The sequence below is a fragment of the Paenibacillus sp. FSL H7-0918 genome (genome assembly GCF_038007025.1).
Classification (GTDB): Bacteria; Bacillota; Bacilli; order Paenibacillales; family Paenibacillaceae; genus Paenibacillus_AQ; species Paenibacillus_AQ odorifer.
In genome coordinates, this window is sequence record NZ_JBBOWJ010000001.1 from 456,967 (window position 1) to 514,637 (window position 57,671).

Genomic DNA, 57,671 nt, shown 5'->3' on the forward strand with positions numbered 1-57,671 from the left:
CATACTCTAGCTAACTTAGCGGGAGACGATCTCGGTTGGTTGCAAAGCGGTGAAGCGTTCTCGACCATCGGTAAACTTAGAAAATGGTCCCTCAGCATTCTGAGCAAATTGAAAGAAGGAACGTCTAACGAAATTAAAGACATCAGGTCTGAATATGTGAAAAAGATTCAAGATTTCACAGACAAAAACCTGCATTTAGATGTTTCATTACGGGTTCTGGCTGACCATGTAAACCTCCATCCGACTCATTTATCAAAAATTTATAAGATTGAAACGGGTGAAGGAATAAGCGATTATATCTCGCGCCTGCGCATGGATCGCGCCTGCCATAAGCTGAAGACTACCTCTAAAAAAGTCTATGAAATCAGCATGGAGATTGGCTATATGGACCCTGCTTATTTTATAAAAGTGTTCAAACGACAGTTCGGAGTAACGCCGCAGGAATATCGAGACAATAATAAATAGCATGATAGAGTCCTATCGAAACTAAAAATCTCATATAGATGCCATCCCCGACTAGTTGTTAAAGTTACACTTGTAAAGATCATACACAGTAGGGGGAATTAAAGAATGATCAAGTTCAAAAAAATGTGGTCGTTGTTAACGGTCACAGCACTTATCACACTCACAGCCTGTGGCAGTGGCGGCGGAAATAATGAAAACGCCAAACAAAACAATACCACATCGTCTGAGACTAGTTTATCTGAAGCAGATGCTGCTTTTGAAAAAGGTAAATACGATCCACCCATCGAGTTCAGTTCGGTATTGATGCCGAAAAAATATGTTCAAGGTGATACCAAAGAAAACAATGTTCACGATCGCTGGATGCTGGAAACACTGGGCATGAAGCATAAAGATACTTGGTATCCTGCCAATGACGATCAATACAGACAAAAGCTTCAGCTTGCCATTGCTTCTGGCGAAAAGCTGCCTGACTTCGTTTCTGTACCAACCAATGCAGTATTGACCAATCAACTGATTGATTCCGGTCAGTTCATTGCTATCGATGAGTTGTTCGACAAATATGCTAATAAAATTCTAAAAGATCATGCTGCAGCACACCCAGAACTTTGGTATCCATTCACAAAAGACGGTAAGAAATACAATATGCCGATCCTTGAATATACCGATAATGACGATACTCTTCTCTGGTTACGTGAAGATTGGATGGAAAAGCTGAACCTTCAGGCTCCAAAAACAATCGCCGATCTTGAGAATATCATGGACAAATTTAAGAACGAAAACCCTGACGGTCTAGCACCTAAAGATGTTTTCCCACTTGCGATTTCTTTGAAAAATAATACAAACACCTGGATGGGTCAACTCGACTGGTTATTCGGTGCTTACGGTACGATTGAGGAACAATGGAATAAAGATGCCGACGGCAATCTGGAATACGGTTCCATTAACCCTGGTGCTAAACAAGCCCTTGCTAAGCTTAGTGAGTGGATGGACAAAGGTTATATTCACACAGACTCTGCACTTTGGGATGAAGGTAAATCTGCTGAAAGCTGGACAAAAGGCGCCGCAGGTATTCTACCAGGAGCAAACTGGGTTCCAGACTGGCCGGCTCCCGATCTTATGAAAAATGTACCTGGAGCGAAGATCAAAGCTTATCCGGTTCCAGCAGGTCCAGACGGACTCATCGGTACCAAATGGCAGAACTCTGGGGTAAACGCTAGTATCATGATTAACAAAGATGCTAAGCACCCTGAAGCAATTTTCTTATACTACAACTACTTGCTTGATAACCTAGCTAATCCAGCAGCTGGTAGTGAATTTGAATACGGCTTTGCTAAAGGCTACGATTGGGACATGATTGATGGAAAGCCTACTAGTGATAAAGAGAAGATTAAAGACTTCTCCAATGAGTTTCCTTTCTTAACTGGACCGGCTCGTATTCCTGATCTGTTCATGAAGACATTGGTTAAACTTGCTGATGGTGAAACCCCTGTAACTCCTTATGAAAAACAAATGGCTGAGTTCCGTAAACCGGAAAACTGGGCCGCTGCAAAAGTTGTTATGTCACAAATAGACATTCGTAGACAGAACTATTTCACTGGCGCTGCGACACCAACGATGGTATCCAAATGGAATCTGCTTCGTCAATCCGAAATGGAAACCTTCAACAAAATCATTTACGGTAAGCTTCCTGTAGATGCCTTTGACTCCTTTGTTTCCAACTGGAAAGCAAATGGTGGTGATCAAATCACCAAAGAAGTTAACGAATGGTTCAAGTCTGTATCCACCAAATAGACTAAAGTAAATAAAAACAAGCCAGAGCGTGATCCTTTCGCTCCGGCTTGTTTTTTATGAATTCCTCATTAACTTTCGCTCGCTAGAATCCCTTTCAAATACCCCGTCAACTCTTTTGCCGCTTGTTCATGAGCTAATGCTCCCGGATGACTTCTTGCCCCTATGGTCTCATCCGTCATATTTGGAAGCTGCAATACAGAAACCTGCTTGTCCCCTGTTTTCTTGCTATAATCATCGACCGCGCGGTAGATCGCTGGCATCATCGGGATACCAAGCATCCCATATGCCCATACGAGATGTGCATGTTGATTATTTTTTCTAAGCTTCATCAGAAATTTCTCGGCGGCATCGACAAAGGCTTGTATATCATCCTCATGATAGGTCCCGTCTTCATTTAAACGTTGTTTATGGCTCTCCCCTGTTACCTCATCTTTCCATTCTGGCGATTGAAAAGCGCCCCCATCATTTGTTCCTAGATTAACTACCACAACATCTGGCTGCCAGGATTCAAAAGAATGTTCTTGAAAAGCTCCTAAAGCTTCGTTTTTTGCTCCAGTTAGAAGACCACAAACCTGTTCATAACAATCAGGGATATTACCGTGCGGATTATTATCCCAGCTAGTAAGGACGCCCCAGCCACTTTGAGAAATAACTCTATATTCTGCATTTAAAGCATCTGCTGTCATTCTGGTATAGTTGTTGATGGCGCTAAACCACATTGGAATCCAATCTTCTTCAGCCTTGGCACCTATACTTCCTTCTCCGGATGTGATGCTGTCACCTATGAATTCTATCTTGTGGGGTTTGTCCGCAACCGGCAGGAATTTTCCATCCATCTTCACCGCATGTATCTGCAAAGAGCAGCCAGGGTCTCCACTCATTGCCTGCACATCTTTTACAATACGAATATTGTTGACAACACGATCATTCATGCCTCTAAATACACAAATCCAATACCTGCCTGCTACTAACATTTGTCTGCTAACAGGAACGGAATTGATCAGGATGCTAATCCAGGGTTCATAAACATCATAATCTGCTTCTACTTCAAGCCATAGCTCAGAACTTTTAACATTTAATTCGAGCGCACTGCCTGTCCAAAATAATGTTAGTGGAGAAAGTGACCCTGTTGTTCTGCCGTGAATTTTCAGATGTTCGATATCAGCTAATGTATGTACCTTTAAGTTTGTATTCTGCTTCATAAAATCCCTCCTTATTTACAGCTAGAATCCTAATCTATACTTCTACTTCACTACTTCTTCAATACTATCTTATAATCCTTTTCCAAATAGCATATACTCTTCCTCTGGTACAATAGAATTAAATGAGGTCATGAACAAAGGTGGGATTGAAGTTGAAAGTTATACCTAACTGTATTACACTTGGCAGAATTATTTTGGCAATAATGCTGTTATTCTTCGAGCCGCTAAGTTCGGCCTTTCTTGCAATTTATATCCTTTGCGGAGTCACCGATCTGATAGATGGTCCAATTGCCCGAAAATCAGGCACAACAAGTCATCTCGGAGCAAAGCTGGATTCTGCTGCCGACACGATACTAATCGGGATCTGCTTATTTACTTTGTATCCGTATTTGGGTCTTACCCTCAAATTCATCCTATGGATCTTCTTGATCGCGGCCATCCGCATAACATCGACAGGGATTGCCCTCCGCAGATTCAAAACTTACGCAAGTATCCATACCTACGGCAATAAACTCACCGGGCTTCTCTTATTTGTAACTCCTATATGGCTTTCCCATAGTAACCCCACCATTTGGACAACCATTGTCTGTATAGTTGCAACCTTATCCGCCGTGGAAGAATTGATGATTCAAATCACATCCACTCAATTACAGCTGGACAGAAAAGGATGGTTTTACAACCCTCCTAATCAGGAATAATGAAAGACACCGTAGTTCCCACCCCAGGAATACTTTGAATCTTCAAGCCTTGTCCATATAATTGTGTTAATCTCCGATCTGTATTAAGGAGCCCAATTCCTTGATCCTTAAGACTTTTTGGTTGCAATAACTTACTGACTTGAGCTTCATCCATTCCAATCCCCGTATCAGCAATGATAAAATGAACAGCCTCCGCATGTGTCTCGATGTGAATACGCAAGGTTCCACCTTTTGCCCGACTTAAGATCCCATGCCGGACGGCGTTCTCGACCAGTGGCTGAATGGTCAGCGGAGGAATTAGAAGCTGTAGATTCGCGTCTACCTCCCATTCAACCTGCAGCCTCTCCTCAAAACGCTGCTGCTGGATATATACATAATTCTCGACCAGCTCCAGCTCTTGCGACAGTGAAACAAGTTTGCCTGCATTTAAGAAGTCAAAGCTGATCCGCAGATAAGTAGTGAATGCATCTGAAAGATCTTTCATTTTGACAGTGTCAAAATCACTCAAGGACATAATCGAATTTAATGTATTAAAGAGAAAATGTGGATGGATCTGCGCTTGTAAATAAGCAGCCTCCATTCTCAAACGATCATTGACTGCTTGCTTCATAGAAGTGAGCGACGAAGCACGATACTTCAATTCCATGGCATCTACTGGCTTGGTTACATAGTCATTAGCGCCAGCCAAGAAACCTGCATAGACATCCTCCTGCTCACTGCGAGCGGTCAATAGAATAATAGGAAGTTCATACATCGTGAACCGCTCGCGTATCAATCTTGTCAATTCATATCCAGACATGCCCGGCATCATCACATCAGCGATAACCAAATCGAACTGCTCATGATGCAACATATCCAGCGCCTCACGGGCTGAAGTCGTTGTATCAATCCGATAGGCTCCATCTGATAAAATATTTTGCAGAACTTTTAAATTGACCGAATCATCATCAACCGCCAGCACATGTATGATGTCAGCGTCTGTATCGAGCTTCGAGAGTGCCTCTACTTCCTTTGTGTTATAGGTGGCAGCCACCATAGCTGATTTCTCCGCAGTTATCCACGTACTGAATGGTGACAATGGATCCGAATCTTTTTCTGTATGAACATCTGGAATAGATGACTTCAGGCTCCCTTTAGCTACAGGTAATTTGAAGCTGAACTTACTTCCCTGACCCGGCTGCGATTGCAGCAATAATTCACTGCCATGCAGTTCGACCAGCTCCTTACAGATACTAAGCCCCAACCCAATGCCGCCTTGACCGTAAGCCCCTTGTTCATAGCGCATAAAAACACGCTTTTTCAAAGCTTCATCCATACCTACTCCTGTATCCGTAACATGTATCCATACATCCCCACCCACTTGTTCTGCGGCCAGTTCAACACTTCCCTGTTCGGTGTACTTTAGTGCGTTATGAACCAAATTAATCAGAATCTGCACCAATCGCTCCTCATCAGCATAAACACGCGGCAGATTCTCATCTATAGACATTCGAAGCTCCACCTTCGTCCCACCGGTTAAGAAACGTAACATATCCAGTACACCTTCAGCCAATGACCTCACTTGCAACGCCTTTATATTCATCACAATCCGCTTATCCTGCAATCGCACAACATCAAGCAAGTCATTCAGCATAAGCGACATCCGGCGACTGACCATAATTAGCAATTCCATGTCACGCTGGCTCTCTTCATCCAGCACATGTTTTTTTCTTGTTAACACACTTTGGGCAATATTCATAATCCCATGCAGTGGAGTGCGCAGCTCATGTGACGTATTGGCTAGAAAACGGTCCTTTAATTTATTGGATTCCGCCAATTGAGCGTTCAGTAACACATTTTGATGGGATTGATGAAAATATCTCCTAAACCAATAGGCGGAAAATGCGGCAAGGGCAGCAATTAAATCTACGGGATAAAACATAAATTGTGAGCTACCGGCATAGTAGACAGCCCCCCACAACATATTATTTAGTACTGCTAACACTGAAAACAATAAAAATAGAGCACCTTCAGCTCGTAAGGATACCATCTTCCAAAAATAATATACCGTCCAACACACTGGAACGTAATACAGGATCATGTAATACCCTTTTCCGATGATATATAACACTGCCTCTTCAGGACCTACAATAATAAATAAAGTAGAAATGAGAACTGACAGGATGTAACTATAAAACGCCTTGCCTTTCCGTCTATTCCCCAATAGTTCTCTTCCCATCAATAAAAGGAATAAACAAAACCCTATATACGAAAGAACCTTTAACCTCAGCATCCAGGCAAAATCAACATGAAGAAACCTGAACAACAGTCCATTATGTTCAACCCCAATGGATACCGCCGCAGCGACCATCATTAGGAAAAAAATAATCAGCTCTGTTTTTCGTACATCCATCAGATAGATAATCAATAAATACAACCCATGTAGAAGAAGCATGACCCCTACGACTAGCTGCAAGCCAATGGAATTCCAGTATATAGTGTCTACCCCATGTTGAATGCCAAACTCCACGGACCGAATTATGCCCCCTTTTAGTGGAGACTCATAGTTTGACGTCCGAACAAACAGATCCAGATGCTTCTGATCTGTAGGTGTATAACTGATTAAGAATGCTTTCGTCACATAAACATGCTCTTCCTTCTCGTCAGATAACACTCCAAACCGTGAGAGAATTGTTCCATTAATCTCCACTTCAGAAGAAGTATAGATGGATTGGAACCAAAAGCTAAGTGGCTCAGACAAGGGACGATCTAGCAGAATCCGCAAATGATAAGTTCCGTATCCATACGCCTTCTTTTGCTCAGCAGAATTGAATACAGAATTCCAGTTACCCGGCACCTGAAGCATTTGGCCTTTTAAAACGCTATCCACATTGGCGGCATTCACCCATTGTTGAGGATAAAACTCCCATTCTCCATCCAATGGAAAAGAGCTTAGTGATTCAAGGTCTACTCCCCGCAAATCGAGCACACCTTGCTCCACTACAGGAGGATTGGACAGAGTAAAATGATTGTACCAGCTCCAGCGTATTGCAATCAGCAGGCAGATGAATACTACTATGTACAACATATGACTTAACTTAATTTTATTCTCCGAAGTTCTCATAGACTCCTCATTCGTCAATAGTATTTAATAGTGCTATATCCCTATCTCCAACTTTGAGCAATACAGTATGATTATACTATATTAAGAGGCCTATAGACGTATGTATTCCTATGTTCAGAGGAAAAAAATCAACCATCCCATAGAGCAGATGGTCGATTCTTTTATTGCGATTTATTGATTAAAGCAGATCGCATCGCGGCGAACTTACTAGGCATTACTCCCACATTTGTTTTGAACGTCCGACTGAACAGATGAATACTAGAAAAACCCACATCTTCGGCAATCTCCGTTAAATTTTGCTTTCCCTGAATGATTCTCAATTTAGCCTGCTCGATACGAACATGCTTCAAGTAATTATGAATGGTCACCCCAAGCTGAGTCTTGAACACATACGACAAATGATTGGCAGTCACACCAACATGACTACTGATAGATTCATTACTTAACTGGGGATCTTGATAACACTGGTGCATGTGATGAATGGCGCCTTCAATTAAAGGCCATCCTTTGGTTCTCTTCCCTTCCGTTCCTTTGGACAGATTCTGATTCCTAAAGAACAAAAACAACAATTCCAAACAGATAGACTTGTTGATTAATACCCCGCCGTACGTTGGATCTAGCATCTCTTTTTGCAGTTGCATGAATCTTCTCTTCAATTCGATTCGATCTGGGAGCTGCAGATGAGATAGCGGATAAATATCAGCAAGCTGCATTTCACTTGGCATGATATCCTGGATCCCGGGCCTAAGTCCATCCGCTTGATCCGATGAGCTTTTATCCTCGTTATCATACAAATCAAAATGAAAGATATACTGCACTAAGGGTAAAGCCGAGGTGGACCTAATTATATGGGGCAAGCATGGATGCATGAGCAGCACATCCCCTTCTCGAACCAGGAACTTCACCCCATTCAAGAAAAACTCCGCCTCTCCCTGATCTATATAGGTATACACGTGATCTTGATCCAACCATTCACCTGCTAGTAAGGAGGATTCCATGACTTTGGCTACTCGAACATAAGGGGAAATGCTGTTCATCCACGACTCATTCACCTCGAATCTTCTCCTTCTTCTGACATTTTATTGATCTTATTTTATATCCTAACCGGAATCTTTAAGTGATCTTCTACAAAATCTCGGCAGATTTCCATGGTATTGTACGGGCTATTTAGCGATTCGTCCACTTCGAGTGTCATCCAACCGGAATAATCAATTTCATTCAGCGCTTCAATAGTTGCGTGTAGATCAACAGATCCTTTGCCTAACTCACAAAAATGAGGAAGCTGTGTATCAAGTGTAGCGGCAGACCTATCTGTCAGGTCCTTCAAATGAACATAAGCTACCCTGTCCTGATACATTCGGATGATGGATGCCGGGTCCATCCCCGCTCCGAGCAAATGTGCTGAATCCGGGGCAAGATATACCACCCGCGGATCTGTCAGGCTCATCACAATCTCAATTTCTTTCTCGTCTTGCAATTCCGTCCACAAATGCGGATGAACACATGTCTTTACCCCTAAGGCATAGGTTCTTTCCGCCACTTCATTCATCGTGGCTGCGGCAACCTTCAATTCTTCCAGCGATGAGGGTTGATCCCGGGTGCCACCTGGCCCTAGGACAAGGATGTCTGCTCCACACTTCGCTATGATTTTAGCAAGTCGCACATTGTAGTCAATGATACCCGAAGTGTTCGCGGCATTGCCGAATTTTTGCTGCTGTCCCCCAGCCGTACCTCCATACAACGCAGTCATCTCCAGCCCGTACCCAGCCAAGAGCTCTTGTAATTGTTCTGGACTTTCTTCATATTGAAGTGCAAAAGACGCCCACGGCTCAATCCCCGTGAAACCCAGTCTGGAGACTTCCTCCAACGCTTTGAAATGCGCTTGCCCCCAAGTGATGGTGTGTGCAGCGATTCTACCCTTGAACAGACTCATCCTTAACGCTCCTTCCAATGTTGGATTCGATGGGGTTAGATTTCCAGTGATGAGAATACTTTATCGAAGCCTGTTTTGGAACGAGAAAATAGTTCAGATGAACTTTGTGATGAAGCTGGCGCTAGCACTTCTTGAGCGATAACGCCCTTGTATCCGATCTTTTTCAAGCTTCCCAAGAATCCGGTAAGATCAATGGATCCTTCCCCTGGATACAATCGATCGGAATCTAGCAATTCCTCTATCGGCAGAGGTTTAGCATCATTAATATGGACATACGCAATTTGATGCGGTTGTAATTTCAGCAGGTCCTCACTCGTTAATCCATTCGTATGCCAATGATAGGAATCCAGTAATAAACCGATATTTCTCACTTGAATTGTATCCATCCAGTCCAACGTATCTTGCATCGTCCAGATTAGCGGATTTGCCCATTGTGTACGTAAGTGATGAGGACCAACGAACTCTAAGGCTAACGAAATACCATAGGCGCCTAATATTTCTGCACATAGTCTTAAACGTCTAGTGGCTGCAATCATGAACGATGCGACCGGAAGATCTGTCGAAGGCAAAATATAGGTACAGCATGTGGTGCAATTTAATGCAGCAGCGGCCTCAGCCATCAGCGTAAGCGATTTCAGACTTTCCCTAAAGCTTTCCTCTGTCGTGCGCCAATCTACCTCTAAACCAAATGATCCTAGCATGATGCCATGACTTTCCAGTAATTGGACAGCCCCATCCTTGCCATACTGCTGTACCAACTCTAATGGATTGACGTCTATGGCCTGAAACCCGAATTGGCTCGCAAGTCTGATATATTCTTCATTAGAAGCAATTTCTCCCAATCCCGCTGTTGTTAATCCTCTTATCATCGTCGTTCTCCCCCTTTATGACCAATCAAACAGTACGCCATTGTACTGATCTTTGTTGGTTCTTAATCCCTCATAGGCTTCGCTAGCTTGCTCCGGCTTGATGACATGGCTAATCAAAGGTTCGATGTGCAGCTTCTGTTGTTGCATAAGCTCGAAGACAATGCCAGAATTACGCACCAAGGAATGTTTCACAAACGAATTAGGCTCTGTTGGATAACGCCATTCGTGAGCGCCTTTAAATGTAATGCATCCCCGGTTATACAGATGGCAGTAATTAAGCACATCCGTAATATCTGTATTGTATTCTCCACGCGGGCTGCCCAAAAAGATGATTTCTCCCTGTGAGCCGATGTATTGAAGACTATCAACCCCAACTTTGGAAACACCGGTTGCCTCAATATGACTGGAAACACCCTTGCCCTTAGTTAACGTCATAATCTGCTCTTTTACCAATCCTTCGCCACTGTCCAGGGTGTAATCCACACCGCATTGACGCGCGGTCCGCAGCCGTTCTTTGGACAAATCCATACCAATTACCGTAGCCCCCTGCAAACGCGCCAATTGAGCTGCAAGATTGCCTACCAATCCAAGACCTGTCACACTCACTTTGTCTCCAAGTTCGATATCCGACACACGTATCGATGTAAAAGCTACCGTAGCCATCCGGGTAAACGGTACCCATTTCAAGTCTAGCGCATCCGGCACTCGAATGAAAACATCCCTAGCTTCAACCACTTGATATTCGCAATGAGTTCCGTAATGAAAAACCACATCGCCCGCTTGAAATTCCTGAACACCTTTACCACATTCTACGATACGACTGACGCTTGCATAACCTGGACACAGCGGGAGTTTTGCCCAATCCTCTTTGCCAGATAACATTGCCATCTCCGTTCCCGGACTAATCAGCGAATAAATCAATTTTACGAGTACCTCATGGTCACCTAAAGCCTTAAGTACAAGCTCCTCTTCAACCGTTTCCACATGGTGTGGGCTCATAAACATTATCTTTCTATTTTTCATCCTCATTACCTCCCATGATCCTCAAACTTTCTATTTAAATGTATGCGTTTTTAGACATCATGTCTTTGACTGCAAAAATGTTTTTTTGTCTAAAAGTAAGATGGGAGGTAGAGTTTAAGTGAGGAGACGACATGTCATTCCTTTCATTTTTCTTCAAAGATCCTTATACTTGCTTGGAGAAGCATTTCAAGGGAGAATGAAAAGTATGGACATAAAAAAATTACAATACTTTATCGCAGTAGCAGAGGAACTGCATTTTAACCGTGCAGCTGAGAAGCTAAATATGACGCAGCCTCCCTTAAGCCAGCAAATTCAAGCTCTGGAGAATGAGATTGGCGTGAAACTATTAGAACGGAATAAAAGACAAGTTCGTCTCACGTCAGCAGGGGCGGTATTTCTAGAGGAAGCTAAATCCATTCTATCTCAATTGGAACGCTCTATTAAAACAACACAATTAGTCGATCAAGGAATTATCGGACATTTGAACATTGGATTTATAGATTCTGCAGCTGGTGGAGTACTGGTTGATATGTTAAAAATGTTTCGGGAACGTTATCCACAAGTCCAACTCACATTACATGAGATGACGTCTGCTCAGCAGTGGCAGGCTTTACATGAAGGAACGATTCACATTGGATTTGTACGTTATACAGAGTCGGGCAAACATATCGAGCATCGTCCCTTAGTCAATGAATCGCTTATTGCCGTTTTGCCAGAGCAGCATCACCTAGCTCATTTACCGGTGTTATCCATTCGCTCTTTAGCTTTAGAGCCATTTATATCGTTCCCACGTCATTTAGGAGCTCCTTTTCATGACCTCATTATGAGCTTCTGCGCCCAACACGACATGTATCCGAATGTTGTACAGGAAGCCATTCAGATGTACACCATTGTAAACTTGGTAGCTGCTAATCTTGGAGTTTCCATTGTGCCCTCATCAGTTGCTATTTTTCAGCGTGAAGGTGTCGCATTTCGTCCCTTTGAAGAAAGCACACCATCGATTCCCCTTTATGCCGCTTGGAGAACCGATTGCGATCGTGCCTCCTTATCCGCGTTACTAGAGATCATAGGACAAATGAGTTCAGAAGCTATTAATGGTGAATGATATAATATTCAGCCCGTTTTTCTAGGATCACGTTCAACGAGTCCTTCTAGCACCCTATCGATTTCCAACATCACTTCCCTATCCAGACGAACTCCCGCAGCTTTGGCATTTTCTATAACCTGCTCAGGTTTGGATGCCCCAATAATTGCAGATGAGACTTGTGGATTTTGCAACACCCATGCTATAGCCAACTGCGGAAGCGTCAACCCAACTTCGCTGGCGATGGAAGAGAGATTCGAGACCGCCTCAAGCACCTCAGTCCGAAGCCACTGACCCGCCAATTTATTCATAAATGGTGAGCCCGCAGCTGTTGAAGCACGAGAACCCTCTGGCAATGGTTGACCTGGCATATATTTGCCTGAAAGAATCCCTTGAGCAAGCGGCGACCAGACCACCTGTCCAATCCCTTCCCGCTCACAAGCTTGAACTACCTCCGTCTCCATCACGCGCCATAACATCGAATATTGAGGTTGACTAGCCACTAATGGCACCTTTAATTCTCTCGCCAAAGCAGCACCTTCTGCTATCTGATCCGCCGTCCACTCACTTATCCCGACATAGAGAACCTTACCTTGACGTACCAGATCCGAAAAAGCCAAAAAGGTCTCTTCAAGGGATACTGATGCGTCAAAGCGATGCGCATAATAGATATCAATATAATCGGTCTGTAATCTGTTCAGTGAAGCATGGCACGCCTCCATAATATGCTTGCGAGACAGACCTCTTGCGTTACGTCCCGTCCCTGTGGGATGGCACACCTTGGTACACAATTCGATATCAGCTCTGTGCACTCCTTTTAATGCTTGGCCCAGCACCATCTCAGCTTTCGTATCGGAATATACATCTGCAGTATCAAATGTTGTGATCCCTACATCCAATGCAGCGTGAACACAAGCATGGGCAGTATCATTGTCCACTTGAGCACCATGTGTAATCCAATTACCATAAGCAATCTCACTTAGATGTAAGCCGCTCGTTCCTAATTTACGATAGTTCATTTTATACCCTCCTTTAGATAACAATCTGATTGTAACAAAGAGCTATTAATACGAGAAATACTCTTTAATATGCGGTTTAATTCAAAAAAAATATTACTGAGATCCTTAAAGATAATAAAAAACGCCCTTTAGGCGTTTTTTTCGGTACATATTCTGTTTCGAAACTCTAACTTCGCCTATACTCCGGTGAGTATTAACCTCCAAGCCTTGTTACCGCACCACAACTAACAGTACAATAATTCCGAGCCAAAACAGCCAGCTTACTGGGTGACCGAAATTTAATCCCCAGCCGACTCCGAGCCTTTTCTTGACGATTAGGTTTGGATCTTTGCGATTGAAATAAATCATACCTAATCGCCATTTATCATCGTCATGGACAGGTCTGACATTGGAGCTATCGGCAGATCGCTCCAAGCGGCTTTCGCCCTGACCAGCCCAGAACGTTAAGGCCAAGGCGTATAGGATGACAAGGGCTATTATGATTAGGATAATAGGGATAGCGAAACTCATGTTAAGCAGAGATATCATGTTTAGTTGCACGACGGAAAACAGGATAACTATTAAGAAGCTTGCTGTAAGCATAAAATATGACCAAGTACGGCGGTAAGCTGCGTCTTGTCTGATGGAACGGTTAGGATCATTGGGTTGAACCTGCTGCTTTACTCTGCGAATACTCCAATTCTCAAATATGAACAAAAGTGTTATGAACACTTGCATGATCGTAGGCATAAACACAGAACTAAAAGATTTAGCTGCATAGCGGTCTACGTTCCAACTGCTGTTGTAATGGATCGGAATCTGATCAGGAATCAGATCGTAGTTGCGCAGCACAGTTACAATACTAACAACAGTAATTAAAACATGAATGAGGAACCAATTATTAGATAAGCCAATGTTTCTTTTCCGAAATCCAGTGTCCACTGTCATGATCGATGGTTCCAGAGCAATAGGCAGCATAGGTAGTAAACTTTTCATTTTGAAATGATAGCTAATGTTTATGACTAGGGAGATTACGACCATGGCGAGTGAATAAGTGACAATGATCCAACTTTGTTGCTTGGAATGTTCATCACCGTATATTAGACAGAGGATACAAACAATGAATAGGATGGTATGCACGGTAGCACTAATCCTAGCATATGACTTCCGCATCTGGCGCAGAGGCTCACTATGGAATTGTACAGGGCTGACGGTGACCCCAAAACTAATCGTCTCTCTTGTTAAATAAGGCATGCTTAGCATGAGTACAATGGCAGGTACAAATACAAAGATCATTACTATAACAGGCATTATCGTCATATCATTCGCCTCCTCTTATACATAAGTGTGTATTTAAAAACTCTATAACCCTTATAGCATAGGCGATTCAGCGCTATGCCTTTTTGCGTATGATGATCCTATTAACTTAGATAGGTGATCGACTTGAACATAAATTTTATTATAATCGATTTTAGTGACTATAGGGGTGAAATTAACAATTTATCCAGTTTTTTTGCTGCGCAAAGCTACTCATCTGAAAACTGAATTATGGCAAGTACATCTGTTTGAAATTCTGTGTAGGTAAAGGACTCGCCTCGTATCTGCAATGGTGCGGATCACTGCGTCAGAGTATAAATAAGTCCGTCCATGCAGGAATCATTGGTATGAAAATATTTCCGATTTTTCGCAAAAAGTTCTTGAACGGTTTATCATTCTTCTTTTTAAGCTGCCCCTTCATTTGTGCACTTTGTGCTTGTAATTGCTCAGCCGAAGTCGCTATTTTCCTAATACTCATTTGACTATATTGAGCAATCTAAATTTTGTATCACTTCTATGATTCCACACGTTCCTTTTATTGACGAATTTTTCTTTCAATATTAAACTATAAATAAGAAATTAAATTCCAAAAAATCGTTTTTTTCATTTATTAAATTTATCCCAACATTACGGCGCAGGAGGAAATGAAGATGACGACGACACCAAACATCATCGTAATGAACCATCCAACTAGAGAGCAGCTTGAAAATATTTACGATATTTTAGATGAATGCTTTTCCGTAGGCCGAGCTTATTTCCAAGAAAGATTAGACCTAGACACCACATATGATCCAGATACAACATGGTTTGCGATGGTTGACGATAAGATTGCATCTAATGTACAAATTTTTCCGTTTCATATTAGAGTCGGTCAAGCGATCTTGAAAACGGGTGCAATGGGGAGTGTCGGTACAGATCTAAATTACCGCGGGCTGGGGCTTGCACACAAAATTCTTCATGCGCAGACCAACTATATGAAAGAAACCGATTATGATATAAGCTTGCTTTTGGCTAGTAAGCATGCGTTTTATGAAAAAGCTGGCTGGAGACTTATTCCCGAGACTGCTTTCGCAATTGAAAAACCAGCAAGTTTGGAGCAGCAGCAAAGCAGTGATGAAATCATTCCTTTTGAAGCCTGTTATCTCGATGATATCCGTTTCATCTATGAACAATTTAATAAGAATCGTACCTACACCGTGATCCGAAGTAAAACGTATTGGAATGATTTATTGACCTGGCCGGAATGGAAGAAAGTTGACTGCTTGCTCCTTCGCAGAAATGGAAAAATCGTCGCTTATGGCATCATTGAAAAGAAAGATACTGAACAAGTATTTATTAATGAATTATTGTATTTGAACGAAGCCGAAAACGGTGTTGAAGCTTTGTTTCATGCCTTATGTCAGCTGCGCCAAAATGCAAAGCAAATATTAGCGATGCTCCCAGAGGACCATAAGCTATATTCCTATTACCAACAGCATCAAGCAAATTCAATTCAAATCAATATGGCGATGTGGAAAATGATCAATCTCAGTTCAACTTTCCATAAGCTTCAGCCTGAATTAGAAGATCGCCTAAACCGTAGCAACCTAATTGCAGGCCAGGAGCTGCATATTGCACTTCGCAGCAATGAGGACTGTATCTACTTGGATTATAAGCAAAAGCAGCTTTCTGTTTCCGATGCTAGTAATCATACCAATCCCTATACTTCAATAGAAGTAGATGAACGCGAGCTAATGACTTATATCATGTTCGGCTATAATGAAGCAGGCGCAGCAAAGGACAGTACGGAGCACGCTAACATCCTTCAAGCTCTATTTCCGAAACAACAAGCCGTGTTTTATTTGACCGATAAATTTTAAGCCATTTTTGATTCCTACCATTTTAAAATAAGGGTGTGTCGCAAGTCCAACTGCTCGGACTTATGACACACCCTTATTTTTCCATAGCGATAAAAACTAGTCGTTGTTCATTTTTGATCTTCCTAACAGGACAGCACCGTAGGCTGCATCCTTAATCGGCAAAATCAGCTTTGTTTGCGGGTAGCTCTGTGCGAGCTTTCGCTCCAAGGCTTCTTTCACAAAGCGAGACTTTTGCAGCACACTTCCTGCAATCGCAATCGGACTTTCATATAGCTTAAGCCGTTCAATAACAGGCACAACAAGTTCATATAGATTGGCTGCACATTTCTCCGCTAACGCTATTGCATGTGCATCGCCCTTCTCGCATGCGGTCGTCATAATCGGTGCGAGCTGCGCAATATCTTTTTTCGTAGTATTTTTATCATAAACAAAGCCAATAATCTCTTTCACAGTGCTTAAGCCAAGCTGCTCATATACCATCGCTGGGATGACCGTATCGGTTATTCTTCCGTCCTCCACTTGAACTAATGCGGATAATAGATCGCGCCCAATGCTATAACCGCTTCCCTCGTCATCAATCAAATGACCAAAGCCTCCTGTGCGATGCTGCTCTCCTTTTTCATTCACCCCGAAGCAAATCGATCCTGTACCGGCAATGAGAATGATGCCTTGCATCGCATTTTGTGCCCCGTATAATGCGGTTTCTTGATCGCCTGTAATCGTTAATGGCCCGATATAACCGTTATTTCTCACATGCTGCTCCAAAAAATTGATGACCAGCGGATTACTTATTCCTGCCGCACCTATACATATATGAGCAACTTCTTGTAAATTACCGCAGTAGAGCTTCGTTTGAATAAAAATTTCCTCAAAGGAGGCGGCAATAGCATCAGCATCACCACCGTTATAATTAATAGGCCCTACAGTAAAGGTGAATAAAGAGTCTTCCTGGTCATGCGTAATGGTGACAGCTGTTTTCGTGCCACCCCCATCAATTCCAACGATAAATGCCATACCTATGTCCCCTTGTTGTACTTTTTTCTACATCTGTATCGTAATCTTGGCGGTGGGTACAACCTCACCATTTAGGATTGGAAGGAGTGATTTGAATGCATCAAGTGTATACTCAAATGCCGCAATTCCGCAGAACTCGCCTTCGATTAACGGTAAATCATACGGGCGACCTAATGTAATGGCCGTTACTTTGCAGCCTGCTGCCAGCAGCTTCTGAACAAGCGCAAGCTGACCTTTGTTTTCACGCGCATTGAACAAGCCGATAACAATATGCTTGTAGCCTTGTACCTTTGGCAGCGCAGCGTTGATTTGCTCCTCGCTCGGGTCAATGTCGATAATCTCATAAGCTGTATTGAAATGCTCCCCCATATATTGCGGAAAGCTAAGAGCTTGATTCAAGCTGCTGGACGCAAGATCGGTGCGGTATGAATAGGAACCCATAAATAACACTTGCTCGTCACCGGTATGAATGGGCTGGAGCTCACCTTTCATGAGGCAGATCGTTTCCGTACGCATTAGCTCATTTGCTCGGCGATGTACATCGCAGCCAACTAGTTCATAATCCAGCTCCTCAATCGTCGCATATTGTGCTTTATAAGCTAAAATTTTTGTAACAGCTGCATCAATCAGCGCTTCATCCAAATCACCGGTGGCTACAGCTTCTTCGATCAAATGAATCGCTTCCTTCACTGTCTCAGGAGTATGGCTAATGAATACCAAATCAATACCTGCTTTAACAGCTCCTAACGCTCCTTTTGCCGTACCATAGTATCGTTTGATCGCGTCCATTTCTAAACAATCCGATACAACTAACCCTTTATATCCTAATTTTCCTTTTAATATCTCTGTAATAATGGTATGAGACATAGTTCCGGGCACACCGGATTTTTCAATTTTCGGAAATAAAATATGTGCACTCATAATCGCTTGAGCGCCTTGCTCAATTGCGGCCTTAAACGGCAGCAGCTCAAGCTGCTCTAATTCCTCAAGTGTTTTTTCAATGGTAGGCAAGCCAATATGTGAATCGACATTTGTATCACCATGACCTGGAAAATGCTTAAGTGAGGACATGACGCTTCCATCGAGCAATCCCTTCATCATTTGAATTCCATACTGGGATACTGTTGCAACAGAATCACCATAGGAACGAACATTTATGACTGGATTCAATGCATTATTGTTAACGTCCATAACTGGAGCTAGATTAAAATTAATACCTAATGCTTTCAATTCTCTGGCAGTCATTCTGCCTGCTGCATACGCATTTTCAGGTCGTCCTGAAGAAGCAATTGCCATGGCTCCAGCAACATTGGTCGCGTCTTTAGGCATACGAGTGACTCGACCGCCTTCTTGGTCGATCGTAATAAAGCCCGGGATACCAGTATGTGTCGTGTACCATTGCTGCAGCTCAGTAACAAGCTCGCCTAATTGATATTTATTGTCGATATTATGTGAGAATAAAATAATATTGCCGACTTTATAATGCTCAATAACTTCCTTCAGCTCAGGAGTGATCTCGGTTGAAGGGAAGCCTGTTACGAACATTTGTCCAATCTTTTCGCGCAAGCTCATATGTTCTATTGTTCTCATCAATTATTCACCTTCCTCTAGCGATATAAATGATACTGCTGTGTTATTTCTGCAAATTGCTTGCTTTCCGCTGCAAACTGTTCAAGCAGCTGCTTGGCTTGCATATTGTCCGTACGATACATGTTGTCTCCCCCCAGCAAATCGATAAATGGACGAGAGCCCTCCTTCACAGGAGGCAGGAATGAAAATTGCTCGTACAAATCTCTTATCGTAAATAATAAGGTTACCCCAACTTCTAAAGGCCTCAGCACTTGGAGATCTGTAATGTAAATTTGTACCCCGCCGCATAGCTCGCCACAATGTTTAGATGACGTTGGCTTGAAATGAACTGGACGAAAAAGCACACCCGGGATACCTTTTGCATTCATCTCATCTGCCAATTGCTGCGCTTGAATGAACGGAGCACCAATCATTTCAAAAGGGAACGTTGTTCCACGTCCTTCGGAGCAGTTTGTGCCTTCAAATAAACATGTTCCTGTATATAATAACGCCGTTTCATATCGTGGTATTCCAAGTGAAGGATGAACCCAAGTTAATCCTGTATCCGGGAAGGACATGCTCCGTTCCCAGCCTTCCAAACGAACGACATGCAGCGATGCATTCCAATTCATTTGATCATTTGCCATCGTTGCTACCTCACCTGCTGTTAAGCCGTATCGCACGGCTAGCTCGTAATTTCCAACAAATGATTTGAAGCCGGGCTTCAAGACATTCCCTTCTACCGTTACCCCGTTAAGCGGATTAACACGATCAAGAACAACAAATTCTACACCTGCATTTGCACAATCTTCAAGTGCATACAGCATCGTATAAATAAATGTGTAATAGCGTACACCAACATCTTGAATATCGTATACAATGATGTCTACTTCATTCAGCATTTCTTTTGTTAAACGCTTGGAGTCTTTACGGTACAAGCTATAGACTGGAACATTCGTAAAAGGATCCATGTAAGTGTCTACTACTGCCCCTGCATCCAAATCTCCGCGAACGCCATGCTCAGGTGAAAACATCGCAGCAAGATTAAAATTTTCATGTAAAATAGTAATCGTTGATACAAAATCCTTCGTAAGACCTGTCGGCGCTGTAATCAATCCTACGCGCTTACCTTCGAACAAATAACGATAATTCGTTATAGAATCAATCCCATTTAACACCATATGAAGCTGCCTCCTAGCTGCTTTTTCGCATAAATGGATAGAACAAGGGAATGTTTCCTGCAATACATAGAAACACTCCCTCTTAGCTAGTTGAATAGTTACCAAAGACTAGACTGCCTAACCTTCACCGTTTCAGCTGGCACCATAAATGCTTCTGCATATGTCTTTCTTGCTTCACAGCCGCGAACAACTGCTAGTGCTTTATAGTAATCCATGTATTTGAAAGATTTGCTATTCGTCACAAACCAATGCTTGCTTAAAGCATCTATCCATAGATCAAATGCCGCTTGATCGAAATCCACATATACGTAAGGGACATAATCAACCGCATCCTCCCAGTTTTCGGAGTAATATAATCTTGCTGCAAAGTGCGCGGGGAGCGCTCGTTCAAAGGATGATAGACTTGCGAAGAAACGGGCATCATTTACGATATGATGCGTTAGCGCATGGTCCTTATGCATACTGTTTTTCCAGTGTGTAATAATAATGTTAGGCTTCACGCGACGAATTACATCACAAACCTCCATACGAATTTCTTGATTGTCAGGCAACTCTCCGTCACAATAATCATCGAATACAATGGCTTCACCACCTAGCATATCCGCAAAAACCTGTGCCTCTTTCACTTTTTGCTGACGATATTCCTTCATATCCTGTCCTGCCGGGACCCCTCGTTCACCCGCAGTTAACGCTAATGTCACAATGCGATCTCCCTTTAAACTATGACTAGCGAGCACACCACCAGAAGCTAGCTCCACATCACCAACATGCGCTCCAATTGCTAATACTGTGAATTTTTCGCTCATCTTTAAAGTTCCCTCCGCAATATAGAAAATTGTTTTTCAATAGTAAAGCCCGCTTTTTGATAGATTCGAAGAGCCGGATTATTATTTCCAGTGAATAGAGAGATATATTGACAGCCCACATTTTGAAAAGCTTCAACCATTCGGAAAAATAATACACTGCCAAGACCATGACCCTCATGCTCTGGGTGCACTCCGATACCGCAAAAAAATGCTCTTCCATCAGGCTGCGAAATAATTGGACCTGCAAAGCCCACAACCTCGTTGCCGTACACAGCTACTACAAGTGGTGCGCCAACCTTCACGTAAGTAACAATATCCTTCTTCCACTGCGGATTTTGCAGGGCAGCAAGCGTTGCTTCAAGCCCTGTATGTAAATCAGGGACATGGGACGTAATGTAATAGTCCTTGCTATTTGCATTGGTTTCCTTATCTAAAATATCTTCGGGAACTATAAAGCTTCCGAGTTTTAAATACATGCCGCATTGCGTCGCTCGATCTTCGTAGCCTCTAGCCATTAAAGCTTCATATAATGGCTGGTCCTTACTGATGCCCGGGGCATTATTATGCTCATGCTGAGGTGCACTTGGTATACTCCACTTCAGCTTAACAGGGTTGAAAAACAATACATCCGCTTGTCTTTTCCCAAGTTCTTGGAATCTTTTTTCTAAACGCAATAGAAAAACATCGTAAAGCTCCAGAGAAGCCACATGGGTATCTATAATAACACTCGTAATATAACCGGCCACATCTCCAAGAGGGAGATCGTCACCGCAGCAGCCAGCTGCAAAACCAACAATCCCTTTTTCGTCACAGCCTACCCATATACAGTCAGCGTCAAAATAAGGATGGTCGATGAATGTATCTTGAAACTCTCGCTCTGTAAATGGCTTATAATCATATTTTGTAGCCTCACGATTCCAAAGCTCTACAACTGCAGAGTGATCTTCAATTGAAAAGGGTCTGATTTGCAACATTTAAGCCTCCTGTGAACGTCCAATATAGGGCCAGGAAATTTTGCCCATTACTACTGGCTGTGAAGCTCCAGTTACTAGCGGGATATTGTTGGGTAAGCGCTCCATCGTGTAATACGCTAGCAGAGCAAAAGCAATTGCTTCCTTAGCATCACTATTACCACCGATATCCTCCTGCGTCAGCACCTGCACGTTATGCGGTGCAAATAAGTGCTGTAAATCACGCAAAAGCGTCTTGTTATAGCTTCCACCGCCGCCAATTAGCAATTGCTCAGCCTGATGCTGTGGTGCAATATACCGTTCATAGCTATCGAAGATGCTCCAGGCAGTTAAAAACGTAGCTGTCGCAACAACATCTTCTGCTTTCCAGTGATTAACCTTCATCAATTCAATGATTTGTGCCACGTATTGTTGGCCAAACCGTTCTCTGCCTGTCGATTTTGGTAACGGCATCGTATAATATTTATCCTGCTGCATCCATTTCAATAGCTCATCAATCACTTGACCGCCCGCGCCAATTTCGCCATCAACATCTATGGTCATTGGTGCAAATAATTGCGATACAAGGCCATCGATAATCATATTTCCAGGGCCCGTATCAAAAGCAAATACCTCATCCGGTGAGGCATTTACAGGCAAAACAGTCACATTGCCTATACCGCCAATATTTTGCATCAGAAGTGTTTTCTTTGGATTGTTAAACAATAAGTATTCGGTAAATGGTACTAACGGAGCTCCTTGTCCACCCATTGCCATGTCAGCAACTCGAAAGTCTGATACGCAAGGAATTCCTGTGCGATTGGCGATAACTGCACCATCCCCAATCTGAACGGTACAATGCAGATTATAGCCGCCCATAACATTCTCTTCCGGAGCATGATAGATTGTTTGACCATGCGATCCTACTGCGAATATTTGCGAAGGCGAAAGGCCGCATTTCCCTATAACGGATAATGTGGCTTGGGCGTATAATTCGCCAAGCCACATATTCATTGCGCCAACCTTATCAATCGTAGCGCTAGCGGGATCAAAAAGCTCAAATATGGAGTTTCTAACTTGCACCTCAAAAGGTGTGTTTTCAAAAGCCAGTAATTCAATCTCTACTCCATGCTCTTTTTCGGCTGAAGGGAAAAGCTTAACTACTGCTGCATCAATACCATCTACTGATGTACCTGACATCAAGCCAACTAAGTATGTTGCATCCACTTTTGATTGTTTGTCCATTAACCTTTCACCGCTCCAACTGTTACCCCTTCAAGGAAGTATTTTTGTAAACTGAAGAATAAAATAAACATTGGAACTGCTGAAATGGTTGCCCCCGCCATCATCGGTGCAAAGTAAGTTGTATTCGCAAAGCGAAAGTTTTTCAAGCCGACCTGAATGGTTTGCATATCCATCGTATTCGTTACTAGGAACGGCCAGAAAAAGTCATTCCATGCCGCCATGAACGTTAGGATTGCTAGTACTGCCATAATTGTTTTAGATAGAGGCATAATGATATACCAGAAGATTTTAGGCTGGGAACAACCTTCGATTTTAGCAGATTCAATAATTTCACCTGGAATGGAGGACATGAACTGCTTAACCAAGAAGATATTGTATACCGTTACTATGCTCGGCATAATCAACGCAGTGTACGTATTTTGTAATTCAAAAATATTTACGATCAAAATATATAGTGGAACCTGAGTAACTTGAACAGGAATCATCATAGATCCCAGCAAAATAGCGAACAAAATGTTTTTCCCTTTAAATTTCATTTTTGCAAAAGCATATCCAGCAAGAGTAGCAAAAAATACGTTAGATACCGTGATACACGCTGCCACTATAAAAGAGTTCAATAACCAGTCCCATGTATGTGAGCTAAAGTTAAAAAAGAATTTATAAGATTCAAATGAAATCTTCTTTGGTAGGATAGAATAGCTCATTGCACCAGCTTCTACCGGATCACCGAACGAGGAAATGACCATAAAGTATATCGGGAATATGGTAGCTGCGGCGAATAGGATAAGGAACGTAATGTTTGCACCATTACGTATAAACAGATACCCTTTGCTTCTTAAGCTATTGTTGTACAAACCCATAGTATTCTGCTCCTTTTCCTAGTATTCTACATCTTTACCTATAAACTTGAATTGAAGGAATGAGATAAATCCGATAATCGCTGCTAGAACTAATGATTGTGCCGCTGCCTCACCAAACTCAAAATATGTGAACGCATTGTTAAAGATTAACAAACCTACCATTGTTGTTGCATGGTCTGGTCCACCGCCTGTCATAAGATAAGCGTTTTGGAATACTTGGAAGGAACCGATAACACCCGTAACAAGTAGGAATAGCGTTGTTGGCTTAAGGAAAGGGACAACGATAAACCAAAGCTTTTGCAGGAAAGACGCGCCATCAATTTCAGCTGCTTCATAATAGCTGTTATCAATAGCGAGTAATGCGGCTATATAAATAATAATTGCTGTACCATGACTTGATAACCATGACATTAACACAAGTGAGAACATTGCAGTTGCACTGGAACCAAGCCAGTTTTGATTTTCAATACCTAAAAAACTCACGAGCTTATTGGCAATACCTGATTTTAAAGGATCGAAGATCCACAGCCACACAACAGAAAGCGCTACACCAGATGCTACGGCTGGCAAGTAATATAGTGCTTTAAAGATCGTTTGTGTTTTTTTCTTGAAAGGAATAATCAAAATTGAAATTAAAAATGACAGAAGAATATTAAACGGAACAGTTAATAGCGTATATACTAACGTGTTTTTCAGCGCTTTCCAGAAAAGTTCATCTGAAAACGAGTTAACGAAGTTATCCATGCCGACAAAAGTGGATCCTAATGGACCATATTTTTGTAAGCTGATAATAAAAGCATTGATGACTGGATATGCGGTAAATAAAGAAAACGCAATAAGTGCTACTGCGATAAACGCGTATCCCCAACCTGAGTCACTTTCGAGCTTCAATTTTTTTCTTTTAGTCAACGTTTGATTCATTGGGTCGCACCTCTCTTCTAAAAACAGTACAAGCTCTAGCTAATTTAGAAGGAAAGCTGTACGTTCTAGCTACGCACAGCTTTCACATGTCAGCCTACGACAGACTAGTCAACTACAATACCATCTTTACCGAAAGATTTAATTGCAGCTGCTTTAACTGCATCATACATTTCTTGTGGAGCAATCTCATTTGCAAGTAAGGCTTGTAGTTTAGGAATAATAACTTCTGTTTCAATTTTTAATGCTTCAGCAGCCAGATCAGTAGGAATATCTGTACGAGCCGGAAGCGCTTTGGCCATCATAGCTTTACCTGCAGCAACGTTATCTTCGTTACGAGGGAATTTTTCAAGTACTTCTGCATTACGTGCAGATTCAGTAATTGGTGATAAGAACAGCTCATTACTGTAGTTAGCAGCAATTGAACCAGAAGACAAGAAATTCGTTGCTAGGGCAATATTTTTGATGTGCTCTTCAGATGGAGCTTTTTTACCACGAAGTGCGATATAACCATCAACGATTGAAGTAGGGACATAATCGGCACCGTTGAATGTTGGGACTGGAAGTGAAATATAATCAACTTCAATAGAATCTGCAACAGCTGAACCATCGTTCGCTTTAATCTTCTCATTGTTTAGACGAGCAGAGTTTTCAAATGCAGATAAACCTTTACCTGTGATCATCGTTTGGCCCGTTAGGAACATGTTCCACCGTTTGCCAGCATCGATAGAGCTTAGCTCTTTAGGCATAGAACCATCGTTGATCATTTCGCGAATAGATGTAAGTAGCCCCAAGAAGTTTTTGCTTGTATACGTATATTTAAGATCTTTATCGAAGTAATCTGGTAAACCTGCAGTTTTAGCAAGAATAGCTAGATAGTCTTTAGATGCTACACCAGATGTTGCGAACACGAAACCATAACGAGTAGTTTCACCTTTATCATTTTTCACTACGCCTTTAGAAATTGCATTACGGAACTCTTCATAAGTCCAACCGTTTTGTTGAATGCTTTTCCAATCAATTCCGGCTTCTTCAAGGAATTGTTTGTTACCACCGATAGTGTGGATTTCCATATATGCTGGTAGGCCGTATTGAGCGTCACCTAGTTGGAAATATTTCAATGGAACTTCGTCATAATCGGCCTTGGCTTCATCAGAAAGGGCACCGTTAAGGTCGATTAGTACATTAAGTGCTGCATATTTCGAAATTCCTGAAGCACCGATAAAAGCAATATCTGGAGGAGAACCTGCATTTACTTGAGTATCAAGTTTTTGCGTCATATCTTCCCAGCTCGCTGGCTCGATTTTCAAAGTCAAGTTAGGATGTAGTGTATTAAATTCTTTTTCCATATCAGCAAAACGTGTTTGATAGTTCGCTGATATCGGAGGTAAAAGTGCTGTAATCGTATCCTTTTTAGGCTCAGAACCACCGTTACTAGTTCCTGTATTACCGGAATCTGTAGAAGTTGTAGCGTTATTTCCGTTTCCACCGCAAGCCGATAATAGTGATACCATCATGATTCCTGACAAAAACAGAGTTAATCCACGTGATCTTTTTTTCATCGAAAACAGCCCCCTCAATTATTAATAGCATCCATCCTGTTATTCCACTTTTCACACCTAAACCAATGATGCGATTGCCTGTTTCAAGCGTCCTCCGTTTGCGTTAAGTACTTGTTCTGCTTCTTTTGCATCTAACCCCGATTTAATCATCATAATTGCCAACTTACAGTTCATAGATGCTTTATCAAGTGTTTCTGCGGCGGTTGATGTATCTACACCAGTCGTGTTCATGATGATACGAATCGAGCGATCTACGAGCTTAAAATTACTAGCCTTCAGATCAACCATCAAGTTGTTGTACGTTTTTCCTAACTTGACCATTGTGCATGTTGTCAGCATATTAAGCACCAACTTCTGAGCAGTTCCTGCCTTTAATCGAGTCGAACCGCTAATGACCTCAGGTCCTACAACAGGTGTTATACAAACATCTACAATGGGTTCGAACTTTGAGCCTCTGTTGTTACAAACACCGATAGTGGCTGCTCCAAGTTCCTTTGCTTTCGCTAAAGCTGCAATAACGTAGTTTGCACTACCGCTTGCCGAAATCCCAATTAGTACATCTTTGTTTGTTACACCAATGCTTTCGATTAATGCGATCCCTTCATCCATATCGTCTTCACAGCCTTCAACCGCAGTACGCAAAGCAATATCACCACCAGCGATATAGCCCTGCACCAAGGAAGGATCTGTACCAAAGGTAGGAGGACATTCGGAAGCATCCAGAACACCTAATCTTCCTGATGAGCCAGCTCCTATGTAAAACATTCTTCCACCATTAGACAACCTATGATGTAGAATATCTACCGCCTTTGCAATCTGCGGAATCTCCTCAGTTATAGCTCTGGGGACCAGTGCATCTTGTTGATTCATTAACTGGATCATTTCTTCCGTAGTACATTCATCAATCATTAATGTGTCTGGATTCACAGCCTCTGTTGTCAATCCCGCAAGGTAGTCATTCATAGCCATCCTCCTTCTTCCCAGTCTCAATCTGTCATCTAGTTAACAAAACGTGTTATATTAACTTACAATTATTATGTTCTTATACTAATACAACACCATCGCTTCGTCAATAGATTTTGAAATATAATTTCATAAAGAAATTAAATTCTGATGTTTTATTTCATTTCTTACATACTATGTTATACCACATTTATAAAGCGCTTACAAGATACAATTTAAATTTTTACCAATTGCTTTGATCGCTATGGCTCTAAGGTTAAAGCGATTTTAAAAAATGCATTATTTGCTGATTATCGCTCCAAACGAAACATAAAGTTACATCATTCGCGTTCAACCGGATGATGTTTCGTCTTCGATTCCATTCATTTTCTTCCTCATTATTGTGTGCCAAGCTATTAATTATTGAATTAAACTACTTATTATATTCATTAGATCAACGTATTCATCATGTAGATAATCTAACATGGATTGATATGTAGTACATTTCAGTACACGAATAAGCGAATGAAATACAAAAAAAGGAAAGCATTGATCCATGATCAATGCTTTCCTTCACATTCATTCTATCAGAACCTAATTTCTAAGTTTTTTCTTTAATATATTATGCGTTTTTGTTAAGTAGGTTTTTACTTCTTCATATTCTGCACTTGCGACACCAGCAAATAATATGTCGATGATCGTAAGCATCGCAATACGTGAGCCCATAGCCCCACTGCGGATTGTTATTTCAGGTGTGGATATGCTCAGTACAATATCCGCCCGCTCCGCAAGCTCACTTTTATTGTACTTCGTAATCGCAATACATTTCGCTCTATTCTTTTGGGCAATTTCCAGTGCATCAATAATATCACTAGTTGCTCCAGAGTTAGAAATGAAAATGGCAACATCATCTTTCTCAAGTAAAGTTGCTGCCGTGAGCTGACTATGACCATCTGTATAGGCATGACACATCTTATTAATTCGCGAGAACTTCTGTTCCCCGTCCATACAAACGAGTCCCGAAGCACCTATTCCAAAGAAAACAATTCGCTTACTATGACATAGTAATTCTACAGCTCTTGTAATTTCTTTTCGATCAATAACACTAAGCGTATCCTCAATGGACTTGCAATTATTCAATGAAATATTTGATATAATTGTCGAGAGATCATCACCTGGCTGAATATCTGTATATTGAGCCTTTGAATCCTCATCACGAGAACCCAAAGATGCCGATATACTCACAATAAAATTGCGGTATCCGCTGTAACCCATCGTCTTACAGAAACGAAGGACAGATGCATCGCTTGTCTTACTCGATTGAGCCAATTCCTTAATCGACAAATGAGGGATCTCTTCCGTATTTTCTAAAATGTAATCTCCGACCAATCGTTCAACTGGTGTAAAACTCTCTCGCATATCACGAATTTTAATTAATACGTTGTCATTTAGACTCATAATCTACCTACTCTAGATTTAATTAACACCTTTATTAATATCATAAACAATATAAACAACCTATTTCAATAACAAAATACGTTTCGGCATATCAAAGCTAATATTAATTAATCTATTAAAATCATCCTACTCTTAGGTCATCTGGTGACTTTACGTTGATTATAGCGTAATAAAGTTGTAAGGTATAGTCGATAATTATATACTTTCTGATATGGTGAAACAAGGGACCACAAAGGTCCCCGAAGATTCTTTCTATTGTTCTCAGCATACGTAATACGCATGTATTTTTAAATTTTACTGCCGTCTAAATATGACTCGATTTGTCAACGACATTCTTTGATGTAGCACCGTACTTGAACCATTTAATTTGCTAGCAAGCTGCATTAATGCAGTCAAGAACACCGGCATGGCCGCTACACTTAGTAATAATAGTGCAATGATTAATACGAATGCTACCTGTATAAGTGTCGTTACCCGAAGGAATCAACGCGGCGCAGGTGATCCAACATCCCCTTCAAGCTCGTTATACCGCATCATCAGGAATATGCTGTAATCAACGCCCAGGGCTGCAATCATAATGAAGCTGAAAAATGAAACGATCCAGCTCAAGATTTCACTGATTCCAAGAGAAGTAAGTACACTAAGCACCAAGGAAGCAATAATGAACAGAGAACTGGACACAGAGCGCGTAATGACTATTAGCACAATTATGATTCCGACCAGCATAATCACGGCTGTACGTACAAAGTCATCCTGTGAAATATTCTGCAAATCAGCATTGGTTGCAGTTGTTCCTGTTAAGGCTGCTTGCACTCCTTGCAAGTCGCTGCAATCTAATGGCATTCCAAAAGCTGTCTGCAAGTTCTTCTTCGAGCTCAAGCTAATACAGTAACTCACCTTCTTCCATCATTTTAGCGAACATCTTCAAAGGGCCATATACAGTGCAGATCAATGCCATGGAAGGCAGGGGGCGTAACAATTTCCCCTCCTTACCTGATTTGTCTATATCTAGAATGAATTTTAATAAATGACCGAATATTGCTTTGCTATGTTCGTCTAAGTAATATCCATCTTCATGCAAGCCTTTCTTTTGCGATTTTTTTGCGCAAGAAATAAAGAGTTCTTTATAATGTAATAATGTACATAAAGACGGATTTGGAGGGAAATAAATGGCAAGTCGTAAATGGGTATTAATCATAGACGATGAAGATGATTTAGCGCGTCTGATGAAGGCTGTTTTACATAAAGAAGGTGTTCCAGACGTTGTAACTGCCGGGACCGTTGCAGAGGGTTGGGACAAGTTCCAGGAGTATAATCCTGAGCTTATATTGCTAGATATTATGCTCCCAGATGGAGAAGGATATGACTTATGCAGAAAAATTCGGGAAACATCAAATGCACCCATCTTATTTATGTCTGCAAAAGACGAGGAAATTAATAAGCTGTTAGGACTGGCGATAGGTGGCGATGATTATATTACTAAACCGTTCAGTCCGAAAGAAGTCGCTTATCGGGTAAAGGCACAACTGAGAAGAGCTGGCTTTACAGAAGAAAAAAAAGCTCCGAAAAGCTTACAAGCTGGCCCCTTTGAGCTTAGTGCCAATGAGACAGAATTAAAAAAGAATGGCGAGGTCCTCGTGCTAACCGCCAAAGAAGTCGGTTTAATGAGCTGTTTTATGCATCATCCCAATCAGATTCTAAGCAAAGAAACCTTGTTTGGACAGGCGTGGGGTGAGGACTTTTTTGGTTCCGATAATACAGTGATGGTACATATTCGGCGCTTACGCGAAAAAATTGAGGCCGACCCTTCAAATCCTTCCTTTATTTTGACGGTTAAAGGGTTAGGTTATAAATTAAATACCAAGGAGTGAGACTAGTTGAAATGGAAATTGACACTCCGCTTTTTAAGATCGGTTATGACTATTGTTGTGATCGTTGGTATTGTAAACGCGATTTTGTTCCTTTCCTTATTCGTTATAAAGGTAAATAATAATAACTTTGGCACTGAAGAAGCATCTGCAGAAACCTTTAGCCGGACCTTTTCACAATACGTAGAATTACAGGCCGGCAAACCTGTTGTGAATGAAGAAGGTCTCAAAAAACTGCAAGAAATGAGCGCCTGGGTACAATTCTTGAATGACCAAGGGGAGCAAGCAGCTGCCTTTTATACCCCTGAAGAATTGAAAACAGAGTATTCTCCTATTGAAATTGTACAAATGTATAAATATAAAGAATTAGATGCACGCACGACGGTTTTTGTCAGCGAAGCCCAAAATTTCAGTTACTTTTTAGGGATTAATAATCCTAAAATAGGCCGCTACGTAATGACCTATGACTACGCTAAAATTTTCAAAGATGTTAATGTTTTTCTTTTCATTTTTTTAATCGTTGATGTGCTTATTGTAATCCTCATTGGATTTCTATTTGGGAAAAAGTTAACTGCACCCCTTCATACATTAATAGAGGGTATTCAACAGCTCAGGGAACGACGTTTTAAGAAAATGCCTACTCCCAAAGGTGTTTATGAAGATGTTTTTCGTAATATGAATGAACTATCTGAAAAGCTCGATCGACATGAAGAGGAACGTAAACGTCTCGATCAAATGCGTGAGGAATGGATTAGCAATGTTTCACATGACATGAAGACACCACTTGCTTCTATTCAAGGTTATGCAGAATTTATTAACGACAGTGCCACAGATCTAACAGCCCAAGAATTACAGGAATACACGTCAATTATCAAGAGTAAATCGATGTATATGAAAGATCTGTTAGATGACCTCAATTTAACGACACGTTTGCGTAATCACCAGCTATCCCTGCAATTTGAAGAGGTGAATCTCGTTCAGTTTCTACGAGAAATGACGATTGAACTTTTAAATGACCCGACCTTTGGTGAACGGCAGATAGAGTTTGAGGCGAATGTGGCTAAAGCAATGCATAAAGTAGATAAGAAGTTACTAAAACGAGCGATCCTTAACTTGATCTACAACGCGCTGGTGCATAACGATGAAAATGTCGTGGTGAAGATTCGAGTGGATACAGGTCCAGAATCTCATACCCGAATTTTGATTTCTGATAATGGTCATGGAATTCCAGCTAAAGATCTGGAACAGATTTTCGAACGCTACTATCGGGGTACAAACACAACGAGTAAGCATGGTACTGGTTTAGGAATGGCCATCGCAAGAGACATTATTTGGGCTCATGAGGGGAAACTCGATATGACGAGCATTGAGAATACCGGAACCACCATTACTATACTTTTATAATACAAATGCCTTACTTACTCATTAGGCAGAGAAAAGGGCTGTGCTCCATTACCTTTATTGGAGACAGCCCTTCTTCAATTTATTAGTTTTTTATTGCTTTTAGCGGAATATCCTCTACCTTCACTTCATCATATGAGGAGACTTGATCACCTTTTTTTACATACATTTTTAAGTAGGCGCCTTTACGAAGATTTTTTTGTGCATTAAATTCCAGTGGAATTGTATTCCCTTTGGCATTTGTAGCTTCTAGTGTATAGGAATAGGAAGTCATCACTGTACCATCACTCAGTTTATATTCATGGGGTTTCCCATCCTCTGTAATTTGTAAATAGTAATTTTCGGCATTCATGCGATTGAAATCAATCTTTGCTAGAGCAAAGACACCTACAACCCCAATAACAAACAAAATACCCATAGTAATTAGAAATTTTTTCATCTCAATCATCCTTCTGTTCTATTATTTAGTGTGATAATACGATTGTAAGAAGCTACGGTTAAGAAATAATACAACCCGTAAATTACGGTATAAGCTATCATCCATAGCAACACAGGTTTTGCTAAATCTATCATCAGTAGACTAGAGAATGCTTTTAAAGCCACTACACTATGCAATAACCCTACTACAAGCGGTACAACAAAGATAACGAATACCTGTGACGCAATTGATTTTCGCATTTCTTTTGCACTGACACCCATTTTATGCAGCATATTGTACTTTGATTTATCCTCTTCTGCCTCTGTTAAAACCTTAAAATAAATGATACTGCCTGTAGCAGCCAGAAATACTAGACCAAGGAAACTTCCGATAAACAGCAGAGAACCCACACCTTCCAAACTTGTTTGGTAATCTTGTGGACCACTTGAAAATAACGCTTCTTCAGGTAATTGGTTTGCAATTTTTGCAGATAAATCCACAGAGGCATCCTCTACCCCAAGAACACGATAGCGTAGCACTTCTCCATCATTCCGTAATACTTTATACTGTTCATCCGAGACTACAACTGTTATACCTGCTGTACCTGCATTTAATACGGTTTGTGTTTTAAAGCTTTGGAATGTGAGTGGATGGCCGTTGCCTGTTGTTATAGTTTTTCCTGTATACATAGGTGAGAACCTTTTGTTATATCCGATATCTAAAATAACCGCGTAGCCATCCTTTACATTTAATTTTTCTTTATGCTGTACATTTGCTAAGTTGTTGTATGTTTTTTCATTGATAACTGTATACCCTCTTTTATCAGAGCTATCGAACGAGGATGGCGAGTTTAATTCTTTCGTATGAAACGTAATGGATAGCGTTTCGATATTTTCATCGTATTTTGTAGCTGGCAGTACAGCACTTACTTGTTTATCCATTTCTGCATCTGTTAATTGATACATAAAGGTATTCGGATTAATCGTTTTCGCCGAGTCATTCGTATTGTAATAAAGGCCATAGACCGCTCCACCGGCAGTTACTGTCGTAGCACTCAACACGGCAATCACAGTTAATGTACGTGCGTTCCCACGAATACGATAGAGCAGCTGCGAAATAGTAATGACATGAAGGCCTTTCCAAAGCCACCTTTCATTTTTCTTAATCATTGCTAACACAAAGCCAGTCACACTGTGGAACAATAAAAATGTACCCATAATAACCGTTGTTAAAATAATTAATACAGTCAAGGGGAATCCAATTTTTTCCCATACCTTAGAAGTGAAAAGGTCCTGCATTGCAAGCCAATAGCCCAAGACAATGAGTAACACTCCAAGAACAGCTACTATCATAGATGGTTTAGGCGCCACTTCTCCCTTTTTGGAAGCATGAAATAAATCAATCAGCTTAAATTGATAGATCAAACGGTAGCCTTGAAACGATGTTACTAAGAATATAACTAGAAATACGATAGCCGTGTTCATCGCTGCCGCCGCTGAAAATGTAAAGGGTGCTACAACGTCATAACCCATTAAATGAATTAAAATCGTCATAAATCCTTTTGAACATAGGAACCCAAGTACAATTCCTACTACTAAAGAGAATAATCCTAACAATAAATTTTCGAAAAAGAGCATAAAGCCTATTTGACGATTACGTACCCCTAGCAACGCATACAGTGCGACTTCTTTTTTACGTTTTTTCATAAAAAAAGAATTGGAATAAGCTATAAATATGAACACGAAAAAGATAAGAATGACTGCCGCCCCACTCATTAGGGAACCCAGTTTTTGGGATGAAGCCGTCTGTTCTGCTATCGTATCACTATATTTTAAGGTCACAAATGTAAAGTAAATGATGATACTAAACACCATCGATGCGATGTATAAAAAATATTGCGAGAAGTTTCTGGCTATATTTTTTCTTGCTAGACTAAATAACGTCATCTACCTCACCCCCAATGGCCGCATGAACATCTAAGATCTCTTGGAAGAAGGCTTTGCGTGTCTGATCACGACGATAGATTTCTGTTGAAAATGAACCATCCTTAATGAAAATAATCCGGCGGCAGAAGCTTGCGGCAAAGGCATCATGGGTCACCATCATAATGGTCGAATTGTTATTTTCATTTAAAGTACTTAAGCTTTCCAATAAATCTGTTGCTGATTTGGAGTCAAGTGCACCTGTTGGTTCATCAGCCAAAATCAGTGCTGGCTCTGTCACGAGCGCTCTAGCCGCAGCGGTTCTTTGCTTTTGACCCCCAGAGATTTGGTAAGGATATTTCCCCAGTAAATCTTCAATCCCAAATACTTTAGAGATCTGAGTCACAAGGTGATTAATTTTCTTCGCTGGAATTTTAGCAATCGCCAGGGGAAGCAATATGTTCTCCTTTACCGTCAAGGAATCGAGTAAATTGTAATCTTGAAAGATGAACCCGAGATGTTCACGCCGGAAGTCTGACAAAGCTGCTTCCTTCAGATCATGAATACTCTTGTTCTTCATATATATCTTTCCTTCTGTTGGAGAATCTATGGTTGCTAACAAATTTAGCAAGGTTGATTTTCCCGCTCCGGAAGGTCCCATAATCCCTACAAACTCACCTTCATGAATGTCAAAAGACACGTTTTCCAACGCTGTGTAAGCAGCACTTAACTTCCCGTACACTTTTTTTACGTTTTCTACTTTTAATAATGGTTCCATTCATTTCACCTCATAATTTGCTGATACTTATACTATAGGCACCGAACCTTACAGCAAATTCATGCCAACCTTACAACAAGCTTAAATCTACAAAAAAAAGATACCCTGTAGCCATTTAAGACTACGGAGTATCCCTTTGCTATTGAATAGCATTCATTTTTTTCTGGTTGTATATAAATCAGAAGCTTCATCAAAGTAAAAGCGGCGTTTTTGTTCGCCAAACACGACTAATATAACATGAACGAACAATACGATCGTTAAAATGAGAGAGGTCAATCCAGCACCTAGGGTTAAGAATATAGATGCCTTATAAAATGGAGAATCCATTGATATTTCCACATTATTCAACGTTTTCGCAATGACTGTTATGAAGTACATCGCGTAAATGGCACCAAAGCGTTTAAATAATCGCTTGTTCGTTTCCACTCGACTTATTTTACTGTCATAGCGATAACGCATTATTTTCGTACCGATTGTCGATCCATTCCAAATCATCGGAATAATAAAAAAGGTTACAGAAAGTGTAATGGTGCTCGCAATAAATTCACTAACCATATTAACGTTGGTTATACTCAACACAACTTTAACTACTAGGTTGCTGATAAATAGATCAATAATAACAGCTAGTAACACAGACATCCCTCTTACTTCATCAAGCGCTAATAATCTTTCCGCTTTCTCCTTAATTTTCTTTTTTGACGGGAATAACGCCAACACAGCTGGAGCAATAAAGAACCCCAGTACACCGCCAGTAGTATTTAACAATAAATCATCCACATCAAAAATACGATAAGGGCAATTATAAATCCCGTAAATGCCGGTTACCTGTGTTATCTCATAAAATAAAGTTAATAAGAACGTGAAGCCTAGAGCTTTCTTCCAATATTTCTTATCTTGAAAAAAGTATCGCAGATAAACACCAAAAGGTAATAATAGTAAGAAATTAAAAAACGCTTGATAGAATGAGGGTTGGCTAAATAATAGCCTATAAGTTGCAGGCTGTGATAACACGATGCCACTATTTCCAAAGGTGCCCACTATAAATTGAAATGGCATAAGTGAATAATGTTGTGTACCCGGTTTTTGAAGAGAACAAGTGTTACGTATTTCCGGCAACGGCAACAATACTAAAAATAACGCTGCTAGAAAGTAAAAGATAAACGAAAACGAAATTAACGTGGTAGAAAAGAGAAGGTAATTATATTTTCTATAGGTATAAATGAGCCATGGGATAAATAAGGAAAATGCTAAAACCACAAAAAAGATCGCTGCCACAAAGATCGGTTGAGTATATGCTGACATTTCTAGTTCACACCCCAAAATGATTTAGTATTCATATTAACCATAAAACTGATTCTAATTCAACTGGAGTTGGAACATTTTATCAAATTTAAGGATCCTGTAATGTTGGCATCAATTTAATGTAAGGTTCGCAACTTATACTGACTCCTAGGCAAATAAAAATATTTTCAAAGGAGCACTATTAATGAATCCCTCCATTTCGCAAAAAGAAAGAATCATTTCACTCGACATCATTCGCGGACTTGCTCTTTTTGGCATTCTGCTTATAAATGTTGGAGCCTTTAAAGTTATTATGGAAGGAGATCCCTTACCAGACTATAGTGGCATTAATGGAATCATCCATAGCTTGATAATCATCTTCGTACAAAAAAAGTTCTTTTCTATTTTTTCATTCCTATTTGGTGTAGGTCTATACATTTTCGCCTCAAGAGCCGAAAGCCGGGGAGATAAACCCAGATGGCGTATGGCTAGACGTTTACTAATCCTTTTGCTGCTGGGAATCATTCATGTATTTATCTTTTGGGGAACCATTCTGCCCGCATATGCCATTATCGGATTGTTTCTGATCCCTTTTTATCACACAACGGTTTCTACACTTAAAAAGTGGCTTATGGGTATGACATCCATTTACATCATTTCCTTAGTGGTAAAAATATTCCTGCCTTCTCAAGGGGCAATCTCATCTATTCTTGATATTTTTTCTAATGACGCTATACAAATCTTTATTATGTTTTTAGCTGGTTTTTTAACCGCAAAGTCAGGTTGGCTGACACATATACAAGAATTAACAAGACCCATTAGATGGATTCAAATGGTATCATTTCTGTTGTTCATTGGTTTTTCACTATGGATTTGGAACGCTTCTCAAAATGGGAACAGCAATGTAGATTCAGTTACGGGCTTAGGATCTCTCCCAACCACTTTGTTCTACTTAACAACATTATTTCTACTATTAGAAAATAAACAAATGGTGAAATTCCTGAAACCCATATCACGGGTGGGTCAAATGGCGTTTACAAATTATGTAGCACAAAGCATTATAGGGACGGCAATCATTTCAATGATAGGTCTCGAAGTCGTTTCACCAAAAGATATTCTCTACATCGCAGTTCTGATTTATATGATTCAAATCATTTTTAGCACCATTTGGTTCAAGTTTTTTTCCATGGGCCCTTTAGAAAAGGTTTGGCGCTTGATGACCTATGGAACAAAGCCTGCAATAAAACGATAAAAGCTTCGCTTTCCTCGCCTCAATTCAAGTCGGAATTTCTTATCTAAACCCAAAAACCCCTTTTTAAAAGGGGTTCTCAAGTTTAAGCGCTTTAACTTTTAGGCGACAGATCACAACATGAACTTTAAGAATTAGAGAATTAAGTCCAAAGCATCCTGCGAAATCCACACTTTATCTTTAATCATTACTGTCAGCACATTTAGTTTCGTTGTTTTGCCATCCTGAATGGCGATATTTTTATCTATAGGCAGCTTGAGAACTTGGCCTGCTTTTTTCACTACAACCACCGGATTAGTCTTATCGGTCTTATCTAGGGTAATCGTAGCTCCTTTGGCCTTGAATTTATCACTGGATACGTACAGTGTATCCTGAAGCTGCGCCAGATTGAGTCCGGTTACTTCTTGAATATACTTATTCACATCCGTATTCTGGATTACACCGCTGTTCATGAAATCGGTCGGTTTAAAATTAGCCGGATGGTAGGCGAACAATCCAACTTCTTCCGATGTGTGATCATCCGTAGAGAAGGTTACTCCTATTTTATCCCCCAAAATTTTACCGATGACTGGCGAAAGGTTGTCCTGCATTCCCAATCTGACTTGATCCGCTTCTTCTTTGGTTAGATCACTAAGTCCATAATTATCCGCAAGGACCTTTTTGAAATTGCTCTCATTAATACTGCCTTCAATGTAATAACTGGTGTGCTTCGCTTTCTTCAGCACGGAGATTAGGTCTTTGGTAGAATCATAGTTCGTCATATTGAGCCCGCCGGTAGCATGATCCGAAACCGATAAGACTGCTGTATTCCCGTCTTTTTCTGCAAAATCAACAGCGGCTTTGAAGGCTTTATCAAACGCTAAGGTCTCACTCATAATCCCCACTGGATCGTTATCATGACCATACCAGTCAATCTGGCTTGCTTCGACCATCAGAATAAAACCATTCTCGTTCTGTGACAACTTCTCTATCGCTACATTGGTCATTTCGGCAAGGCTCGGTTGCTTTTGCGGGTTCAGGTCAAAATCAGCATCCAGTGCTTCGGGGTTGAATAGTCCCCAGATTTTATTCGTTTTAGAATTCATTAAACCTGCTTTATCCGTTACGTATTCATACCCATTTGATTTCAGGATTTTGGTTAAATCTTCTCCGTCCTTGCGGTTAATGTCTTCTTTGCCGGGTACCAAATACCCGGAACCGCCCCCAAGTAGTACATCTACACCACTATAGACCATCTGTTCTGCAATAGACTGCGCATTGTCACGCGTGTATGCATGACTTAAAAATGTAGCTGGTGTCGCATCCGTTAATTCACAAGTGAATACTGTTCCTGTACTTTTCCCTGCCATTCTCGCTGCATCCATAAGGGTAGGCAGAGGTTTGTTCATGTCCTCTGGTTTAACTGCGCTTACGAAAGGCATCGTTATTCGGTCTGGAAGTATGGATACCGTCTCACTCTTAACCTTATGGCCTGTGGCATAAGCCGTAGCTCCCGCAGCGGAATCTGTGGTCAGTGAATCCGTAGAATAGGTTCTCACCAGCCCGCTGAAATACTTATCCATCGCAAGCGCCTGACCTCCCTGATACCATCTGGCCAAGTTCACATCGGATAAGCTCATCCCATCCGTAATAAACAGGATTACGTTTTTGACCGATTTGTTGGTAGGAGCATCAGAGTTATTGGCGTAGGATGTTCCGTTGCCTGCTGCAAGCAGACTGCAAACCATAACTGTACTGCAAATTGTCCCGATAACCTTTTTGCGCATTTGAATCCTCCTCTAGCAGATTTTGTTAAGTACGTTACTAGTTTAAAGGAGGATTGTATGCGGGAGCAGCACCTATTCTCTTATTTTATATTAAATTCTATGCATATTTTGTCTTGACCTGTGCTACTGATATTTGTAAAAAAGGGGCGCCCTAGGGGCACCCTTTGCATTATTATTGTCTTATTACGAGGACATCTCGAGGCGCTCTACCCGTGCTTTGAATTTGGGAAATTTCGGAGCTTGTAAGGATACGGTCTACCAATATCAACGAAGATGTGACATTGTTAAAGTTAAAATTATTCAAGTTCGCTACGTTTTGGCTGCCACGGAATACACGGAACGATCCCTGAAAGTTAATTCGCGAAAATAGTACAAGCGTTACTTGAGAGCTCTGCACAACATTTCTGAGACGGAAACTCGAGAGAACGTTGTTAAACCGAAACGCTCCAAGATCACGAACCGCAACTCCTCCACGTCTGAATCGAATCCGGCGATTGGTAAAATTAGTACCCGACCAAAGAGTAAGACGTATATCACTGTTAGCCAACTAAATCAACTCCTTCTCTGAGATTGATATAGTCTATTACTAACTTCAAAGAACGGTACAAGACAAATACAGTTGTACAAATGATTGTTTTTCAGATTTCCCTACAGTGGTATTATCCAAATCACCGGGTCGAGCCTCGGATAGGTTAGCAGTCGAAGTGATTTTCCAGTTATATTCATCTAACTATTAGGTAGTGCAATGTTGGCTGCAGCTTTACTGTCATGGATCTGCGTATTTTTGATTCACGGCTTACCTGGGGTCTATGTATGGATGGCACTTAAATTTATCATCCCAATTCTAGGTTTCGTAGGACCCACCCCAAACCCTCTTGCCGATTCTGCTCATGATCTGGTAAAAAGTGAAGCTATCTTTCCGAGGAGTTACCCTAGGAGGAATGGACAGCTTCAACAACTATGAAAAAAAGGCGTTAACGGATGCCTAAGCTCCGTCAACGCCTCCTCTATCCATTCATTGCATTCCTGCCTCTGCTGGAAGCGAATTATTACTTTTCCCCACTGCTTTAATCACGAAATTGTAGGCTTTAGCAGAATCTATGCCGTTTAATGTATAACTGTAACTCGTCTGACCGCTTACCGTCGGCACATACACGCTCCAATTTGTGCTGACTTTATCATTTTTCTCGTAAATCCGGTAACCTCGCACAGGCTCAGAGCTATTTGTTGGCGCTTTCCACGAAAGAACTGCACGGTTCCCTGACTGTCTTACTGCACTTGGATTTTCTACAATGCCGGGTTTGACGTCAGTCCGTTTAATACTGTAAGCATCATAGACGGCAAGAGGTTTATCTTTAACAGCTGTGTAGGATGTGAATTTCAGCACGTCGCTTGTAATGGAAACATCCACGAACATTTTCTTATTGGGCTGGTCGTTTTTTGCTGCAAAAAAAGTGTCTGCATCTGGATTAATGGCATAAAATTTCGAAGCGGCCGAGTTGCCCATCAGATACACGGTCCCTTTGGGATTCAGCACATTTCCTTGCTCATCGGTAATAACATTCTTAATCGGAACGTTGTTCAGCATTTGAAAAGACCTCATATACATATGGTCATGTCCCTCAAACACCATATCCACACCCAGCTCATCAAATACAGGAATTAGATATTTCCGGTAAAATTCTACCCGGTCACTTTCTGCCGAAGCATTATCCCCTGAAGAATACGCTCCCTTATGCATCGAGACGAATTTCCACTTCTTGTCGGTCTTTGCCACTTGATTCCGCATCCATTCCAATTGCTTCGTGAATTGAATATCCGCTTTATACGGCTTAACCTCCCCTTCGTACTGGGAATTGATCTGCATAAACAGGGCATCGCCGTATTCGAAAGCATATACCGACCCGTCATGAGCGCCCGTCCCGACATCTTTTGGAAGATTAAAATGGTTATAGAAGTTGTTATTCGGATAATCCTCTATCTCATGGTTACCAATAATCGGTGCAAATGGCACATTGGCAAATTCTTTTTTCGGCACACCTAAGAACCACTGCCACAGCTGCTCCAGATCACCGTCATCCGTTAGATCCCCTGTAAGAAGAACAAACTTGGGATCAACCGTTTTCTCAATAGCTCTCTTAAAAGTATCCTGCCACAGATCGAAATTCGATTTACTTGAGCCTTGGGTGTCGGTTACGTAGAGGAAATGGAAATCCTGATTATCCGCCTTGTCCGTGGTAAAAGAACCCGCCTTGCTCCAGCCGTCCGCATCACCGTTACCGGCCCGGTAGATATACTTGGTTCCAGGCTTAAGACCGCTTGCAATAACCTTGTGGCTAGCGAACTTTTTATACTTTTTGGAGCTTCTGTCTCCTGATGTCATTAAGGTTTCAATAACTGTTACGCTGCCCTCATAAGAAGCTGCCAGTTGTTCCGGGAACTCGCTTCCTCCCGCATTGGCGGCCTCCACTACTTGCACTACTGTACCTCTGACGGTTTCGGCTGTATACCAGTCAAAGGCAATACTTGTCTTCGGGTCTCCATTAAAAGTCATGTTCAGAAGCGTTGGTGTTTTGATGCCGGTATCCGGAGACTTCGTCTTAAAGCTCCAGGTAATATCGTTCTCAGGTGTCCGGCCATCCGTAGTCCCCTTAACAAGCTCTTTAGGGACGGTCACGTTGTAAGTTTTGCCGGCAGTGAAAGTAGGGTGGCTGACTTTGACTGTGTCTTGACCGAGGAGTGAAGCAGAAATGTTGGTAAGAGGAAGATTGTTTTCTGTGATTACAACTTGATAACTACTGTCGAGGCTGATGGCTTTGTTAAACTTCACGGTGATCTCTGCGTTAAGGGGAACATCTGCAGCCCCTGAAGCGGGAGTTTTGCTTACCTCAAGTGTGGGAGTGTTCCCAGGTTCGCCGCTGCTGCGTGTTCCTTTAATTATCACATCTTTGATTCTGCTTGAGCCTGAGCTGGACACCGTTCCCCCGCTTACGCTTTTCGCAGAGTTTACCACCCAGCGGATATAGAGTACATCTTGATTGTTTGTTCCGGCAGGTAAAGCGAGGTTAGTTAATTTGCAGGAATTATTGGAACAATTAAAATTGTTCTGGGCTAGAACAAGGTTGCCGCCCGTAACATCTATCCATTCCTGTTGATCTATACTGTATTGCACCTTAAAATCCCTGGGTCCTGTACTTGAAGAGGTTTGCTGGGAAGAGAGGAAGATACCTTCGAAGCCTTGGGTAGAAAGCGTGGCAAGCCAGTATTTTAGGCCCGTTCCTTCATGCCAGCCCTGGTTGCGTACGCTGTTCTCACTTGACTCATAGGTGTACGCATCCGTATTAGTTCCTACATCACGAATGGATGAAGACGTCTGATATACCCCGCCGGTAGCCGGAAATACACCGTTTTCGCCTTTGTCTTTAAAAATCCACTGGGCAATCGTTTCCTGAACTGCAGTTGCTTCACTTACAAGGTCTTCCTCAATTTCTTCCCTTCCTGCTGAGACAAAACCGGTCAATTCCACGGCAAGCAGCAAACCTATAACCATTAGACTGATTACCTTGTAAAATCTATTTTTGAGATAAGATTGGTTGTTATCCATTCAGCCCATCTCCCTCTTCCTTAATCTCACTTATCATCGAACCGCCGTCTCCGAGAAGAACGGCGGTTCTGCCCTTACCTTCCGGTTATTGGAGTTCCCAGTCAGTGACTTGAAGGATTGCCGAATCTGCACCCTTCAGGTCTGTCTCTCCCATGTTCAGCAAATTGCTCCACTGCTTCACACGGTTCTTGCCGTTAGGCGGAGAGTTGTACTCATTAGTATCCACAATCTTGGTCCGTTCTTTATAAAATTTGGTCATAAAAGTCTTCTCATCCGTGCTGCTTCCGGATTTACCCAAAAGCCCTTGAAGGGTCTCGGAGCCGCCGGTAGCTCCATGGTTCAGCGCTGCATCCACGAAGGAACCAATAGTTAATGCCGAGTTAAAGCCGCGTTTGCGGGCCTGCTCCACACTGTATTTAATATAGATATTGTAGAACGTTTTCCACATAGCCTCTCTCCACTCGGGATCATTTTGCAAATTGCCGATTTTTCTGCAGAAGCTCTCTTCGCTTTCATTGATCTCGAGGATCTTCCCTTTCATCGAACCCTTAACACCGATCCGGGCCAATGCGCCTTTAACCGAAGGATTACTCGCGCCTTTGGCAGCGTCATATGCCTTGAACAGATCCGGACCGTCGGGACCGGTATCATTTGAGCCGCCTGTAGTCGCACCGAATATTCCAATCGTATACCCGCGGTCATCATCAATATCTTCACAATATCCGTAAAAATTGATCCAGTTCAGATCGTCCTGCTCCGGTTTGTTGACAAGCATCATAATATTGTTCCACTGCTCACCATCCAGACCTGTGTTGTCACGCAAGAATTGAAGTGTTGCCGGTGAGAAATTAGAATCAGGGTTCCCTGCCGCATAACTTTTCTGTTGAGATGTTTTGGACAGACAGCCATAAGAAAAAATCATTGAAAAACTGAGCAGAATCATCAATGAAAATTTCATCTTCTTGGAAACCTTACTCTTCGTTGAATTTAGCACCGCAATCTCTCCTTTAATTGAATAGTTTAAGCGCTTTAACTTTTAGTGGCAGTGAACCTTATCCCTAACCTATCTGAGCATGACAGCCCTCCTTTTTCCAACACTTGGTAATTCAATTTAAGCTTATCTCAAAAACTTTGTCCAAACAGCACGTATTTTCTTGTAAATATTAATTTTTATACATATGTTGCTACAAACCATAGATTAAGTCTACAATCCTCTTAGGAGGTGCTGAATGAAACCGGTATTTTATGAGTCTACTCTTTTTGACATCAGCCGCAAGAAACAGGTATACACCAGCATGCCTTCAAGACACTATCATGATGCATATGAGATTCTGTATTTAATATCCGGGGATTTTTATTATTTTATAGGGGACAGAACTTACCAGGTTGCGGGCGGAACACTGCTATTTATGGATATTCACGAAATGCACAAACTGGTCAATTCCGGCTGCAATATGTATGAACGGGTTACACTCCTGTTTAAAAAAGAATTCCTGCAGCATTTCTGCACCGGCAGTCAATGTGAGGAACTGCTCGAATTGTTCAAAAGTGATTACCGCGCTTTGAAGATGACCGGGATGGATCAATATTTCATCGAACAGCTTTTTCAGAAAATGATCCAGGAGGGGAAGAAGCAAGCCCGCGGATATGAACAGTACCAACAAATATTATTGGTGGAGCTGCTTCTCTATCTTAATCGTAAACTATTTGACAGCCGCGTAGCTTCATTTGTAGAATCCAATCGTACACATAAGAAAGTCCTGGACATCGTTAATTATGTAAATCAACATTATATGGAACCGCTTAAGCTCTGTGAGATTTCACGGCAATTCGAAATAAGCTCTTCCTACCTTTGCCGTACTTTTAAAGAATCCACCGGGTTCAGCTTCATTGAATATATCAATAACATCCGCATTAAAAAAGCGCGTGATTTGCTGGTTGGCTCTTCTTTTAATGTTACTGAAATTGCGGGAATGGTTGGGTTCGATAACACTTCCCACTTTGGACGAACCTTCAAATTAATAATGGGCATCTCGCCGCTCTGCTTCCGCAAACAATTTAAGTCTTAATAACAAATCACTGGAATACGTCAAGACATTTCATCAAGCCTAACAAATTGCAAGTTTCTTGCCTGTAGTTGGTTTAGCACTTCTTCTAAAGCTTGCAGCATAAAATAAGGAGCATGCCGGTCCGCGCCCGCAGTCTCTCCGCTGTCGTGAAGTAAAACAACGGAGCCATCGGTGATTCCACCTAATAAAATGGCCTGCATCCGGGTTTGACAGGCCCGGATGTTCCAGTCACTCGCCTTCAGCGACCATAGAACAATTCGATACTGCTTGTGCCGAAAGAAATCAAATAGATTGATTAATCCCCAGGGTGGACGGTAATGATTGGGTCTGATTCCGACAATAGACTCTATAATATCAGCGGAGCGTTCCAGATGTTCTCGCCTAATTGTACTGGGCAGCATCAGCCAATTAGAGGTATGGCAGTAATTATGGATGCCAATCTGATGGCCTTCCCGATCCATCCTTCTGATCAGATCTGGATACTGCTCCGCTCGCGATCCAAGCACGAAAAAAGTAGCCTTCACTTGATGTAACTTCAATAAATCCAGCAATTCCGGCGTATATTTCGGATGTGGCCCATCATCAAAAGTGAATGCCACCTGTTTTTCTACCGTTCCTTTGCGAAAAACACCAAAGCCGCTCACTCGCGTAATCAAACTTGGAATAAACATGTAAAGAGTAGCGGCACATAGTATTCCTCCTATCAGATATGTAAGTATGATTACACCTCCTTATAACAAGCATAAGACCTATCCAGAGTAGTTCTGTCCGGGTGAAAATCGATTTTTCAGTGAGGCGCGTGAATGGATCAGTAACATCGGGACCAGTTGCTCTGTTCGCCGATTGATTCTTTGTCTCCCTTCAGGATGCATGGCAGACAGCAGCAATCGAAGATAGATGGTGGTGATGCGTTCGAAAACGCCGGACTTTATATTTTGTTGTTCAAAACCAAGACCGTGCGTTAATCCCCGATGGAGCAGTGTAATCCCCAATAAAGCCTTGACCTGCCTGAACTCCGACTGCGATTCGAACGCTTCATTGATTTGCTGCATTGATTTGCGCAGCATGCGAGCCGTTTGCAGTGCGGCACGATCCGATCCTTCGGACCGGATCAACTTCAGGATTCTTTCATTGTCGAGGTGGAGTTCTCCCACCCACTCTCCCTGGTTGATGACCGTGGCGTCTTGGCATACAATAGGCTGTCCCCGGTGCTTTTTTAGCATCACGGTACATATACCAAAGCGTGACTTATGTGATCCGCGAAAATGTGAAAGCAACGCAAAAGCTTTTTCCCACATCATCCAGACGGACTGCACCGTGTTTTTACGTATTTTGAAACCCAACTTTTTCACCATCCTTAAAACGGTTATTGTCTCTCATTTCATCCATTGTACCTAACGAAACTTTCTTTTTTCCTAACGTCTACTTCTATTTGACGCTATTCACCGGAATTTCTCTGCGTGTAAATCTAAATTTTTGGCATCTAGTTAAAAAAACTTTCTGACCTAAAAAAAGGACAAAATTTAGTAGGTCTTAAATTAGACAACTTCTGCAAGAAAATCCAACTACATAAAGAAAAACCCATGTCTCTTGGACATGAGTTTCGGATGTTATCTTTTTGACTAAATCAATCTGGTTTCACTATCATTCCAAACTACCCCACTCTACCACATCTCCGCTGGTGGCCTTCACGGCATAATCACAATCCAGCTTTCCGCACAGCACATACCTCTTCTGCCCAGGATCATACACATATACGGGTGTTAATTCGAACCATCCCTTGAGCTTGTCATAAGCTTCGTCATGGCTCACAGCAATTTTCCCTTCACTCTTGAATTCATCAAACGTATCGAGCATTAGCTTGTTATCCATATAATTTATAACCTTATAATTGTTCGTATCGATGAACAGAAGGAGCTTACGCTGAAACATACGATTACTTGACACATTCTTCCTCAATGTCGCTTGAATATGTCCTCTTTCCCGATGTAAAGTCTTCAATATCCATTGTCCGGATTCTTCCGGATAGAGCTGGCTTAAACCAATTTCGACTGCGGTTATACATTGGGCTTGTTCTATGTCTGTGATTGAAAATGAATCTGGATGCGGCTCACGTGCTATTGCCTGTTCGATTGTAACCACTTCTTGCAGACGGATCTCCGTCCTTGCGAACTGTTTCGTGTCCGCTTGCTCCCACTGCATTACTTGATCAATATTCATTCGTGCTCTCGTTCCTGATATCATCTCAAATAGAATTGTGGTTGTTCCATCATTTGTAATGTAGATTTCTTCTATCCCATAGATCGGCAGGAGATGCTTCATCTCGTACACTGGATATTCTATAAGCTGTAGTTGGTTTTTAGCCAGTGGCTCTACCGCTTGAAGCGTGAGAAAATAATCCTCTTTTTGCACAAGGGAGCTGGAAGGAAACTGGCCATAGACACTATAAAAAATAATTCTACCTTCCGCATCGAAGCGTAACTCCATTCGCCCGCCGGGAGAGATGGGTATACCGTCTATACATTCAGCAAAATGATATTCTCCTCTTTCTTCCTTCACTAAGTAGAATTGTTTACCATATTCAAGCCCTACTTCAGCTTCCATCCACTGAATAACGCCGTTTAATTCAATGTTTTGGAACGGTGTTCGATTTGCATAAGATTTCCCTCCAACAAAAATAACACTTTTATAGTTATTGGATAGCAAGTCAAGCGTAATGACTGCAGTTCCTTCCGGATTATAATCTTCCTTCCATTCCTTAATGTGAGAAGGAAACCATTCCATACTAAGCAAATAGCCGGTTTCTCCCAGCATCGTAACTTCACGATAAATTTCATTTGTATGTAAATAGTAGTTGTCCAGTCCATAGGTTTGCTGTGTAGCATTAACTAGTTCTTTGATTCGGAAATCCATATCAGTGCACCCCACAAAATTGATACCTATATCATATCATTACTTAGCAATGATTATGAAGCGCAGCGAATCATATCTCCTACATATTCTACGATCTTATGTAACGGGTTTTGCTGGTGTTCAGAAAATGATCAGTAGCTTGGGGTTTAATAATGCAGAGTGTATCAATCGATTGGACAAGTCAGGAAAATTCACCCTGCTGACTCAGACCTTGCCAGAATACTAAACGTGTATAGTGAACACATATTTTAATGGAGGTATATCATCATGATTGACATCATCGACGGAAATGCGGCATTAATACATTTTTTTCCACTTCCGGCGCATCTTTATTCTAAGAATATTGCTTGTATTGTTGCTGTGGCGCATGCAGAAGAACGGGGTCCAAATTTAACAGGCCTCATAAATGCTCTATACTCGAAGGGATATACAGATCTTGAACATCTATTAGATTCCACATGGAAAAAACTATACCAAGTTCCGAGGTTGGGCCAGCAAAGACTGGTGCTTCTACTTAGTTTACTAGAACGAATTTCTGCAGATCCCAAGACTATAGAAACCTATACAACTGTCCCTCATGTTACCATCCACAGTAAAAAGGAAATGAAAGAATTAACTTTAAAGAGGATCATTAAGAAGTATAACGAAACATCTGTAGAGGTATTAACTGAAGACACCGAAAAAGAAGCTCGTTTAAAGAAAATTAAAGATAGACTCCGAGAAATGGGGATGATCGTATAACAAAACCCCGTCAGTATAGTGAAGTGCACCCCTTAGAATAGACATTGGACAAACCTCTGGGTCATTCCGATTTCTATTCTAGGGGTGTGACTTTCAATTCATTTAGTAATCGCGTGCTGCATCGAACCAGCGTTGAGCCATCTCCTCTGTGATAGGCTGGCCAATCAGGTGGTCAGACTGGCTAAGTTGCCATACTGCTTCACCAAGGTCTTCTCGTTCGGTGGTTTCGATGCCCTTAAGATTGTTGAAGCGTACGGTGAAAGCGGTAATGGCGGCCTCGGCTTCAGCAAAGCTACGGGCTTCGGACAAGGTTACCTGTGCAACGTTGTAAGCTTCATTAGCCAGCTTGGCTAGACGTTTAGCCCAGGAGGAGAATGGGCGGCCAAACTCGGTCGTCCACCACTCTGGCTTTCGTAATTGGCTCACTGAAGCATGGTCGGTCCAAGGACGGGTTTCAGCGCGAGTTTTCATTTGCTTTTTTAGACGCTTGCCAGCGCTTTCTTCGACATTGTAGGCGATGAATCTGTCAAGCAACGGCCACGCGTTCAAGGTCGGCAAGTCCCCCAGATCAGGCATGAAGCGCAGCTCCAGATTCGTTAACTGGGTATGATGAGCTAATAAATTCAGGTCGCAGAAGTTTCCCCACAAACTCAGTGAGTTAAGGTTTGGGTACCGGTTTAGACACTCTAGCGAGATGGGCTGTCCCAGCGGTGCGTTATGTAGCGTCAAGCTCGTTACCTGGTGCAGCTCCCCCATATCGGGCAGCAAAAAAGGGGGATCATTCTTACGTCGGCCGGTGCGCGGTGCTAGTGTAAGAGAAGATGGCATATCACCTGTGGCCGAGAAGCGTGATAGATCGCCGGACACACTCAGGCGGAAAGGCTGCTTCGGAAGTATTAGGCTAAGGGACCTCCCGGATGCTTCCAACTCGACATGCAAGCCATGCAAATTGGACTGACTGGCGTCCGCCACCGTGTCCGCAGATAGGATCGGAGTCCATGTCATCTCTTCAATGGGACGTTTCTGTGCCCAGTCAAAGAAGCCTGAATCACTGCCTGTATAATGCAGAAATCGCGGCCAGGGAGAGCCAGCCGGTGTGGCAAAGACATCGAATACGGTCCAATCGATAGGCGCATCAGACGCGACATGAAGGTCAACCTTTTTCCCCAATTGCGACGGACCCATGGATAGACTGCCCACACCGGGCTTAAGGACAAGAGTATGACTACGTGGACCTGTCAGGTTGATAGGATAACTACCAACTTCTCTAACAGAACCAGCTGAAGGACCAGCTTGGCTATCATTTGGCATTTCTATCATCCTTTCCTCTAATGCATATCAAGATCTAACTATTCACACCTGACTCTATCTTCTCTGTAATAAATTGTTTGAATCTTGTAAAATACCGCTCTGATGCTTCCCAGCGCCTAAGATCCAAATAGGACATGTCCTGCTTGCCATATTGATCGGGCGGCTGATAATGCCGGGAAACATAAGTTCCATTGTCCACTGTATAAAAATAATACGCTTCATCTGGAGTCCTGATTTCAATCCGACCATGTAGAAGGTCTCCGTCCTCGTCTGTATGCGTTTGACGGAAGCTGTAACATTTAGAGCCGTCCCAGAACCCGCCATTCTCCTCCACTTCCGAATATAATTCCTGAATTACAGTGTGTTGCAAAATGTCTTGCACATACTGTACCTCAATGTTTCGTAAATAAAGCTCAGCCATATTAACGCAGGTCAGCAACATCGTCCAGCAATCGCTAATCTCTGCTAGTTGTTCCTGAGACTCTTCTGTAATGTCCTCCCACTCAGACCCTTCTTCTATGGTTCTCTTCAACAAACCGACAGAATGATCTTGCTCCAGCCAAATATAATAGTGATGCCGGTTATCATTCATATAAACGCTAAGATCCCGCTCATCCCCGTCAGCATCAATATGCTCCAGTTGAACTTTGAAAAAAACGTCTTGCTCCCGAAAATTAAAAGAAGGCTTGTCACTTGGCATTAAAATACACTGCGTCAACTTCAATATATTTTCTTCATTGATTGTGTTATGGGTGAAATATAAATGAACAGCTTTCTTGCTAGCGGGGGATTCCTTTATTTTTTTTAGAGCAGAACGGCCTTCTTTAATTACGTTCACCAGTGTGCCAAAGGAAAAGTCCTCCTCATCCTCTTCCATATCCAAAAAAACTTCATCAATCAACACTTCATGAATGTCTACCGGAAGCTCCTGAAATACGCCGTCCCCCTCCCACACATTTACTAAGCAGGCGATCGATTTATGTCCGTCCACTTTGAAACTGTACTCGTCATCCTGAACCAAAACCGCAGCGCTGAGATCACCTTTAACAATCGTTTCCCCATGATTGTAGGAGCCGCATAATATTTCCTCAATCATCAGGTTGCCCGAAACATAAATTTCCTGACCGCCTACAGCTATATTTTTCGCACTCATATTACCGGTCACCAAAAGCCCTATGGCACCATCCGTTTCTTTATTATAAAGATTGTCTACAGTAAAATTTCCTTCTATAAAAATGATGATTACCTCTTTTTGTTGCGGGAAAGGTTGCTCCCAATCTAGATTAAGAGAAGGCAGCGTCAAATCCCCTTCATAGTAAGCGGCAAGTTGCTCGTCACTAAAATCTTGGTAAAACTTCGCCCACCAAGATCCTTCGGGAAATTTATCTGCTAGTTGGCTAATAGGAATGAATCTGAAAAGATTGCTCATAAATTATTTTCCTCTCATTTTAAATCCGAATATAGTAGACGATTTCCGAAAGCGGAGGCTTCTACTCCGCCGCTTCCGCCAACCATACTTGCATAGCTGGAGATTCTGCCCGATTCAAACGGAGGGCGATTTCAGTATTGATCTCATCCGGAGGCATGACTTCGACAAGGACGCATACTGACTCTCGCAGTTGATTCAAGGCAAACACACCTTCATCATCGAGTATTTTCATCGCCAGCTCCATGGCCTTCAGCCTCAAATCAAACTCGCGATTCACTTCGTCATTCTCAAGATCAGCTATGAAAGAACGCTCGGTAAATCGCTGTTTAACATTATCAAAGTTCTCATCGCCGAAACAACAATAGGGCGAATCCGCATAAGACCATTTGATAAGTTCCGCAATCGTCGATGCCGGTGTGTCACTTTCGACGCCTTGCCTGGCTGCTTCTACCTCCAAAGCTTCCCACGACCAGGCGGAGATACTTGGCGCATGTCCCTCACCAGTAGTGTAAAGGGTACAGTAATAGTAACATTCGCCATTTTCAAAAAGAGCGCGAAAAGACGTTCTAGCAGCATCGGCGATCTCTATCGCCAGCCTCTCTATTTCTTGCATCGGCTTCCTCCTTTCCGTTAGTGGATCCGTTCAGGCAGGATGTCTTCTATTTGCTCCAGCCTTCTAGAAATGATATGGCGGTGCTTTTTCTACTACAAGGTTATCAGGATGAACATCAGTTGGCTCATAGTCATTCATACGGAGAAGGATATACTCAATCTCTTCTAATGGCATCTGCAATTTCTGGCTGACTTCATAAAGATCCATGTCTTGCGAAAGTAGGTCCCGTGCTTGATTTAACTTTCCATTTAGCCAATTGTTTTCGAGCATCCATTTTTTCACTAGGTCCAGTAGTTGATTTTGGTTTTCCTTAACTGCATGCTTATTATATTTAGCAACTGACTCTGACAAATAGTTAAAAAGGTGAATACCTAATCCCTCACGTTGCTCATGCTTGGACATCCGTTGGTACTGTTCATAACTTATGCTGATATCTAATTCGAGGGTATGATCCCTGCTATCAAACCGTCTGGATGTTTTTCGACCATAACCTTCAGGTAAAACACGCAACACAAAAAAGATATCATAGGGAAACTCCCATGTATTTGCTAATTCCTCTAAGGGCAGCAGTTCATCTCTCAATTGACCCACACACGTTCCATGTGTATCCAAAGTAAAAACTAGTTTCATGCATACCTCCCTCTCCCAGACTTATGGAGCCCCCAGATTAGCTGTTATTTTCTGAAATCGCTTCGCAGCCTTTCGACAAGAGCCACTGCTCCATTACGGCAAACGCCTGCCCCATATCCTGTTCATAGAAGATGGCCACCTCTTGCTGGTAGGCATAATTCAACCGTACATAGCCTCCCAGCTGCCGGTAGAACAGGAAACAAACATAGGCATTCTCAATAAACAAATCCGGCGGAAATTCATGTTGGCACAATCCAGCCAGTTCGGGTAGCGTAAGCTGGTCCTGCCCTTGTGGCAAACGCAAAAAGCGATGGCTGCGAGTGCCCGTCCACGGTTCATAATAGACGCTCTCCCCTTGACTGATTCCATACACCTGACGATAAATTTCGTCCAGCACCAAGGCGTACAACCCTTCGTCTTCCTGCTCCCCTGCTTGCAGGGAAATCGCCTTTACGTGCTCCGCATGCCGAGGTAGCCAAAGCAGCCCAGCTGTCTGGGGATGTATTGCCAGAAAATCTCCGTCCACCGTTGTACCTATAACGATACACTCACCGATCTGTTGCTCAGTAATGGGGCTATTCTCGTCATGCTCCCATAATCCGTACTCTGCAAAAGGTTTAAGCACCTCCGCATCCGGAAACTGAACATTCAGCCACCCTCTGTAAGTCCCTTCGCCGAATCGCCGCAAAAAACGGAGGTAGCCCGGTGGATAAACAGTGGCGTCTTCCTTTGCAAGTGCTTGGTTTTGACCATCAGACAGCGGTTTTGGCCGAGATACGATGTACATAAATACTCCTCCTGCTGCCCCCAACATGCAACTCTTCCAGATAGAGAATTCTTTAAAATATTGCAGGTTGAGCAGCTTTTTTATCCAAGATAATACTGAAATTTTAGAGAGTGCAACATATCAATCCCCAATTTTTGAATTCTCCAGCTTGGCCAATGCCTCGGTGTAATTTGCCCTGGACTATTTGCCACCCATCACAAGCCCATATTTATTGAAAATCCACGATTTGCTCAAATCGTGAATCGCACCATGGCTTATACGCACAGAAGGCTTTTGCTCCTTCATAGCATCTGCATCATGCGCCGAGAAGCGAAGCGGCTTTGTCATTTTTTTAATAGCACCCGTTATTTCATCGAAAAACGTATATGTTAACGGCTTATGATCCCGAATATCCTCATAGATATAATACTTCCCTTTTTCATCTTCCAAATCTATTTGAAAGCCTTTAGGAAATGATAGCAAGATACACGGCAGTTCATCCTCTGCCCATTGTCCGTAATATGGAAAATAGACACTCTCATTTCTCGCGAAAAATCCGGAGCTTTCATTATCAGACGTAACAGAAATGGAATAAACAAAGAAAGGGGGACCCTCATTCCTTTTTTTCTCTGCCGTAAAATAATGATAAAAGGTCTGATATGCTTCATACACCTGTTTCAGATCATGCTCTGTCTGGGCATAATTGGTTAGATGAAATTGCGCTGGCTTATGTTCAAAACGCTTCAAAACGCCTTCAAACTCTTCCGGCCTGATGAAGAATCTAAGTTTATAAAATCCGCTGTTCTTTAATTTATCCATTTCTTTTCGCTCACCGCCATGTATTAAAATGTCATCTCAGAGGTCCTTAGCCATTTACTCGTGTATTTTCAAAATTCATATTTCACAAATCGATTTTTGAGAGCTTCTTCGTACGGGATCCACTCCCAGTCACTCCATAAAGACATGCTTACGATTTCTGACAGCTTATCTACGGCTTGTCCCGGACTCGTAATGCCAATGAAGCCGTCAAAATCCTCATTACGGATATCCAACGCTTTTCGCAAGTAATCATCATTGAGACGCTCTTCCCGGAGTAGTTCATATTCATCCCTCGTCCACTGCTCACAAAAGATCTTTTCGGCTTGAATGTCTCCATTCTCGAACAACGACAACTCGAATATCTCCTCATTCATATATCCGGCGGTCATCACTGGCTCCCCGGTAAGCTGGGACAACGTTTTACCGGCCTTCTTCACCGTACCCCATACAAAATAATCGTGGAGCACGCTGATCCAGTTTTCGTTGCTTTTGCTTACATACATTACAACCTTGTTCTCTGGAGCTTCATGATTTTTCTTGCCTAATACTTTGGCATGCCCTTCGCTTAGCTCTCTTAATGCTTCGACAGTCTTCTCAAGGTTGTTCGACTTGATATGCAAATTTGCGAATGATCTTCCCACGAAATGGCCTCCTCTAATCGCTTTTTTAATCAGCCGGATTCTTATTTATATCCTATTGATCGGGTCTATGAATGTCTCATATTTCCATTATAGTGATCGCTTGTCCTGAGTCTACCTACTTTTCACCTGGATTTTAGAAATAACCTTTGCACAAAAAGAATTATAAACTTGACCGTTCAGCACAATCTCTAGTCCCTTCCCCACTCCGCTCTTAAAAAAAGGAGGGTATCCCTCTGCCATTTTATGACGTTTAGGACACCCTCTGTCGAGCTATTCCGCACCCCCACAACACTCTTCATCTTTCCAAAACAAAATTTTTTCGTCGTCACTTATGGTAAGGATCAGCGCGCTGGCTGTAACGGCAAGTTCTGATTTTATATTACCGTTCGATCAATCCTTACTCTAGGCAGTTACCGACTCGCTGCCTCGATGATCCAGTCGGTCAAATCGTTGATTTGTCTTTTCACGGCGATTGGGTCGCGGTACCAGGATTGGTTCTCCGTCCATAAAAATACCCGATTGTTGCGAATCGGCTCTAGCGACCCCCAGATTGGATCAGCCTGCAGCGATTCCAAGCTGGCTTCCGTCGTCAGAATCAAATAATCACCCATGTACTCCGAAAGTTTCTCCAGCGAAAATTCATAGTAGGATTCCTTCAGCATAAATTCTGGAACCGTCGTCGGCGGCTTCAGCCCCATTATTTCATACATCAGCCGGCCGCCTCGTCCCGATTTCGGACCAAAAAGGCTCACGTTTCCATCGTACTCTTGCATAATCGAAAGCGTCTCTCCTTCGGGAACGGCTTGTTGGACTTTCTCCCGAATGTCTGCAATGTCCTTCTCGAATTGTTCGTTCCATTTCTCCGCTTCCTCACGTCTATCCAGCAACTCGCCAAAATACAGCATTTCTTCCTGAATGGATACAAACTGATTGTAAGGAACCGATACCGTAGGTGCGATCATCTGATATTTCTCGACTACCTCAGGCTGTGGATTATGCGTTATGATTAAATCCGGATTGAGTTCCAGCAGCTTCTCTAACGAGTCGCCTACATCCGTCACGACGTCCAGCATTCCCTCGAGATAAGGACTCGACATCAAGAACGATTCGGCTGCGATCGGCTGGACTTCCAGAGCAAGTACGGTGCCGAGATAAGAAATTGCCGCTACGCGCTGAGGGTGTGCAGGAACTGCGACATCGCCGAAAGCGGTCTTGACTACCTTGATCTCAGAAGATGCCAAAACCTCTGACTCTTGAGTGATCATGGTTGGAGAAGCGCTGACGGCAACCTGGCTGTTCGTTGCACCTCCGTTGTTCACCGACCCACCACAAGCTGTTAACATCACGGTCAAACATAACAGCATCACTGCATAAAAACTTCGGGTTGCTCTAGTCATTTTATTCGCCCCATCCTGTTGAAATTGATAATCAATATCACTCACATAAAAAGGATAGCTTAATGACCGGCTTAGAACAACGGACGATTGTGACCTATTCCTTGCATGATCTGAAACGAACTGGCCGTATCGTTTACGATATTGACCTGGCGTCATGCCGGCATGCTTTTTGAACATGCGGCTGAAATAAATGAGGTCCGGATAACCGACATGTGATGCTATTTCCTGTTGTGTTGCTATCGTACCGGCCAGCAGAGCCTTCGCATCTTCCATTCGGAAACGAATGACGTAGTCCAGCGGACTGAGCCCTGTCTGTTCTTTAAATTTTCGCGATATATATTGTTGGCTGTAATTCAATTGCCGAGCAAGCTCCTCAAACGAGATCGGCTGGCGATAATTCCTGGACAAATGTCGAATAACTTGCTCCGATAAAGATGGCTCGCCGGCTCCGAACAGACGCTCCCTCAGGACAGCGTGAACGAAGCGGATAAAGTCTCCCTTGGCCGACAGCCGGGTTAATCCGTCGTCAGATTTAAGCCAACCGTCGCGTATCGTTTGAAGCAGCTCAAGCATGGCCAGCGGTTCGCCAGGCGGGAACCCCCAGCTTTCCAGAAACGGGTCGGATTCCTCCATCATCATATGAAATTCGCGCGAGGCCGAAGCGGGGAGAAACGCTTTGTAGAGTACGATATATACATTCAGCGCTTCTCGGCTCCGAACCGTCACCAGAGAGCCTTTGCCGGCGTGCAGTACATGGAAACGATCGCACAGCCATACCTCATCGTCAACCCACAACTCGCCTTGTCCTTGAAAAGCGAATAAAAATGCGCTTGCCGGCAAACGGTATTGATTCAAATCGTTGTCGATTCCGGCCTGCTTTAGCCGTACGTCCAGTACACTCATAATCACCTGGTTCCATATTTGTATAAGTTTCAGAACATCCATAACTGATTCGCAAACTCCCTTTAAATTCTCAAGAGATAATCATTCTCAATTGAATCATGTTTCTAAACACAATAACGAATACGTCTAGCGCTGTCAATAAAGTGTTGCCGAATGAGACGAGGATGCGAATAGCGAGGCATACGGCTATTTTGCCGGAGTCTAGCCCAAAAGCAAAAGACGCTGATCCGCAAACATACGTGCGGAACTAGCGTCTATCAATGAATCGTGAGGGCCCTTTTTTTGATCTCACAATTATCGTAATC

At 42.2% G+C, this 57,671-nt stretch carries 50 protein-coding genes and 1 pseudogene (1 of these 51 running past the window's edge); 11 read left to right on the forward strand and 40 right to left on the reverse strand.

Features of this window, described 5'->3' with window-relative positions; translation table 11 throughout:
• Window positions 1-465, forward strand: partial view of a response regulator transcription factor gene (locus MHI15_RS02215; RefSeq protein ID WP_341164079.1) — the final stretch only. Its footprint begins 1,146 nt before the window's first position; 465 of the gene's 1,611 nt are visible here — the last part of the coding sequence; its start codon lies beyond the left edge, outside the window; it ends in the stop codon at window positions 463-465.
• Between the two features lie 105 nt (window positions 466-570).
• Window positions 571-2,256 (forward strand): ABC transporter substrate-binding protein, encoded by a 1,686-nt coding sequence (locus tag MHI15_RS02220; RefSeq protein ID WP_076127158.1) that lies wholly within the window; start codon window positions 571-573, stop codon window positions 2,254-2,256.
• A 68-nt stretch (window positions 2,257-2,324) separates the two neighbouring features.
• On the opposite strand, the gene MHI15_RS02225 is transcribed toward MHI15_RS02220, so the two are convergent.
• Entirely contained in the window at window positions 2,325-3,458 is a 1,134-nt protein-coding gene (locus MHI15_RS02225; protein WP_341164080.1) for an SGNH/GDSL hydrolase family protein, read from the reverse strand.
• A gap of 152 nt (window positions 3,459-3,610) precedes the next feature.
• On the opposite strand from MHI15_RS02225, the gene MHI15_RS02230 reads away from it, so the two are divergent.
• Window positions 3,611-4,156 (forward strand): CDP-alcohol phosphatidyltransferase family protein, encoded by a 546-nt coding sequence (locus MHI15_RS02230; RefSeq protein WP_341164081.1) that lies wholly within the window; start codon window positions 3,611-3,613, stop codon window positions 4,154-4,156.
• Here the strand turns inward: MHI15_RS02230 and MHI15_RS02235 are convergent.
• The 5 genes from MHI15_RS02235 to MHI15_RS02255 all read right to left on the reverse strand — a co-directional run bounded on the left by MHI15_RS02235 (window position 4,143) and on the right by MHI15_RS02255 (window position 11,084).
• Complete coding sequence (locus MHI15_RS02235; RefSeq protein WP_341164082.1) at window positions 4,143-7,259, reverse strand: ATP-binding response regulator; 3,117 nt, start codon at window positions 7,257-7,259, stop codon at window positions 4,143-4,145. The two genes, MHI15_RS02230 and MHI15_RS02235, sit on opposite strands and share 14 nt — an antisense overlap.
• A 161-nt stretch (window positions 7,260-7,420) precedes the next feature.
• Window positions 7,421-8,311 carry a helix-turn-helix transcriptional regulator gene (locus MHI15_RS02240; RefSeq protein WP_341164083.1) on the reverse strand — a complete coding sequence of 297 codons (891 nt, stop codon included), beginning with the start codon at window positions 8,309-8,311 and terminating at the stop codon, window positions 7,421-7,423.
• A gap of 41 nt (window positions 8,312-8,352) precedes the next feature.
• Window positions 8,353-9,192 carry a sugar phosphate isomerase/epimerase family protein gene (locus MHI15_RS02245; RefSeq protein ID WP_076182787.1) on the reverse strand — a complete coding sequence of 280 codons (840 nt, stop codon included), beginning with the start codon at window positions 9,190-9,192 and terminating at the stop codon, window positions 8,353-8,355.
• A gap of 35 nt (window positions 9,193-9,227) precedes the next feature.
• A complete protein-coding gene (locus MHI15_RS02250; RefSeq protein ID WP_341164084.1) occupies window positions 9,228-10,061 on the reverse strand; it encodes a sugar phosphate isomerase/epimerase family protein in 834 nt (277 codons plus the stop codon).
• Between the two features lie 15 nt (window positions 10,062-10,076).
• Window positions 10,077-11,084 carry a zinc-dependent alcohol dehydrogenase gene (locus MHI15_RS02255; protein ID WP_076127168.1) on the reverse strand — a complete coding sequence of 336 codons (1,008 nt, stop codon included), beginning with the start codon at window positions 11,082-11,084 and terminating at the stop codon, window positions 10,077-10,079.
• Between the two features lie 205 nt (window positions 11,085-11,289).
• On the opposite strand from MHI15_RS02255, the gene MHI15_RS02260 reads away from it, so the two are divergent.
• Window positions 11,290-12,189, forward strand: a complete 900-nt coding sequence (locus MHI15_RS02260) for a LysR family transcriptional regulator (RefSeq protein ID WP_076127169.1) — start codon at window positions 11,290-11,292, stop codon at window positions 12,187-12,189.
• 8 nt (window positions 12,190-12,197) lie between these two features.
• Here the strand turns inward: MHI15_RS02260 and MHI15_RS02265 are convergent, their stop codons facing one another.
• From MHI15_RS02265 to MHI15_RS02275, 3 genes are all read right to left on the reverse strand, one after another.
• Window positions 12,198-13,187 (reverse strand): aldo/keto reductase family protein, encoded by a 990-nt coding sequence (locus tag MHI15_RS02265; protein WP_341164085.1) that lies wholly within the window; start codon window positions 13,185-13,187, stop codon window positions 12,198-12,200.
• 210 nt (window positions 13,188-13,397) lie between these two features.
• Window positions 13,398-14,486 (reverse strand): DUF1648 domain-containing protein, encoded by a 1,089-nt coding sequence (locus MHI15_RS02270; protein ID WP_076190785.1) that lies wholly within the window; start codon window positions 14,484-14,486, stop codon window positions 13,398-13,400.
• 304 nt (window positions 14,487-14,790) lie between these two features.
• A complete protein-coding gene (locus MHI15_RS02275; RefSeq protein WP_341164525.1) occupies window positions 14,791-14,961 on the reverse strand; it encodes a hypothetical protein in 171 nt (56 codons plus the stop codon).
• 172 nt (window positions 14,962-15,133) lie between these two features.
• Here MHI15_RS02275 and MHI15_RS02280 point away from each other — a divergent pair, with 172 nt between their 5' ends.
• On the forward strand, window positions 15,134-16,342 hold the full coding sequence (locus tag MHI15_RS02280) for a GNAT family N-acetyltransferase (protein ID WP_341164086.1): 1,209 nt from the start codon (window positions 15,134-15,136) through the stop codon (window positions 16,340-16,342).
• A gap of 96 nt (window positions 16,343-16,438) precedes the next feature.
• On the opposite strand, the gene MHI15_RS02285 is transcribed toward MHI15_RS02280, so the two are convergent.
• The 13 genes and pseudogenes from MHI15_RS02285 to MHI15_RS30745 all read right to left on the reverse strand — a co-directional run bounded on the left by MHI15_RS02285 (window position 16,439) and on the right by MHI15_RS30745 (window position 30,045).
• A complete protein-coding gene (locus MHI15_RS02285; protein ID WP_076276167.1) occupies window positions 16,439-17,356 on the reverse strand; it encodes an N-acetylglucosamine kinase in 918 nt (305 codons plus the stop codon).
• A gap of 27 nt (window positions 17,357-17,383) precedes the next feature.
• Window positions 17,384-18,946 (reverse strand): glycoside hydrolase family 3 protein, encoded by a 1,563-nt coding sequence (locus MHI15_RS02290; RefSeq protein WP_076220045.1) that lies wholly within the window; start codon window positions 18,944-18,946, stop codon window positions 17,384-17,386.
• A 17-nt stretch (window positions 18,947-18,963) separates the two neighbouring features.
• Window positions 18,964-20,106 carry an exo-beta-N-acetylmuramidase NamZ family protein gene (locus tag MHI15_RS02295; RefSeq protein ID WP_341164087.1) on the reverse strand — a complete coding sequence of 381 codons (1,143 nt, stop codon included), beginning with the start codon at window positions 20,104-20,106 and terminating at the stop codon, window positions 18,964-18,966.
• A 98-nt stretch (window positions 20,107-20,204) separates the two neighbouring features.
• The gene (locus MHI15_RS02300; protein WP_076106428.1) at window positions 20,205-20,912 is read right to left on the reverse strand and encodes a PIG-L deacetylase family protein; all 708 of its coding nucleotides are present in this window, start codon (window positions 20,910-20,912) and stop codon (window positions 20,205-20,207) included.
• Between the two features lie 2 nt (window positions 20,913-20,914).
• On the reverse strand, window positions 20,915-21,886 hold the full coding sequence (locus MHI15_RS02305) for a GNAT family N-acetyltransferase (protein ID WP_341164088.1): 972 nt from the start codon (window positions 21,884-21,886) through the stop codon (window positions 20,915-20,917).
• Window positions 21,887-23,107 (reverse strand): anhydro-N-acetylmuramic acid kinase, encoded by a 1,221-nt coding sequence (locus MHI15_RS02310; RefSeq protein ID WP_341164089.1) that lies wholly within the window; start codon window positions 23,105-23,107, stop codon window positions 21,887-21,889.
• Window positions 23,107-23,967, reverse strand: coding sequence for a carbohydrate ABC transporter permease (locus MHI15_RS02315; RefSeq protein WP_076281571.1), 861 nt, complete (start codon window positions 23,965-23,967; stop codon window positions 23,107-23,109). The genes MHI15_RS02310 and MHI15_RS02315 overlap by 1 nt, the downstream gene beginning before the upstream one ends.
• An 18-nt stretch (window positions 23,968-23,985) precedes the next feature.
• Window positions 23,986-24,888 (reverse strand): carbohydrate ABC transporter permease, encoded by a 903-nt coding sequence (locus MHI15_RS02320; protein ID WP_060622964.1) that lies wholly within the window; start codon window positions 24,886-24,888, stop codon window positions 23,986-23,988.
• A gap of 104 nt (window positions 24,889-24,992) precedes the next feature.
• Window positions 24,993-26,447: an ABC transporter substrate-binding protein gene (locus MHI15_RS02325; protein ID WP_076190768.1), complete on the reverse strand. Its 1,455-nt coding sequence runs from the start codon at window positions 26,445-26,447 to the stop codon at window positions 24,993-24,995.
• 57 nt (window positions 26,448-26,504) lie between these two features.
• Window positions 26,505-27,410: an N-acetylmuramic acid 6-phosphate etherase gene (gene murQ / locus MHI15_RS02330; RefSeq protein WP_076217895.1), complete on the reverse strand. Its 906-nt coding sequence runs from the start codon at window positions 27,408-27,410 to the stop codon at window positions 26,505-26,507.
• Between the two features lie 573 nt (window positions 27,411-27,983).
• Complete coding sequence (locus MHI15_RS02335) at window positions 27,984-28,847, reverse strand: MurR/RpiR family transcriptional regulator (RefSeq protein WP_042129113.1); 864 nt, start codon at window positions 28,845-28,847, stop codon at window positions 27,984-27,986.
• Window positions 28,848-29,141: 294 nt separating this feature from the next.
• A pseudogene (locus MHI15_RS30740) lies at window positions 29,142-29,675 on the reverse strand (MMPL family transporter); the annotation flags it as partial.
• Between the two features lie 52 nt (window positions 29,676-29,727).
• Complete coding sequence (locus tag MHI15_RS30745) at window positions 29,728-30,045, reverse strand: hypothetical protein (protein WP_445667996.1); 318 nt, start codon at window positions 30,043-30,045, stop codon at window positions 29,728-29,730.
• Here MHI15_RS30745 and MHI15_RS02345 point away from each other — a divergent pair.
• Together MHI15_RS02345 and MHI15_RS02350 are read left to right on the forward strand one after the other, a co-directional pair.
• A complete protein-coding gene (locus MHI15_RS02345; protein WP_076127196.1) occupies window positions 30,017-30,718 on the forward strand; it encodes a response regulator transcription factor in 702 nt (233 codons plus the stop codon). The genes MHI15_RS30745 and MHI15_RS02345 overlap by 29 nt on opposite strands.
• 6 nt (window positions 30,719-30,724) lie before the next feature.
• Complete coding sequence (locus MHI15_RS02350; protein ID WP_340396856.1) at window positions 30,725-32,119, forward strand: sensor histidine kinase; 1,395 nt, start codon at window positions 30,725-30,727, stop codon at window positions 32,117-32,119.
• An 82-nt stretch (window positions 32,120-32,201) separates the two neighbouring features.
• On the opposite strand, the gene MHI15_RS02355 is transcribed toward MHI15_RS02350, so the two are convergent.
• The 4 genes from MHI15_RS02355 to MHI15_RS02370 form a co-directional block, all read right to left on the reverse strand.
• Entirely contained in the window at window positions 32,202-32,555 is a 354-nt protein-coding gene (locus MHI15_RS02355; RefSeq protein ID WP_076127200.1) for a YxeA family protein, read from the reverse strand.
• 5 nt (window positions 32,556-32,560) lie between these two features.
• The gene (locus tag MHI15_RS02360) at window positions 32,561-34,480 is read right to left on the reverse strand and encodes an ABC transporter permease (RefSeq protein ID WP_341164091.1); all 1,920 of its coding nucleotides are present in this window, start codon (window positions 34,478-34,480) and stop codon (window positions 32,561-32,563) included.
• The gene (locus MHI15_RS02365) at window positions 34,467-35,234 is read right to left on the reverse strand and encodes an ABC transporter ATP-binding protein (protein ID WP_038572078.1); all 768 of its coding nucleotides are present in this window, start codon (window positions 35,232-35,234) and stop codon (window positions 34,467-34,469) included. Before MHI15_RS02365 ends, MHI15_RS02360 begins: the two co-directional genes overlap by 14 nt.
• Before the next feature lie 153 nt (window positions 35,235-35,387).
• A complete protein-coding gene (locus tag MHI15_RS02370; protein ID WP_341164092.1) occupies window positions 35,388-36,536 on the reverse strand; it encodes a VanZ family protein in 1,149 nt (382 codons plus the stop codon).
• 184 nt (window positions 36,537-36,720) lie between these two features.
• Between MHI15_RS02370 and MHI15_RS02375 the strand changes: the two genes are divergently transcribed.
• Entirely contained in the window at window positions 36,721-37,767 is a 1,047-nt protein-coding gene (locus MHI15_RS02375) for a DUF418 domain-containing protein (protein WP_076182853.1), read from the forward strand.
• Between the two features lie 131 nt (window positions 37,768-37,898).
• Here MHI15_RS02375 and MHI15_RS02380 read toward each other — a convergent pair whose 3' ends face one another.
• From MHI15_RS02380 to MHI15_RS02390, 3 genes are all read right to left on the reverse strand, one after another.
• Window positions 37,899-39,530 carry an alkaline phosphatase gene (locus tag MHI15_RS02380; RefSeq protein WP_076127207.1) on the reverse strand — a complete coding sequence of 544 codons (1,632 nt, stop codon included), beginning with the start codon at window positions 39,528-39,530 and terminating at the stop codon, window positions 37,899-37,901.
• 1,015 nt (window positions 39,531-40,545) lie between these two features.
• Window positions 40,546-43,134, reverse strand: a complete 2,589-nt coding sequence (locus MHI15_RS02385; RefSeq protein ID WP_341164093.1) for a metallophosphoesterase — start codon at window positions 43,132-43,134, stop codon at window positions 40,546-40,548.
• Window positions 43,135-43,219: 85 nt separating this feature from the next.
• Window positions 43,220-44,092, reverse strand: coding sequence for a chitosanase (locus tag MHI15_RS02390; RefSeq protein ID WP_076127377.1), 873 nt, complete (start codon window positions 44,090-44,092; stop codon window positions 43,220-43,222).
• 271 nt (window positions 44,093-44,363) lie between these two features.
• Here MHI15_RS02390 and MHI15_RS02395 point away from each other — a divergent pair, with 271 nt between their 5' ends.
• A complete protein-coding gene (locus MHI15_RS02395; protein WP_076190747.1) occupies window positions 44,364-45,203 on the forward strand; it encodes an AraC family transcriptional regulator in 840 nt (279 codons plus the stop codon).
• 20 nt (window positions 45,204-45,223) lie between these two features.
• On the opposite strand, the gene MHI15_RS02400 is transcribed toward MHI15_RS02395, so the two are convergent.
• The 3 genes from MHI15_RS02400 to MHI15_RS02410 all read right to left on the reverse strand — a co-directional run bounded on the left by MHI15_RS02400 (window position 45,224) and on the right by MHI15_RS02410 (window position 48,116).
• Window positions 45,224-45,874: a polysaccharide deacetylase family protein gene (locus MHI15_RS02400; protein ID WP_175618995.1), complete on the reverse strand. Its 651-nt coding sequence runs from the start codon at window positions 45,872-45,874 to the stop codon at window positions 45,224-45,226.
• A gap of 78 nt (window positions 45,875-45,952) precedes the next feature.
• Window positions 45,953-46,558: a YkoP family protein gene (locus MHI15_RS02405; RefSeq protein ID WP_339281159.1), complete on the reverse strand. Its 606-nt coding sequence runs from the start codon at window positions 46,556-46,558 to the stop codon at window positions 45,953-45,955.
• 289 nt (window positions 46,559-46,847) lie between these two features.
• Window positions 46,848-48,116 carry a hypothetical protein gene (locus MHI15_RS02410; protein ID WP_076190744.1) on the reverse strand — a complete coding sequence of 423 codons (1,269 nt, stop codon included), beginning with the start codon at window positions 48,114-48,116 and terminating at the stop codon, window positions 46,848-46,850.
• 55 nt (window positions 48,117-48,171) lie between these two features.
• Between MHI15_RS02410 and MHI15_RS02415 the strand changes: the two genes are divergently transcribed.
• Together MHI15_RS02415 and MHI15_RS02420 are read left to right on the forward strand one after the other, a co-directional pair.
• The gene (locus MHI15_RS02415) at window positions 48,172-48,342 is read left to right on the forward strand and encodes a hypothetical protein (protein WP_175619925.1); all 171 of its coding nucleotides are present in this window, start codon (window positions 48,172-48,174) and stop codon (window positions 48,340-48,342) included.
• 41 nt (window positions 48,343-48,383) lie between these two features.
• Complete coding sequence (locus MHI15_RS02420; RefSeq protein ID WP_076190742.1) at window positions 48,384-48,857, forward strand: hypothetical protein; 474 nt, start codon at window positions 48,384-48,386, stop codon at window positions 48,855-48,857.
• 102 nt (window positions 48,858-48,959) lie between these two features.
• Here the strand turns inward: MHI15_RS02420 and MHI15_RS02425 are convergent, their stop codons facing one another.
• From MHI15_RS02425 to MHI15_RS02460, 8 genes are all read right to left on the reverse strand, one after another.
• Window positions 48,960-50,168, reverse strand: coding sequence for a hypothetical protein (locus MHI15_RS02425; protein WP_076190740.1), 1,209 nt, complete (start codon window positions 50,166-50,168; stop codon window positions 48,960-48,962).
• A gap of 34 nt (window positions 50,169-50,202) precedes the next feature.
• A complete protein-coding gene (locus MHI15_RS02430; RefSeq protein WP_076190738.1) occupies window positions 50,203-51,597 on the reverse strand; it encodes a hypothetical protein in 1,395 nt (464 codons plus the stop codon).
• Between the two features lie 61 nt (window positions 51,598-51,658).
• Window positions 51,659-52,210 carry a DUF4303 domain-containing protein gene (locus tag MHI15_RS02435; protein ID WP_076190736.1) on the reverse strand — a complete coding sequence of 184 codons (552 nt, stop codon included), beginning with the start codon at window positions 52,208-52,210 and terminating at the stop codon, window positions 51,659-51,661.
• Between the two features lie 63 nt (window positions 52,211-52,273).
• Window positions 52,274-52,840, reverse strand: a complete 567-nt coding sequence (locus MHI15_RS02440; RefSeq protein ID WP_076127226.1) for a hypothetical protein — start codon at window positions 52,838-52,840, stop codon at window positions 52,274-52,276.
• Window positions 52,841-52,877: 37 nt separating this feature from the next.
• A complete protein-coding gene (locus MHI15_RS02445; RefSeq protein WP_076190734.1) occupies window positions 52,878-53,627 on the reverse strand; it encodes a hypothetical protein in 750 nt (249 codons plus the stop codon).
• Between the two features lie 180 nt (window positions 53,628-53,807).
• Complete coding sequence (locus tag MHI15_RS02450) at window positions 53,808-54,425, reverse strand: hypothetical protein (RefSeq protein ID WP_341164094.1); 618 nt, start codon at window positions 54,423-54,425, stop codon at window positions 53,808-53,810.
• Between the two features lie 68 nt (window positions 54,426-54,493).
• Window positions 54,494-55,066, reverse strand: coding sequence for a hypothetical protein (locus MHI15_RS02455; RefSeq protein WP_076190730.1), 573 nt, complete (start codon window positions 55,064-55,066; stop codon window positions 54,494-54,496).
• Window positions 55,067-55,476: 410 nt separating this feature from the next.
• A complete protein-coding gene (locus MHI15_RS02460) occupies window positions 55,477-57,366 on the reverse strand; it encodes an AraC family transcriptional regulator (RefSeq protein ID WP_341164095.1) in 1,890 nt (629 codons plus the stop codon).
• Window positions 57,367-57,671 lie beyond the last annotated feature (305 nt).

What these genes read in the sequence shown, in the direction of transcription:
- MHI15_RS02425 (WP_076190740.1), bottom strand. Translation starts at nt 50,168, where the DNA reads ATGCCAAATGATAGCCAAGCTGGTCCTTCAGCTGGTTCTGTTAGAGAA.
- MHI15_RS02260 (WP_076127169.1), top strand. Translation starts at nt 11,290, where the DNA reads ATGGACATAAAAAAATTACAATACTTTATCGCAGTAGCAGAGGAACTG.
- MHI15_RS02290 (WP_076220045.1), bottom strand. Translation starts at nt 18,946, where the DNA reads ATGAGAACAATAGAACATATGAGCTTGCGCGAAAAGATTGGACAAATG.
- MHI15_RS02265 (WP_341164085.1), bottom strand. Translation starts at nt 13,187, where the DNA reads ATGAACTATCGTAAATTAGGAACGAGCGGCTTACATCTAAGTGAGATT.
- MHI15_RS02220 (WP_076127158.1), top strand. Translation starts at nt 571, where the DNA reads ATGATCAAGTTCAAAAAAATGTGGTCGTTGTTAACGGTCACAGCACTT.
- MHI15_RS02295 (WP_341164087.1), bottom strand. Translation starts at nt 20,106, where the DNA reads ATGGTGTTAAATGGGATTGATTCTATAACGAATTATCGTTATTTGTTC.
- MHI15_RS02460 (WP_341164095.1), bottom strand. Translation starts at nt 57,366, where the DNA reads ATGAGTGTACTGGACGTACGGCTAAAGCAGGCCGGAATCGACAACGAT.
- MHI15_RS02315 (WP_076281571.1), bottom strand. Translation starts at nt 23,967, where the DNA reads ATGGGTTTGTACAACAATAGCTTAAGAAGCAAAGGGTATCTGTTTATA.
- MHI15_RS02390 (WP_076127377.1), bottom strand. Translation starts at nt 44,092, where the DNA reads ATGAAATTTTCATTGATGATTCTGCTCAGTTTTTCAATGATTTTTTCT.
- MHI15_RS02335 (WP_042129113.1), bottom strand. Translation starts at nt 28,847, where the DNA reads ATGAGTCTAAATGACAACGTATTAATTAAAATTCGTGATATGCGAGAG.
- MHI15_RS02275 (WP_341164525.1), bottom strand. Translation starts at nt 14,961, where the DNA reads ATGAGTATTAGGAAAATAGCGACTTCGGCTGAGCAATTACAAGCACAA.
- murQ (WP_076217895.1), bottom strand. Translation starts at nt 27,410, where the DNA reads ATGAATGACTACCTTGCGGGATTGACAACAGAGGCTGTGAATCCAGAC.
- MHI15_RS02360 (WP_341164091.1), bottom strand. Translation starts at nt 34,480, where the DNA reads ATGACGTTATTTAGTCTAGCAAGAAAAAATATAGCCAGAAACTTCTCG.
- MHI15_RS02380 (WP_076127207.1), bottom strand. Translation starts at nt 39,530, where the DNA reads ATGCGCAAAAAGGTTATCGGGACAATTTGCAGTACAGTTATGGTTTGC.
- MHI15_RS02430 (WP_076190738.1), bottom strand. Translation starts at nt 51,597, where the DNA reads ATGAGCAATCTTTTCAGATTCATTCCTATTAGCCAACTAGCAGATAAA.
- MHI15_RS02365 (WP_038572078.1), bottom strand. Translation starts at nt 35,234, where the DNA reads ATGGAACCATTATTAAAAGTAGAAAACGTAAAAAAAGTGTACGGGAAG.
- MHI15_RS02245 (WP_076182787.1), bottom strand. Translation starts at nt 9,192, where the DNA reads ATGAGTCTGTTCAAGGGTAGAATCGCTGCACACACCATCACTTGGGGG.
- MHI15_RS02345 (WP_076127196.1), top strand. Translation starts at nt 30,017, where the DNA reads ATGGCAAGTCGTAAATGGGTATTAATCATAGACGATGAAGATGATTTA.
- MHI15_RS02420 (WP_076190742.1), top strand. Translation starts at nt 48,384, where the DNA reads ATGATTGACATCATCGACGGAAATGCGGCATTAATACATTTTTTTCCA.
- MHI15_RS02410 (WP_076190744.1), bottom strand. Translation starts at nt 48,116, where the DNA reads ATGGATTTCCGAATCAAAGAACTAGTTAATGCTACACAGCAAACCTAT.
- MHI15_RS02385 (WP_341164093.1), bottom strand. Translation starts at nt 43,134, where the DNA reads ATGGATAACAACCAATCTTATCTCAAAAATAGATTTTACAAGGTAATC.
- MHI15_RS02300 (WP_076106428.1), bottom strand. Translation starts at nt 20,912, where the DNA reads ATGAGCGAAAAATTCACAGTATTAGCAATTGGAGCGCATGTTGGTGAT.
- MHI15_RS02400 (WP_175618995.1), bottom strand. Translation starts at nt 45,874, where the DNA reads ATGTTTATTCCAAGTTTGATTACGCGAGTGAGCGGCTTTGGTGTTTTT.
- MHI15_RS02255 (WP_076127168.1), bottom strand. Translation starts at nt 11,084, where the DNA reads ATGAAAAATAGAAAGATAATGTTTATGAGCCCACACCATGTGGAAACG.
- MHI15_RS02435 (WP_076190736.1), bottom strand. Translation starts at nt 52,210, where the DNA reads ATGCAAGAAATAGAGAGGCTGGCGATAGAGATCGCCGATGCTGCTAGA.
- MHI15_RS02450 (WP_341164094.1), bottom strand. Translation starts at nt 54,425, where the DNA reads ATGGATAAATTAAAGAACAGCGGATTTTATAAACTTAGATTCTTCATC.
- MHI15_RS02305 (WP_341164088.1), bottom strand. Translation starts at nt 21,886, where the DNA reads ATGTTGCAAATCAGACCCTTTTCAATTGAAGATCACTCTGCAGTTGTA.
- MHI15_RS02280 (WP_341164086.1), top strand. Translation starts at nt 15,134, where the DNA reads ATGACGACGACACCAAACATCATCGTAATGAACCATCCAACTAGAGAG.
- MHI15_RS30745 (WP_445667996.1), bottom strand. Translation starts at nt 30,045, where the DNA reads ATGATTAATACCCATTTACGACTTGCCATTTATTTCCCTCCAAATCCG.
- MHI15_RS02375 (WP_076182853.1), top strand. Translation starts at nt 36,721, where the DNA reads ATGAATCCCTCCATTTCGCAAAAAGAAAGAATCATTTCACTCGACATC.
- MHI15_RS02325 (WP_076190768.1), bottom strand. Translation starts at nt 26,447, where the DNA reads ATGAAAAAAAGATCACGTGGATTAACTCTGTTTTTGTCAGGAATCATG.
- MHI15_RS02405 (WP_339281159.1), bottom strand. Translation starts at nt 46,558, where the DNA reads ATGGTGAAAAAGTTGGGTTTCAAAATACGTAAAAACACGGTGCAGTCC.
- MHI15_RS02285 (WP_076276167.1), bottom strand. Translation starts at nt 17,356, where the DNA reads ATGGCATTTATCGTTGGAATTGATGGGGGTGGCACGAAAACAGCTGTC.
- MHI15_RS02415 (WP_175619925.1), top strand. Translation starts at nt 48,172, where the DNA reads ATGAAGCGCAGCGAATCATATCTCCTACATATTCTACGATCTTATGTA.
- MHI15_RS02235 (WP_341164082.1), bottom strand. Translation starts at nt 7,259, where the DNA reads ATGAGAACTTCGGAGAATAAAATTAAGTTAAGTCATATGTTGTACATA.
- MHI15_RS02225 (WP_341164080.1), bottom strand. Translation starts at nt 3,458, where the DNA reads ATGAAGCAGAATACAAACTTAAAGGTACATACATTAGCTGATATCGAA.
- MHI15_RS02440 (WP_076127226.1), bottom strand. Translation starts at nt 52,840, where the DNA reads ATGAAACTAGTTTTTACTTTGGATACACATGGAACGTGTGTGGGTCAA.
- MHI15_RS02445 (WP_076190734.1), bottom strand. Translation starts at nt 53,627, where the DNA reads ATGTACATCGTATCTCGGCCAAAACCGCTGTCTGATGGTCAAAACCAA.
- MHI15_RS02320 (WP_060622964.1), bottom strand. Translation starts at nt 24,888, where the DNA reads ATGAATCAAACGTTGACTAAAAGAAAAAAATTGAAGCTCGAAAGTGAC.
- MHI15_RS02355 (WP_076127200.1), bottom strand. Translation starts at nt 32,555, where the DNA reads ATGAAAAAATTTCTAATTACTATGGGTATTTTGTTTGTTATTGGGGTT.
- MHI15_RS02250 (WP_341164084.1), bottom strand. Translation starts at nt 10,061, where the DNA reads ATGATAAGAGGATTAACAACAGCGGGATTGGGAGAAATTGCTTCTAAT.
- MHI15_RS02395 (WP_076190747.1), top strand. Translation starts at nt 44,364, where the DNA reads ATGAAACCGGTATTTTATGAGTCTACTCTTTTTGACATCAGCCGCAAG.
- MHI15_RS02370 (WP_341164092.1), bottom strand. Translation starts at nt 36,536, where the DNA reads ATGTCAGCATATACTCAACCGATCTTTGTGGCAGCGATCTTTTTTGTG.
- MHI15_RS02270 (WP_076190785.1), bottom strand. Translation starts at nt 14,486, where the DNA reads ATGACGATAATGCCTGTTATAGTAATGATCTTTGTATTTGTACCTGCC.
- MHI15_RS02310 (WP_341164089.1), bottom strand. Translation starts at nt 23,107, where the DNA reads ATGGACAAACAATCAAAAGTGGATGCAACATACTTAGTTGGCTTGATG.